This window comes from Pseudomonas sp. R37(2017) (assembly GCF_002113375.1).
In the GTDB taxonomy this organism is placed as follows: Bacteria; Pseudomonadota; Gammaproteobacteria; order Pseudomonadales; family Pseudomonadaceae; genus Aquipseudomonas.
On sequence record NZ_NEHO01000003.1, the window covers coordinates 111518 to 169188 of the forward strand.

A 57671-nucleotide genomic window follows, 5' to 3' on the forward strand; every position below is an offset into this window, starting at 1 on the left:
CGGCCTCGAAGCCGCGCTGGATTGCCTGGAAGTGGGCGGTCGCCTGGTGGTGATCAGCTTCCATTCGCTGGAAGACCGCATCGTCAAGCTGTTCATGCGCAGGCTGGTGAAAGGCGAAGCCGACAACCTGCCGCGTAACCTGCCGGTTCGGCACGTCGCCTTCGAACCTAAAATCAAAATCCATGGCAAAGCGCAGACGGCCTCCGACGCCGAACTCAAAGCCAACCCGCGTTCCCGTAGTGCTGTCATGCGTGTGGCGGAGAAGCTGCGGTGAGCAGGCTTTTCGCCAAGCCATTGCCCGGCGGCAGCTTCTTCATGCTGCTGCTGTTTGTGGGCGTGCTCGTGTCGGCCATTGGCGTGTCTTACAGCGCCCACTGGAACCGCCAGTTGCTGAACACGCTTTACAACGAATTGAGCGTGCGCGACAAGGCGCAAGCCGAGTGGGGCCGGTTGATTCTGGAGCAAAGCACCTGGACCGCCCACAGCCGTATCGAGGTGCTGGCCACCGAACAACTGAAAATGCACATCCCTGGTGCCGCTGACGTGAAGATGGTGGCGCCATGATGAAACTCGAAGGCGCACTCTTCCCTTGGCGGTTCCGCGTGGTGCTGGGTTTGCTTGGCGTCATGGTGGCCGCGATCTGCTGGCGCATCATCGACCTGCAAGTGGTCGACCGTGACTTCCTGAAAGGTCAGGGCGATGCGCGCAGTGTTCGACATATTCCGATTCCTGCGCACCGAGGTCTGATCACCGACCGTAACGGCGAGCCTTTGGCCGTCAGTACCCCGGTGACCACGCTGTGGGCCAACGCCAAGGAAATGCAGCTGGAAAAAGACAAGTGGCCGGCACTGGCAGCCGCCCTGGGGCAGGATCCAAAAGCCCTGGCCGAACGTCTTGAGGCGCAGGCCAACAAAGAATTCATTTACCTGGTGCGCGGACTGACGCCTGAGCAGGGGCAAGCGGTGCTCGACCTGAAGGTCCCGGGGGTCTACGGCATTGAAGAGTTCCGGCGTTTTTATCCTGCCGGTGAAGTCACCGCCCATATGGTCGGTTTTACCGACATCGACGATCACGGGCGGGAAGGCGTCGAACTGGCTTACGATGAATGGCTGGCCGGTGTCCCTGGCAAGCGTCAGGTGATCAAGGACCGGCGCGGCCGGCTGATCAAGGATGTCCAGGTCACCAAAAACGCCAAGGCCGGCAAGCCCTTGGCGTTGTCCATTGACCTGCGCCTGCAATACCTGGCCAACCGCGAGCTGCGTAACGCGATCATCGAGAACGGCGCCAAGGCAGGCAGCCTGGTGATCATGGACGTGAAGACCGGCGAGATTCTCGCGATGGTCAACCAGCCGACCTACAACCCGAATAACCGTCGCAACCTGCAACCGGCGATGATGCGTAACCGCGCGATGATCGATGTGTTCGAACCGGGCTCGACCATGAAAGCGATCTCGATGAGCGCTGCCATAGAAACCGGTCGCTGGAAGCCGAGCGATACCGTCGAGGTGTATCCAGGCTCCTTGCAGATTGGCAAATACACCATCAAGGACGTATCGAAGACCGAAGGCCCGGTTCTCGACCTGACCGGCATCCTGATCAATTCCAGTAACGTCGGCATGAGTAAGGTCGCCTTCGATATCGGCGGCGAAACCATTTTCCGTCTGGCGCAGAAGATCGGCCTCGGCCAGGACACCGGCCTGGGCTTCCCGGGCGAGCGCGTCGGCAACCTGCCGAACTACCGCGAATGGCGCAAGGCGGAAACCGCCACGCTGTCCTACGGCTACGGTATCTCCGTGACTGCGATCCAGTTGGTCCACGCCTTTTCGGCCCTGGCCAATAACGGTCGTCTCGCGCCGCTGACCCTGATCAAGACTGACAAGGCACCGCAAACCACACAGGTGTTGCCGGAGGCGGTCGCGAAAACCATGCAAGGCATGCTGCAACAAGTGATCGAGGCCCCGCGCGGTGTATTCCGTGCGCAGGTGCCGGCGTATCACGTGGGCGGCAAGTCGGGTACTGCGCGTAAAACTTCGGTTGGCACCAAGGGTTACGCCGAGAACTCCTACCGTTCGCTGTTCGCCGGATTCGGCCCGATGAGCGATCCGCGTTACGCCATAGTGGTCGTCATCGACGAGCCGACCAAGGCCGGTTACTTCGGTGGCCTGGTTTCCGCGCCGGTATTCAGTCGCGTGATGTCGGGCACCCTGCGCCTGATGAACATTACGCCGGACAACCTGCCACCTACTCAACAAGCGAACGCAACACCGGTCGTTCCGCTGAAAGCCAATGGAGGGCGCGGCTGATGTCTCTGAGCCTGAACAAGATTTTCCCTCACGCCGGCCACGATCTGCTGATTCGCGAACTCGCCCTGGACAGCCGCAATGTACGTGCGGGCGATCTGTTCCTCGCGGTACCGGGCGGTAAGTTCGATGGTCGTGCGCACATTGCCGACGCCTTGCAGCGCGGTGCTGCTGCGGTGGCCTATGAAGTCGAAGGCGTTACGGTCCTGCCGATTACCGAGGTGCCGCTGATTCCGGTGAAGGGGCTGGCAGCCCAATTGTCGGACATCGCCGGGCGTTTTTATGGCGAGCCGAGCCATCACCTGAACCTGGTGGGCGTGACCGGTACCAACGGCAAGACCAGTGTGACCCAGTTGGTCGCCCAGGCGCTGGACCTGCTCGGCCAGCACTGTGGCCTGGTCGGTACGCTCGGTTCCGGTTTCTACGGCGCGCTGGAAAGCGGCCTGCACACCACGCCCAATCCGATTGCCATGCAAGCGACCCTGGCAGACCTGAAAAAGGCCGGGGCCAAAGCCGTGGCGATGGAAGTGTCTTCCCATGGTCTGGACCAGGGCCGTGTGACGGCATTGGCCTTCGATGTGGCGGTGATGACCAACCTGTCCCGCGATCACCTGGATTACCACGGCACCATGCAGGCTTACGGCGAAGCCAAGGCCAGGCTGTTTTCCTGGAATGATTTGAAATGCCGCGTGGTCAACCTTGACGACGAATTTGGTCGGCAACTGGCCGCCGACAAGCGTGAGTCGCGCCTGATCACCTACAGCCTGCTCGACAGCAGCGCTTACCTTTATTGCCGCGAAGCGCACTTCAACGACGAAGGCGTGCGCGCCACGTTGGTTACACCCCACGGCGAGCACCATTTGCGCAGCGCCTTGCTGGGTCGCTTCAACCTGAGCAACGTGTTGGCCGCTGTTGGCGCCTTGCTCGGTATGGACTACGCGCTCGACGAAATCCTCCAGGTGCTGCCGAAACTCGAAGGCCCGGCCGGTCGGATGCAGCGCCTCGGCGGCGGTACTCAGCCGCTGGTGGTGGTCGATTACGCCCACACCCCGGATGCCCTGGAAAAAGTCCTCACCGCGTTGCGTCCGCACGTCAAGGGTCAACTGCTGTGCCTGTTCGGCTGTGGCGGCGACCGTGATCGCGGCAAGCGTCCACTGATGGCGGAAGTGGTAGAGCGTCTGGCCGACGGCGTACTGGTCACCGACGACAACCCGCGTACCGAAGATCCTCAAGTGATTTTCGATGACATCCGCGCCGGTTTCACGGCTGTGGACAAAGTCGCTTTCGTGGCGGGTCGTGGCAAGGCGATTGCCCAATTGATTGCTGAAGCTTCGGCGGATGACGTGATCGTTCTTGCGGGCAAGGGCCACGAGGACTATCAGGAAATCAACGGCGTACGCCATGCCTTCTCCGATCTGGTCGAGGCCGATCATGCCCTGACCGCCTGGGAGGTGGCCCATGCTTGAGGCACTGAAACTGAGTGAGCTGACCAGCGTGCTCAATGGCCGTTTGATCGGTACGGATGCCAGCTTCGACGGTGTCAGCATCGACAGTCGTGCGATCAAGCCGGGCCAGCTGTTTATTGCATTGGCCGGTCCGCGCTTCGATGGCCATGACTATCTGAACGATGTGGCGGCCAAAGGCGCCGTGGCGGCACTGGTCGAGCGCGAAGTCGCCGATAGCACCTTGCCGCAACTGCTGGTCAACGATACCCGCCAGGCCCTCGGCCAGTTGGGTGCGTTGAACCGTAAGGCTTTCACGCATCAGGTCGCGGCCGTGACCGGCTCCAGCGGCAAAACCACGGTCAAGGAAATGCTTGCGAGCATCCTGCGCACGCGCGGCACGGTGCTGGCGACCCGTGGCAACCTGAACAATGACCTCGGCGTTCCTCTGACCCTGCTCGAGCTGGCGCCGGAACACACTGCGGCAGTCATTGAACTGGGTGCTTCGCGCCTGGGTGAAATTGCCTACACGGTCGGCCTGACCAGGCCGCATGTGGCCATTCTCAACAACGCCGGGACCGCCCACGTCGGCGAGTTCGGCGGGCCGGAAAAAATCGTCGAAGCCAAAGGCGAGATCATTGAAGGGCTGGATGCCGATGGCGTCGCCGTTCTGAATCTCGACGACAAAGCGTTCGCTATCTGGAAGGCGCGCGCCGGTAATCGCAAGGTGCTGACGTTTGCATTAAGCAACACCAGCGCTGACTTCCATGCCAGTGACCTGGCTACCGACGCTCGCGGTTGCCCCGCGTTCAACCTGCACGGTCCAGAAGGTGTGGAGCGCGTTCAACTGAATCTGCTCGGTACTCACAACGTCGCCAATGCCATGGCCGCAGCCGCAGCCGCCCATGCCTTGGGTGTGTCGCTGTTCGGTATCGCCACCGGCCTTGGCGCGGTGCAACCGGTCAAGGGTCGCACTGTCGCGCAACTGGCCAGCAACGGCATGCGCGTGATCGATGACACTTACAACGCCAACCCCACCTCCATGTGCGCTGCCGTTGATATACTGGCCGGCTTTTCCGGTCGCACCGTCCTGGTGCTCGGGGATATCGGCGAGTTGGGCGAATGGGCGGAGCAGGGGCACCGCGACGTGGGCGAGTACGCCCGTGGCAAGGTTTCTGCGCTGTACGCCGTCGGGCCAATGATGGCTCACGCCGTGAACGCATTCGGTCCGCAGGCTTTTCACTTCGGCACGCAGGCTGAATTGATCAAGGCCCTGGGCGCTGAGCAAGACACAAACACCACCATTTTGATCAAGGGCTCGCGCAGCGCTGCGATGGAAAACGTCGTTGCCGCCTTGTGCGGATCCAGTCTGGAGAAACATTAATGCTGCTGCTGCTAGCGGAGTATCTGCAACAGTTCTACAAAGGCTTTGCGGTCTTCCAGTACCTGACCCTGCGCGGGATTCTCGGTGTACTGACCGCGCTGGTCTTGTCGCTGTGCTATGGCCCGTGGATGATCCGTACCCTGCAGAACCGTCAGATCGGCCAGGCCGTTCGCAACGATGGTCCGCAATCGCACCTGTCCAAGTCCGGCACCCCGACCATGGGTGGTGCGCTGATTCTTTCGTCCATCGGCGTCAGTACGCTGCTGTGGGCTGACCTGACCAACCGCTACGTCTGGGTCGTCCTGCTGGTGACCCTGCTGTTCGGCGCTATCGGCTGGGTCGACGACTACCGCAAGGTCATAGAGAAGAACTCCCGCGGCCTGCCAAGCCGCTGGAAATATTTCTGGCAGTCGGTCTTCGGCCTGGGCGCGGCGATCTTCCTGTACATGACTGCCGCCACTCCGGTGGAAACCACGCTGATCCTGCCGATGCTCAAGGACTACAGCATTCCTCTGGGTGCCGGCTTCGTTGTCCTGACCTATTTCGTGATTGTCGGTTCGAGCAACGCGGTCAACCTGACCGATGGCCTCGATGGCCTGGCGATTATGCCAACGGTGATGGTGGGCGGCGGCCTGGGTATTTTCTGCTACCTGTCGGGTAACGTGAAATTCGCCGAATACCTGCTGATTCCTTATGTGCCGGGCGCGGGCGAGTTGATCGTGTTCTGTGGCGCGCTGATCGGCGCAGGCCTGGGCTTCCTCTGGTTCAACACCTATCCGGCACAAGTCTTCATGGGTGACGTCGGTGCACTGGCGCTGGGCGCGGCCCTGGGCACCATCGCAGTGATCGTCCGTCAGGAAATCGTCCTGTTCATCATGGGGGGCGTGTTCGTGATGGAAACCCTGTCGGTGGTCATTCAGGTCGCCTCTTTCAAACTGACCGGTCGCCGCGTGTTCCGCATGGCACCGATTCACCACCACTTTGAACTCAAGGGCTGGCCCGAGCCGCGCGTGATCGTCCGTTTCTGGATCATCACCGTGATTCTCGTGCTGATCGGCCTTGCCACGCTGAAGCTGAGGTAGAAACCCGTGTCCCTGATCGCTTCTGACCACTTCCGCATCGTTGTCGGCCTCGGCAAGAGCGGCATGTCCCTGGTTCGCTTCCTGGCGAACCGGGGCGTGGCGTTTGCCGTGGCCGATACGCGGGAAAATCCACCGGAACTGGCCACGCTCAAGCGTGACTATCCGCACGTGGAAGTGCGTTGTGGCGAACTGGACGTCGAGTTCCTGTGCCGTGCCGACGAGCTCTACGTGAGCCCGGGCCTGGCGCTGGCGACCCCGGCCCTGCAGGCCGCCGCTGCCCGTGGCGTGAAATTGTCCGGTGACATCGAGCTGTTCGCGCGTAACGCGAAGGCGCCGATCGTGGCCATCACTGGCTCCAACGCAAAAAGCACCGTTACCACCCTGGTTGGCGAGATGGCTGCTGCGGCTGGCAAGCGCGTGGCCGTCGGCGGCAACCTCGGCACCCCGGCGCTGGATCTGCTGAGCGACGACATCGAGTTGTACGTGATGGAGCTGTCGAGCTTCCAGCTGGAAACCACCGACCAACTCAACGCCGAAGTGGCGACCGTGCTCAACATCAGCGAAGACCACATGGACCGTTACAGCGGTCTGCCGGCCTATCACCTGGCCAAGCACCGGATCTTCCGTGGCGCCAGGCAGTTTGTGGTCAATCGTCACGATGCCCTGAGCCGTCCGTTGATGGGCGAGGGCCAGCCGTGCTGGACTTTCGGCCTGAACAAACCCGATTTCAAAGCGTTTGGTATCCGTGAAGAAGGAGGCGAGAAATACCTGGCCTTCGAGTTCCAGAACCTGATACCGGTGCGCGAATTGAAGATTCGCGGCGCCCACAATCAGTCCAACGCCCTGGCAGCCCTGGCCCTGGGCCATGCGGTCGGCCTGCCGTTCGATGCCATGCTGTCGAGCCTGCGCACCTTTGCCGGTCTCGAGCATCGTTGCCAGTGGGTCCGTGACCTCGACGGCGTGGGCTACTACAACGATTCCAAGGCTACCAATGTCGGCGCCGCACTGGCGGCCATCGAAGGCCTGGGCGCGGACATCGACGGCAAGATCGTGCTGATCGCCGGTGGCGATGGCAAGGGTGCCGAGTTCAAGGACTTGCGCGATCCGGTGGCGGCCAACTGCCGCGCCGTGGTCTTGATGGGTCGCGATTCCGACAAGATCGGCGAGGCCATCGGTGATGCCGTACCGCTGATCCGCGCCAGTTCCCTGGTCGAAGCCGTCGAGCAATGCCGCGCCGCGGCCCAGCCGGGCGACGTGGTGCTGCTGTCGCCAGCCTGCGCCAGTTTCGACATGTTCAAGAACTACGAAGACCGTGGTCACCAGTTCGTCCAAGCGGTGGAGGATCTGGCATGAGTCTGAGAGGCATCATCAAGCCATTCCCATCGCCGATCATTACCGGACGCGGAATCGACCTCGATTTCCCGATGCTCGCCGGTTGCCTGACGCTGCTCGGCCTGGGGCTGATCATGATTGCCTCGGCATCGACCGAAGTGGCGGCCGTGCAGTCGGGCAGCGCCCTGTATTACATGATTCGCCACCTTATCTACGTGGTGCTGGGCCTGGGCGCCTGCATCGTCACCATGATGATCCCGATTGCCACCTGGCAACGCCTGGGCTGGTTGATGCTGCTGGGGGCGTTCGGCTTGCTGGTGATGGTGATCGTTCCGGGAATCGGCCGTGAGGTTAACGGTTCGATGCGCTGGATCGGTTTCAGCTTCTTCAACGTTCAGCCTTCCGAGATCGCCAAGGTGTTCGTGGTGATCTACCTCGCCGGTTATCTGGTGCGCCGCCAGAAAGAAGTGCGGGAAAGCTGGATGGGCTTCTTCAAGCCGTTCATCGTGCTGCTGCCGATGGCGGGCCTGCTGCTGATGGAGCCGGACTTCGGGGCTACCGTCGTGATGATGGGCGCTGCGGCAGCGATGCTGTTTCTTGGCGGCGTCGGGCTGTTCCGGTTTTCCCTGATGGTGGTGCTGGCTGTCGGTGCGGTGGTGCTGCTGATTCAAATGCAGCCCTATCGAATGGCGCGTCTGACCAACTTCGCCGACCCGTGGGCCGACCAGTTCGGTGCCGGCTATCAGTTGTCCCAGGCATTGATCGCCTTCGGTCGCGGCGAATGGCTGGGTGTCGGCCTGGGCAACAGCGTGCAGAAACAGTTCTATCTGCCGGAAGCCCACACCGACTTCGTGTTTTCGGTCCTGGCTGAAGAACTGGGCGCGGTGGGGTCCTTGTGCACCGTGGCTCTGTTCGTCTTCGTGTGTATTCGTGGCATGTACATTGGCTTGTGGGCCGAGAAAGCCAAGCAGTTTTTTGCGGCTTATGTCGCCTACGGTTTGTCCTTCCTGTGGATTGGTCAATTCCTGATCAATATCGGCGTGAACGTCGGACTGCTGCCGACCAAGGGCCTGACCTTGCCGTTCCTCAGTTACGGCGGCAGTTCGTTGGTGATCTGCTGCGCCTGTCTTGGCTTGTTGCTGCGCATCGAGTGGGAAAGTCGAACCCACCTGGGTAGCGAGGAGATGGAGTTCCATGAGAGCGACTTCGCCGAGGAGCCGCACCATGGGCGCTAACGTGATGATCATGGCTGGCGGCACCGGTGGTCACGTGTTCCCGGCGCTGGCCTGTGCCCGCGAATTCCAGGCGCGTGGCTATACCGTGCACTGGCTCGGTACTCCGCGTGGCATCGAGAACGATCTGGTGCCTGCGGCGGGTATCGAACTGCATCGGATCAACGCCAGCGGCCTGCGCGGCAAGGGCAAACTGTCGCTGCTCAAGGCACCGTTCATGTTGTTCAAGTCGGTGTGGCAGGCACGGGCGATCATTCGTCGTCTGCAACCGGTCTGCGTCGTAGGCTTTGGTGGCTTTGTGACCGGTCCTGGCGGTGTCGCGGCCAAATTGGCCGGCGTGCCGGTGATCGTTCACGAACAGAACGCCGTGGCCGGTACCGCCAATCGGTTGCTGGTGCCGTTGGCCGCCCGGGTCTGTGAAGCGTTCCCCGACACCTTTACCCTGTCGGACAGCCGCCGGACCACTGGTAATCCGGTGCGCACCGAGCTGTTCCTCGAGACATCGCGACCTGCCCTGGCGGGTCGCAAGGCGCGATTGCTGATCCTGGGCGGAAGCCTGGGCGCAGAACCGTTGAACAAGTTGCTGCCTGAAGCCCTGTCGCAAGTCGCTGCCGATTTGCGTCCGGAAGTGTTCCATCAGGCCGGCAAAAACCACGATGAAGTGACTGCAGAGCGCTATCGCGCGGCTGGCGTCGAGGCGCAGGTGCAGCCCTTCATCAAAGACATGGCCCAAGCCTACAGCTGGGCCGACCTGGTGGTATGTCGCGCAGGCGCGCTGACCATCAGTGAACTGGCCGCCGCCGGTCTGCCCTCGATGCTGGTGCCTTTGCCCCACGCCATCGACGATCACCAGACCCGCAACGCCGAATATTTGGCCCGTGAAGGCGCAGCCTTCCTGATGCCGCAAAGAACGACCGGTGCAGCGGATCTTGCCGCGCGCCTGACAGAGGTCCTGATGCAACCACAACGACTCAACGAAATGGCTACCGCGGCACGCCGCCTGGCCAAACCCGATGCCACCCGCAACGTTGTCGATAGCTGCCTGGAGGTGGCCCATGGTTGAGAGTCAGAAAGCCATGCCGCACCCGGAAATGCGTCGTATCCGTCGTATCCACTTCGTCGGTATCGGCGGTGTGGGCATGTGTGGGATTGCCGAGGTTTTGCTGAACCTGGGGTATGCCGTTTCCGGTTCCGACCTGAAGGCTTCGCCGGTGACCGAGCGCCTGGAGTCCTTCGGGGCGCAGATCTTCATCGGCCACCGCGCGGAGAACGCCGCGGCTGCCGATGTACTGGTGGTGTCGAGTGCCGTGAACACGTCCAACCCGGAAGTCGCTACCGCGCTGGAGCGCCGTATTCCGGTGGTGCCACGTGCAGAGATGCTGGCTGAGCTGATGCGTTATCGCCACGGTATCGCCGTTGCCGGTACCCACGGCAAAACCACGACCACCAGCCTGATCGCCTCTGTGTTCGCCGCCGGTGGCCTGGACCCGACATTCGTGATCGGTGGACGCCTGAATGCCGCGGGTACCAATGCCCAGCTCGGCACCAGCCGTTACCTGATCGCCGAGGCCGACGAAAGCGATGCCAGCTTCCTGCACTTGCAGCCGTTGGTGGCCGTGGTGACCAACATCGACGCCGATCACATGGCGACCTATGACGGTGACTTCAACAAACTGAAGAAAACCTTCGTCGAATTCCTGCACAACCTGCCTTTCTACGGTCTGGCGGTGGTGTGCCTGGACGATCCGGTGGTGCGAGAAATCCTGCCATTGGTCAAACGCCCGACCGTCACCTATGGCTTCGGCGAAGACTGCGACGTGCGCGCCATCAACGTGCGCCAGCAAGGCATGCAGACCTTCTTCACCGTGCTGCGCCCGGACCGCGAGCCGCTGGACGTTTCGGTCAACATGCCGGGCAACCACAACGTATTGAATGCACTGGCGACCATTTGCATTGCCACTGACGAGGGCGTCAGCGATGAAGCCATCGTCCAGGGCCTGTCCGGGTTCCAGGGAGTCGGCCGACGCTTCCAGGTCTACGGCGAACTGCCGGTGGATGGCGGCAACGTGATGCTGGTCGATGACTACGGTCACCACCCGACGGAAGTCGCGGCCGTGATCAAGGCCGTACGCGGTGGCTGGCCGGAGCGCCGCCTGGTGATGGTCTACCAGCCGCACCGTTACAGCCGCACCCGTGATTTGTACGACGATTTCGTCAATGTACTGGCCGACGCCAACGTACTGTTGCTGATGGAAGTCTACCCGGCCGGCGAAGAGCCGATCCCGGGCGCCGACAGCCGCAAGCTGTGCAACAGCATCCGCCAGCGTGGTCAGCTCGACCCGATCTATATCGAGCGTGGGGTCGATCTTGCGCCAGTGGTCAAGCCGATGCTGCGCGCCGGCGACATCCTGCTGTGCCAGGGCGCCGGTGATATCGGCGGTCTTGCACCAAAACTGTTGAAAAGCGAGTTGTTCGCCGGTGCCGTTGCCGCGCCGGAGAAGGGGAAGTTGAAATGACTGCTGCCTACGCCAACCTGTTCTCCACGATCGCGCCGAAAGACTTCGGCCGCGTCGCCGTGCTGTTCGGCGGCAAGAGTGCCGAGCGCGAGGTTTCCCTGAAGTCGGGCAACGCTGTTCTCGACGCACTGCAAAGCGCCGGTGTAGACGCCTTCGGCCTCGACGTGGGCGACGACCTGCTGCAGCGCCTGCTGAACGAAAAGATCGACCGCGCCTTCATCGTTCTCCACGGGCGTGGCGGTGAAGACGGCAGTATGCAGGGCCTGCTCGAATGCCTGGGCATTCCGTATACCGGCAGTGGCATCCTGGCATCGGCCCTGGCCATGGACAAACTGCGCACCAAGCAGGTCTGGCACAGCCTGGGCATTCCGACGCCACGTCACGCGGTACTCGCTAGCGAGGCCGATTGTATTTCGGCAGCGACGGAACTGGGCTTCCCTTTGATCGTCAAACCGGCCCATGAAGGTTCAAGTATCGGGATGGCCAAAGTGAGTTCTGCGTCCGAGTTGATCGACGCATGGAAAGCGGCCAGTACCTACGATTCGCAAGTGTTGGTCGAGCAATGGATTCACGGTCCGGAGTTCACCATCGCCACCCTGCGTGACCAGGTGTTGCCTCCGATTGCCCTGGGCACGACCCACAGCTTCTACGACTACGACGCCAAGTACATCGCCAACGATACCCAGTACCGCATTCCGTGCGGGCTGGACAGCACCAAGGAACGGGAACTCATGGACCTCACGGCGAAAGCCTGTGAAGCGCTGGGTATCGCCGGTTGGGGCAGGGCAGACGTGATGCAGGACGCCGACGGGCAGTTCTGGTTCCTGGAAGTCAACACCGCACCGGGCATGACCGATCACAGCCTGGTGCCGATGGCGGCCCGTGCCGCCGGTCTGGATTTCCAGCAACTGGTTCTGGCCATTCTGGCCGAGAGCGTTGCCGGCAATAAAGAGCCAAGAGGTTAAGAGCATGCAAGGCGCACAGCTGAGACATCAGCCCTCCGCATCGCCCGGCCGCAAGCCGGTGCCACGGGGTGCCAGCCGTATGGTGGCCAAAGAGCCGATGTCCGTGCGCCTGCCGAAAGCCAACTTCGGTTTTCTCAAAGCGTTGTTCTGGCCGGTGCTGCTGGTGGCGTTGGGGTTCGGTACTTACGAAGGCGCGACGCGGTTGTTGCCGTATGCCGACCGGCCGATCACCAGGATCAACGTGCAGGGTGACTTGAGCTACATCAGCCAGCAAGCGGTGCAGCAGCGAATCGCTCCGTACGTGGCGTCGAGCTTCTTCACCATTGACCTGGCGAGCATGCGCACCGAGCTGGAACAGATGCCTTGGATTGCCCATGCCGAAGTGCGCAGGGTGTGGCCGGATCAAGTGGTGATCCGCCTGGAAGAACAACTGCCGGTGGCCCGTTGGGGCGACGAATCGCTGTTGAACAACCAGGGCCAGGCCTTTACCCCGCGAGAGTTGGCGAATTACGAACATTTGCCTCAGTTGTTCGGCCCACAACGGGCCCAGCAGCAGGTGATGCAGCAGTACCAGGTGTTGAGTCAGATGCTCCGGCCTCTGGGCTTCTCGATTGCACGCCTGGAGTTGCGTGAACGTGGCAGCTGGTTCCTGACCACCGGTCCCGGCAGTGCCGGCCCGGGAATCGAACTGCTGCTCGGCCGCGGCAACCTGGTGGAAAAGATGCGCCGCTTCATTGCCATCTATGACAAGACGCTCAAAGAACAGATTACGAACATTGCGCGCATCGATCTGCGCTACGCCAACGGCCTCGCTGTTGGCTGGCGGGAACCTGTAGCGCCCACGGCAGCCCAACCCGCTGTCGCGAAGAATTAAGAAGAGGCAGGACCCATGGCAAACGTGCAAAGCGGCAAAATGATCGTCGGTCTCGATATCGGCACCTCCAAGGTGGTGGCGCTGGTGGGCGAGGTCGCGGACGACGGCACGCTGGATATCGTCGGGATCGGCACCCATCCGTCCCGTGGCCTGAAAAAAGGCGTGGTGGTGAACATCGAGTCCACCGTGCAATCGATCCAGCGCGCCATCGAAGAAGCGCAGCTGATGGCGGGTTGCCGCATTCACTCGGCGTTCGTCGGCGTGGCCGGCAATCACATCCGCAGCCTGAACTCCCACGGCATCGTGGCGATTCGTGATCGCGAAGTCAGCTCGGCGGACCTTGAGCGTGTGCTCGACGCAGCCCAGGCCGTGGCGATCCCGGCTGACCAGCGCGTGCTGCACACCCTGCCGCAGGATTACGTCATCGATAACCAGGAAGGCGTCCGCGAGCCGCTGGGCATGTCCGGCGTGCGCCTGGAAGCCAAGGTCCACGTGGTTACCTGTGCCGTCAATGCCGCACAGAACATTGAAAAGTGCGTGCGTCGCTGCGGTCTGGAAATCGACGACATCATTCTCGAGCAACTGGCATCCGCCTACTCGGTACTGACCGACGACGAGAAAGAGCTGGGCGTATGCCTGGTGGACATCGGTGGCGGTACCACCGACATCGCGATCTTCACCGAAGGCGCGATCCGTCATACCGCGGTGATCCCGATTGCCGGTGATCAGGTGACCAACGACATCGCCATGGCGTTGCGCACACCGACCCAGTACGCCGAAGAAATCAAGATCCGCTACGCCTGCGCCCTGGCCAAACTGGCCGGTGCCGGTGAAACCATCAAGGTGCCAAGCGTTGGCGACCGTCCGCCGCGCGAGCTGTCCCGCCAGGCCCTGGCCGAAGTGGTCGAGCCGCGCTACGACGAACTGTTCACGCTGATCCAGGCCGAACTGCGTCGCAGCGGCTACGAAGACCTGATCCCGGCCGGCATCGTGCTGACCGGCGGTACGTCGAAGATGGAAGGCGCTACCGAGTTGGCCGAGGAAATCTTCCACATGCCGGTGCGCCTGGGTGTGCCTCACGGCGTGAAAGGTCTGGATGACGTAGTGCGCAACCCGATCTATTCCACCGGCGTCGGCCTGTTGATGTACGGCCTGCAGAAGCAGTCCGACGGCATCTCGTTCTCGGGCATCGGCAGCCGCGAAAGCTATAGCAATGACGAGCCACAGGCTCCGCTGCTGGACCGCCTGAAGAAGTGGGTCCAGGGCAATTTCTGAAGATTTACCGAAACACCGTTTTACCGAAGCACGCAGTAGGCGAAAAAACTAGAGAATGTAAAGGAGAGGGAAAATGTTCGAACTCGTAGACAACATCCCCGCAAGCCCGGTAATCAAAGTTATCGGTGTCGGCGGTGGCGGCGGCAACGCTGTCAACCACATGGTCAAGAGCAACATCGAAGGCGTCGAGTTCATCTGCGCCAACACCGATGCTCAAGCGCTGAAAAACATCGGTGCGCGGACCATCCTGCAACTGGGTACCGGCGTGACCAAGGGCCTGGGCGCGGGCGCCAACCCTGAAGTCGGTCGTCAAGCCGCTCTGGAAGACCGTGAGCGCATTGCCGAAGTCCTGCAGGGCACCAACATGGTGTTCATCACCACCGGCATGGGCGGCGGTACCGGTACCGGTGCTGCGCCGATCATCGCCGAAGTGGCCAAGGAAATGGGCATCCTCACCGTTGCGGTGGTGACTCGTCCGTTCCCGTTCGAAGGCCGCAAGCGTATGCAGATCGCCGACGAAGGCATCCGCATGCTCTCCGAAAGCGTCGACTCGTTGATCACCATTCCCAACGAGAAACTGCTGACCATCCTCGGTAAAGACGCAAGCCTGCTGTCGGCTTTCGCCAAGGCTGACGATGTACTGGCCGGTGCCGTTCGCGGTATCTCCGACATCATCAAGCGTCCGGGCATGATCAACGTCGACTTCGCCGACGTGCGTACCGTCATGAGCGAAATGGGCATGGCGATGATGGGCACTGGCTGCGCCAGCGGTCCGAACCGTGCACGCGAGGCCACCGAAGCGGCCATCCGCAACCCGCTGCTCGAAGACGTGAACCTGCAGGGCGCTCGCGGCATCCTGGTGAACATCACCGCAGGTCCCGACCTGTCCCTGGGTGAATACTCCGACGTGGGTAGCATCATCGAAGCGTTCGCTTCCGAGCACGCGATGGTCAAGGTCGGTACCGTGATCGATCCGGACATGCGCGACGAGCTGCACGTGACTGTCGTTGCCACAGGTCTTGGCGCCAAGATCGAGAAACCTGTGAAGGTCATCGACAACACCGTCCACACCTCGATGACTGCACAGCCACAACAACAGGCCCCTGCTCGTCAGGAAGCCCCGGCAGTGAACTACCGTGACCTGGACCGTCCGACCGTCATGCGCAACCAGGCCCAGGCCGGTGCTGCGACTGCCGCGAAGATGAATCCGCAAGATGACCTGGACTACCTGGACATCCCGGCTTTCCTGCGTCGTCAGGCCGATTGATGAAATGTATCAGGGGTATTCGGGTGATTGGTGTTCAGCAAAGGCCGGGTCTGCTATCATCGCCAGCCTTTGTTGATACCAGTTCGCAATTTGCGCTGAAGCGGCCCATGCCATGATTAAACAACGCACCCTGAAGAATATTATCCGTGCCACAGGTGTCGGCCTGCACTCCGGGGAGAAGGTCTACCTGACCCTCAAGCCAGCGCCTGTCGACACCGGCATTGTGTTTTGTCGCGCCGACCTCGATCCCGTGGTGCAGATTCCTGCCCGCGCGGAAAACGTTGGTGAAACCACTATGTCGACCACGCTCGTTAACGGTGACGTCAAAGTGGACACGGTAGAGCACCTGCTCTCGGCCATGGCAGGCCTGGGCATCGATAACGCCTACGTCGAGCTCTCCGCGTCCGAAGTCCCGATCATGGATGGTAGCGCCGGACCTTTCGTATTCCTGATCCAATCGGCTGGCCTGGAAGAACAGGACGCCGCCAAGAAGTTCATTCGCATCCTGCGTGAAGTGACAGTGGAAGATGGCGACAAGCGCGCTACTTTCGTCCCTTTCGAAGGGTTCAAGGTGAGCTTCGAAATCGATTTCGATCACCCGGTTTTCCGTGACCGCACCCAAAGTGCAAGCGTGGATTTTTCCAGCACTTCGTTCGTAAAAGAAGTCAGTCGCGCCCGTACCTTTGGTTTCATGAGTGACATCGAGTACCTGCGCAAGCACAACCTCGCACTCGGCGGCAGTGTTGAAAACGCTATTGTGGTCGACGCCGATGGCGTACTGAACGAAGACGGCCTTCGCTACGAAGACGAATTCGTGAAGCACAAGATTCTCGATGCAATTGGTGACCTCTACCTGCTGGGCAATAGCCTGATTGGTGAGTTCAAGGGCTTCAAGTCCGGCCACGCACTGAACAACCAGCTGCTGCGCAAGTTGATTGAGCAGACAGATGCCTGGGAAGTCGTGACGTTCGAAGACGCCAGCACTGCACCGATCTCTTACATGCGCCCGGTTGCGGCCGTGTAAGCAAAAAACCTCTCTAGTTTTTAAAGGCTGCCTTCGGGTGGCCTTTTTTTATTCTCGAATGTTCTACTGCCTGACAGGCCGATTTCGCGAGCTGGCTCGCTCCCACGGTGGATTGCATTCCCATGTGGGAGCGAGCCAGCCCGACCTTCCAATAAAAAATCCTACGCGGCACACACCACCCGATTGCGTCCCCCTTCCTTGGCCTGATACAGCGCCTTGTCCGCACCGAACAGCAGTTGCTCCAGATTGATATCGCTGGCAGCCGTCCAGGTGGCAATACCGATACTCACGCTCATCGGCGGCTCACCGGCCTCCACCGGCAGTTTTTGTACGGCCTCGCGGATCTGCTCGGCGATCTGCGTCGCGCCTTTACTGTCAGTTTCGGCCAGTACTACCGAAAACTCCTCGCCACCATAGCGAGCCACCAGGTCTGTGGGGCGATGGACGTTGCTGGTGATGACCTCGGCCAATGCCCGTAAAGCTTCGTCGCCAGCCTGATGCCCGTGCCGATCATTGAAGGCCTTGAAGTGATCGGCATCGATCATGAGCAACGATAACGGCCTGCCGCTGCGTTGCGCCCGAAACCATTCATGGCGCAAGGCCTGATCAAGGGACCGACGGTTGGCCACGCCGGTCAAGGCATCGGTGGCCGCCAGTTGCGCCAGTTCCTGCTCGGCACATTGGCGCAGGCGCAGCTCGCGGCAGAGCAGCCAGGTCAACCACAACAAGCCGATGCACAAAATCCCGGTAGCGCCACTGATCATATAGGCCGTGCGTTTCCAGGTGGCGAACACCTCGTCAATGGAAAGGGCGACGATGACGGTCAGGGGCAGATTGCCGACCCGGGAAAAGGTGTACAGGCGCCGTTGATGGTCCACGCTCGACACACTTTCGAAGGTGCCATTGCGCTCTTGCAGCATGCGGATGACGTTGGGCCTGCTCGAGAAGCTTTTGCCGATGGAGTTTTGTTCGCGGTGCGGTTTCTGCGCCAGGAGGATCCCATCATCGTTGATGATGGCCAGCGTACTGCCGGTGCCGATGTCGAGGCTGTTGAACAGCTGATCGAAGTAGCTCATGCGCATCGAGGCTACGGCGACTCCCATAAACTCACCCGTGGGCGAGGAAATGCGCCGGCTGAAACTGATGCGCCATTCGTCGCTGTCATCGCAGTCGCAGCGCGGTTTGAAGGGTCGACTGATAAACATGCCGGTGTCGCGATTGAAGGTGTGGGCCAGGAAATAATCGCGGTCAGCGAAATTGCCCGGTTTGGGTTCGATCAATGAGGAATCGGCCAGCACGTCGCCATGTTTGTCCAACAGCAGAATGTCACCCTTGTAGCGCGCGGTGGTGGAGCGGTCGAACAGCGCCAGATGACGTATCTGCGGCGAAACCTGTTTCAGGTCGTCCCGTTGGGCGGCGGCAATCAGGCCTTGCAAGGTCAGATCATAGAGTTCGACCGTACGCAGGACATCGGCATCGATCAGTTGCGCAATGGTGGTCGCGCTGCGTGTGGCGGTCTGCTGGGTGTAGGCGTGTTCGCGGATCAGCAGGAAAGTGACAATGCACAGGATCGAGATGACAGTCAGGGTGCTGCCGAAGATCACCAGAATCTCGGATCGCCCGGGCGGGCCTTGAAAATGTGCGGTGCGGCTTGGGGTCATAGGGCTGACGTCTGCTAAAGGGACGTTGTAAGCGTAGTTGCATAAACGCAGCAGCCGCGTGAATCGTTCCTGTTGCTCGAACAATTGAGCAATGGCAGGGAGGCAGTGGCTTTCGTTGCGAAAACTGCAATGAAGGCTGATTCGCCAGCATAAAAAAAGCCGCTGACGGCAGCGGCTTTGGAGACAACTTTTCAAAGGGAAGAGCCGATGAAAAGTGTCAAGGAAATCAGGGGTGGCAGGTGCAGATCAACTGTCTTTCTCGGACGCCGAGCGGGTCTGCGTGCTGGAGGCTTGCGGGGCTTGGGCGTCTTGCACAGCCTTGGCCGTCATCTCGATCCGATGCTCTTCGAACGCTGCGGCGCGTGCGACGTTATGCGCGACGAACGTCTGCGATTCTTCCGCCATCGCCAACGGTGACAGGAACAAAGAGGACAAAACGAAAGCGCTGGCAATACCCATACTGTTGGACATCTTTAAAACCTTCTTGCTTGGCAAGTGCTGTTTGGTGCGGGCAAAGATAAGGATATGAAGCGAGGGGAAAAAGAGCGGATTCATGAAAGGACTGTTACGGCAAAAGCAAAGATCGGTGAGTGCAAATTCACTGTGGCGAGGGGGCTCGCCCCCGTTGGGCAGCGCAGCGGCCCCAATACTGCAACCACGATTTATCTGAAGCACCTTGCGTATCGAATTTACGACGGCTGCGCCGCCGAACGGGGGCGAGCCCCCTCGCCACAGATATTGTGTGTCAGACAGGGAGGTGGATGCCGAAGGTATTCACCCCATGGTCACTGCGCACAAACACATCCCCACCATGCATCAACGCAATAGCCTTGACGATGGCCAGCCCAAGGCCATGGTTGTGGCCGCTGTTGCTGCGCGAGGCATCGACCCGGTAGAAGCGCTCGAACAGCCGTGGCAGGTGTTCGCGGTCGATCGGCGAGCCGGGGTTGGCGACGCCAATGCTGACCTGGTGCTCTGCGGTTTCTATGTGCACCCGAATCACCTGCCCGGGCGCGGTGTGCTGCACCGCGTTGTTCAGCAGATTGATCAATGCCCGGCGCAGGTGGGCGATCTCGATACGCACTTGCGCATCACCACTGACCTCAACCCGGACCTGGGCGTCTTCGAGAATGAAATCCAGATATTCCAGGGTCGTGGCCACCTCATCGGCCAGCGAGGTTGTGATTAGCCTGGTCGCCTTGCTGCCCTGATCGGCGCTGGCAAGGAACAGCATGTCGTTGATGATCGAGCGCAATCGTTCAAGTTCCTCGAGGTTCGATTGCAGCACTTCGAAGTAATGTTCGGCGGAGCGTCCGCGGGTCAGTGCGACCTGGGTCTGGCCGATCAGGTTGGTCAGTGGCGAGCGCAGTTCGTGGGCGACGTCGGCATTGAACGATTCAAGGCGTGAGTAGGCTTGCTCAACCCGTTCCAGGGTTGAGTTGAACGAGCTGACGAACTGATCGAGTTCCGGCGGCAGCGGCGACAATCGCAAACGTCCCGAGCGCAACGGCGGCGCCAGGCGCTGGGCTTCCTGGGACAACTTGATCAGCGGCTTGAGGCCGATCCGCGCCACCCAGTAACCCAGTGCCGAGGCCAGCAATACGCCGACGATCGCCAGGCTGATCAGCGCGATCAGCAGTTGATGCTGGGTCTGGAAAAACGTCTCGGTATCGATGGCGATCATGAAGCGCAGGGGCGGGCGCTGGTCCTTGGCCGGGAACTCGCTGACCAGCACTTTCAGCGGATACGGGTGTTCCGGCAGACGCATGTCGCGCGTGCCCAGCGGCCCCTGGGCAAAGGCGCGGATCTGTGGCGTCAGGTTGCCGTATTCGTAGTGCGGATCGCCGCTGATGATCCAGAAACTGATGCGCTTGTCTTCCTCGCTCAGCAGGTTGAGCTTGTTGTTGATCTTCACCCAATGCTCGGGCGTACCGTAACGGCCGACCGTGGATTCGAGCACGCTGTAGCGTGCATCCAGCTCGGCTTCGGGCAACAGGCCAAGGCCTTTGTCGACCTGCTGGTACAAGGCCCAGCCGATCAGCAGGAACACCAGCAGCGCTACCAGCGTGAACATCCCGCTCAGGCGCAGGGCGATTGAATTACTGGACACCTCGGCTCTCCAGCACATACCCCATGCCGCGAATGGTGTGCAGCAATTTCTCTTCGAACGGCCCGTCCAGCTTGGCCCGCAGGCGTTTGATCGCGACCTCGACGACGTTGGCGTCGCTGTCGAAATTGATGTCCCAGACCATCTCGGCAATGGCGGTTTTCGAGAGGATTTCACCCTGGCGCCGGGCCAGCACACTGAGCAGCGAGAACTCCTTGGCGGTCAGGTCCAGGCGCGTACCGGCGCGGGTCGCCTTGCGGCTGATCAAATCTATCCACAGGTCGGCGATGCTCACTTGCACCGGCTCATGACCACCGCTGCGCCGGGTCAGTGCTTGCAGGCGCGCCACCAGTTCAAGGAAGGAAAACGGCTTGCCCAGGTAATCATCGGCGCCGTCACGCAGGCCCTTGATGCGATCTTCCACACGTTCGCGGGCGGTGAGCATGATCACCGGGGTTTGCTTGCGCGCACGCAGGGCGCGCAACACGCCGAAGCCGTCGAGGCCCGGCAGCATCACGTCGAGGACGATCACCGCGTAGTCGCTCTCCAGCGCCAGGTGCAGGCCTTCGACCCCATCCCGCGCCAGGTCCACGGTGTAACCCTGTTCCGTCAGGCCGCGGTGCAGATAATCCGCGGTCTTTTCCTCGTCTTCGATAATCAGGACGCGCATGACCCCGCCTCAGTCTGTGGTCGCCAGCGCCGGTACTGGCGAAGGTTTGGGCCTATGAAACAACCGCTCCAGCCACAAGTATATGACCGGGGTGGTGAACAGCGTCAGCGCCTGGCTCACCAGCAGGCCGCCGACCACCGCGATCCCCAGGGGTTGGCGCAACTCGGCGCCGGTGCCGTAGCCGAGCATCAGCGGCAGGGCGCCGAGCAGGGCGGCGAGGGTGGTCATGATGATCGGCCGGAAGCGCGTGATGCAGGCCTTGAAGATCGCTTCTTCAGGTGAAAGCCCGCCATTGCGCTGCGCTTCGAGGGCGAAGTCGATCATCAGGATGCCGTTTTTCTTGACGATACCGATCAACAGCACCAGGCCGATCAAGGCCATGATCGAAAAGTCCTGGCCGCAGATCCACAGCATGATCACCGCGCCGAGGCCCGCCGAAGGCAAGGTCGAAATGATCGTCAGCGGGTGCACGAAGCTCTCGTAGAGCACGCCGAGAATGATGTACACCGCCACCAGCGCCGCCAGGATCAGCCACGGCTGGCTGGCCAGCGAGCTCTGGAACGCCTGGGCCGCGCCCTGGAAATTGCCACTGATGGCGGCCGGCATGCCGATGTCGGCCTTGGCCTGGTCGAGCATGATCACCGCATCGCCCAACGCCACACCGGGGGCCAGGTTGAACGACAGGTTGGCGGCGGGGAACATGCCGTCGTGGGCGATGGACAGCGGGCCGATGGTCGGTGCATCGAACCTGGCCAGGGCCGAGAGCGGCACCATTTCCCCGCTCAGGGGCGAGCGCAGGTAGAAATAGTTGAGGCTTTCGGCCTTGCCCCGCTGCCGGGTGTCCAGCTCCAGGATCACGTTGTACTGGTTGATCTGGGTCTGGAACTCGTTGATCTGACGCTGGCCGAAGGCATCGTACAGGGCTTCATCGACGTCGCTGGCGGTCAGGCCGAAGCGGGCGGCGGCGCTGCGGTCGATGCTGATGTGGGTGATGCTGCCGCCCAGTTGCAGGTCATTGGAGATGTCGCGGAAGGCCGGGTTGGCGCGCAGTTTTTCCGTCAGGCGCTGGGTCCAGGTGCTGAGCGTCGCGCCATCATTGCTCTTGAGGACATATTGATACTGCGCACGACTCGGGCCGGAGCTGAGGTTGATGTCCTGCCCGGCGCGCAGGTACAGGACGATGCCCGGCACTTTCATCAGTTGCGGGCGAATCCGGTCGATGAACTGGCTGGCGGAGACGTCGCGGTCGCCGCGTTTTTTCAGGGTGATCCAGAACCGGCCGTTGGCGATGGTCTGGTTACTGCCCGAGACACCGACGGAATGTGAAAAGGTTTCGACAGCGGGATCGGCAGCGACGATTTCGGCCATCGCCAGGTGTTTTTTCACCATGTCGCCATAGGAAATATCGGCAGCGGCTTCGGTAGTGCCGAGGACAAAGCCGGTGTCCTGTATCGGGAAGAACCCCTTGGGAATGAAGATGTAACCGGCGACGGCCAGACCCAGCGATAACGCGAATACGCCGATCATCGCTTTCTGGTGGGCGAGGGCGCGGCGCAGGCCTTTTTCGTACCACGCCACCAGGCGTTCACCGAAGCCCGGTCTGTCGTGGGCGTGATGCACCGGCGCACGCATGAACAGCGCCGCCAGCGTTGGCGCCAGCGTCAGGGACACGACCACCGAAATCATGATGGTCGAGGTAGCGGTCAGGGCGAATTCCTTGAACAACCGCCCGACCACGCCACCCATGAACAACAGCGGAATGAACGCTGCCACCAGCGAGAAACTGATCGACACCACGGTGAAGCCGATTTCGCCGGCGCCTTTGATCGCGGCCTCGCGCATGCCGTCACCGGCCTCCAGATGGCGGTGAATGTTCTCCACCACCACGATCGCATCATCGACCACAAACCCCACGGCCACCACGATCGCCACCAGCGTCAGGTTGTTCAGGCTGAAACCCATCACATACATCAGGGCGAAACTGGCGATCAGTGACACGCCGAGCACCGCGGATACGATCAGCGTGGCCGACAACTGGCGCAGGAACAACGCCATCACCGCCACCACCAGCATGATGGCGATCAGCAGGGTGATTTCCACTTCATGCAGCGAAGCGCGGATGGTCTGGGTGCGGTCGATCAGTACCTTGACCTGCACCGAGGCGGGCAACATGGCTTCCAGCGCCGGCAGCGCGGCCTGAATGCGGTCCACGGTCTCGACGATGTTGGCCCCCGGCTGGCGGAATATCACCAGGTTGACCCCCGGTTGCGAGCCCGCCCAGGCCTGGACGTAGGCATCTTCCGAACCGTTGACGACTTTGGCGACATCCTTGAGGTGAACCGGTGCGCCATCCTTGTAGGAAACGATCAACTGGCTGTATTCGTCGGGATGGAACAACTGGTCATTGGTGGACAGGGTCGAGATGCTCGACTCGCCGTACAGCGCACCTTTGGCCAGGTTGAGGCTGGTCTGCTGGATGGCCAGGCGGATGTCGGCCAGGGTCAGGCCGATCGCCGCCAGTTTATCGGCAGACACTTGCACGCGAATCGCCGGGCGTTGCTGGCCGGTGATGGAGACCTGGCCCACACCGTCGACCTGACTGAGCTGGCGGGACAACAGGGTTTCCGCCAAGTCGCTGAGCTCCGGGCCGGGCATCAGCGAGGAGTTGACGCTGAGGATCAGCACCGGGCTGTCGGCCGGGTTGACCTTGCGCCAGGTCGGCAGGTTCGGCATGTCCTTGGGCAGTTTGCCGGCGGCGGTGTTGATCGCTGCCTGGACTTCCTGGGCGGCGGTGTCGATGCTTTTTTCGAGGGTGAATTGCAGGGTCAGGTTGGTCGAACCGAGCGCACTGCTCGAGGTCATCTGGGTCACGCCGGGGATGGCGCTGAACTGCACTTCGAGGGGCGTGGCTACCGACGACGCCATGGTTTCCGGGCTGGCGCCCGGCAGTTGCGCGGCGACCTGGATGGTCGGGAATTCCGCTTCCGGCAGCGGCGCGATGGGCAGGCGCGGAAACGCAATCGCACCCAGCAGCACCAAAGCAAAGGTCAGCAGAACGGTTGCTACCGGGTGATCGATGCACCAGGCTGAAATCGAGCCATGGCCCTTCATGGCGTCGACTCCGATTGCACCACTTGCGGTGGATCGGTCAGCACCTGGACCACCGAACCGGGCTTGAGGCGCGATTGGCCATCGCTGACCAGTTGATCGCCAGCCTGCACGCCTTTGATGATGTTCAAGCCGCTGTCCTGATAGACCATCTGCACGGGCACGGTTTCGACTTTGTCGCCCTTGAGCCGGTAGACGTAATGTTGATCGAGGCCGCGCTGTACGACACTCGGCGGTACGACCAGCGCATTTTTATCCAGGGCTGTCTGAATCTTTACCGTCACCAGCAGGCCCGGCCAGAGCTTCTGCGCCGAATTGTCGAATTCAGCCTTGGCGCGGATGGTGCCGGTGTTGGCGTTGATCTGGTTGTCGATCAGGGTCAAGTGGCCTTCGCCGAGCAGGTTGCCGGTTTCGCCGTCGCTGTCGGCACCGATGTAGGCCTTGACCTGGGCGCGCTGCGGATCGTTGATCAGTCCCTGCAAGGTCGGCAGCATCTGCTGCGGCAGGGAAAATTCCACGGCGATCGGATCGATCTGGGTCACGGTGAACAGACCCTGGGTGTCGGTCATGCGCAGGAAGTTGCCTTCGTCGACTGTGCGAATACCGACTCGACCACTGACCGGTGAGCTAATTTGTGTGTAGGAAAGCTGCACCTCGGCGGAGTCAATCGACGCCTGGTTGCCTTGGGCGGTGGCTTTGAGCTGGTTGACCAGCGCTTGTTGCTGATCGTAGGTCTGCTTTGACACGCCGTCGTCGACGCTGAGCAATTTGTAGCGTTTGAGGTTGACCAGCGCCACTTGCAGTTGTGCCTGGCTTTCGCCCAGTTGCGCCCGGGCCTGGTCGAGACTGGCGCGGATCGAGCGGTCGTCGATGGTGGCCAGCAGGTCGCCTTTTTTCACCAGTTGGCCTTCCTTGACCATGATTCTGGTGAGGATACCGTCGATTTGTGGGCGCACCACGACGCTGTGCAGGGACAGGACCGAGCCGATGCCGCTGACGAAGCGGGGGACGTCCTTTTCGGCGACGGCGACCACGCGCACGGGGATGGCGGTGGGGGCGGCGAGTCTGGCCTTGGCCGGTTTGGTCGCGTACCACAGGCCAAGCGCTGCCAGGACGATCAGAAGGGCGACGAGCAGGGCGGGGTTTTTCTGGATTCGCATGCGAGTGGGGCGCCAGGGCTGGTTTTTGGGTCGAAGGGTAGTTTCCTTTATAAACCTGTTTGCCGGTCAGGAGGGTGACGGCAAACTGACGGCGCTGTCAGTTTGGGAGCCGGCGTTCCGGCCTCTTCGCGAGCAGGCTCGCTCCCACAGTCGACCGCGTCCCCCTGTGGGAGCGAGCCTGCTCGCGAAAGCGGTGTATCTGGTTACTGAAATGTTGAATGTAAGTGCGTCATCGCGAGCATGCTCGCTCCTACAGGGGTTGAATCGGCGAGCGGGTGACTCAATTTGCCACCCGAACCCCGCCCAGGCTCCCGCTCAATTCATACGCCGCCAATTCCGCCTGATGCGCTGCCAGCAATTCCGGCAACGACCCGCGCAGGTATTCCACCCAGGTCTTGATCTTCGCATCCAGGTACTGGCGCGACGGGTAGATCGCATACAGGTTCAGCTCCTGCGAGCGGTACTTGGGCATCACGCGTACCAGCGTACCGTTGCGCAGGCCTTCTATCGCGGCGTACAGCGGCAGGACGCCAACGCCCATGCCGCTGATGATCGCGGATTTCATCGCGTCGGCGGAGTTCACCAGGAACGGTGAGCTGTTGATGGTGACCATTTCCTGGCCGTCAGGACCGTCGAAGGCCCATTTTTCCAGGGGAATCACCGGGCTGACCAGGCGCAGGCAGGCGTGGTTGAGCAGGTCGCTGGGTTTTTGCGCGCAGCCATTGGCTTTGACGTAGGCCGGCGAGGCGCAAACGATGCTGTAGGTGATGCCCAGGCGCTGGGAGACGAAGCCCGAGTCCGGCAGTTCGCGGGCGAGGACGATGGACACGTCATAGCCTTCGTCGAGCAGGTCCGGTACGCGGTTGGACATGGTCAGGTCGAAGGTCACGTCCGGGTGGGTCTTGCGGTAGCGGGCGATGGCGTCGATCACGAAGTGCTGGCCGATGCCGGTCATGGTGTGCACTTTCAGTTGTCCGGCCGGGCGCGCGTGGGCGTCGCTGGCCTCGGCTTCGGCTTCTTCGACGTAGGCCAGGATCTGTTCGCAGCGCAGCAGATAGCGCTTGCCGGCTTCGGTCAGGGCGATGCGGCGGGTCGTTCGGTTGAGCAGGCGGGTTTGCAGGTGGGCTTCCAGGTTGGAGACCGCGCGCGAGACGTTGGCCGTGGTGGTGTCCAGTTGCACGGCGGCGGCGGTGAAGCTGCCAGCCTCGGCCACGTAACTGAAGGCGCGCATGTTTTGCAAAGTGTCCATGGGGTGCTCTCGGGTGCGATGGCAAATTGTGACACGAAGTTTCGGGATCGGTGACCCCCTACCTACGGATTATCTCGTTAACGGTAACAAAGAATCACAGGAATCCCGGCTTATCGCCCTTCAGGCCGCCCCATAGAATTGCGTCCACCTCAAGAACACCCCACCTCAGGAAATCGCAGCAGTGCCGCGTCGCATCAGCAGAGCGCTTCAGCCGCTCAGTGTTTTGGCTTTAACCCTGGCAATCAGCGGCTGCATCGGAACCGGAGGTATTGCCCCACAGGGCAAGGCGCTGGAGGCCAATTCACTGGCCACCGACGAAGCGATCCAGAGCGCCGCGCAAGATGCGCACTGGCCCACCGCACAATGGTGGCAAGCTTATGGCGACCCACAACTGAATCGCTGGATCGACCTCGCCCTGCAAGGCAGCCCGAGCCTGGCCATGGCCGCCGCCCGGGTACGTCAGGCCAAGTCCCTGGCCGGCGTGGCGCAAGCGGCCGAGTCGCTGCAAATCAATGGGGATACGACCCTCAAGCGCCACAACTGGCCGACCGACCAGTTCTATGGCCCCGGCGAGCTGGCCAACAGCACCACCTGGGACAATAACGCCGCACTGGGTTTCAGTTACGCCCTCGACCTCTGGGGCCGGGAAAGCAATGCCACCGAACGCGCCGTGGACATGGCGCACATGACCGTCGCCGAAGCGCGCCAGGCCCAGCTCGAATTGCAGGACAACATCGTGCGGGTCTACATCGAGTTGTCGCTGCAGTACGCCCAGCGGGACATCGCCGAAGCGACCTTGAAGCAGCAGCAGCAGATTCTCGAGCTGGCGCAGAAACGCCTGAACGGTGGCATCGGCACCCATTTCGAAGTCAGCCAGGCCGAGACGCCGCTGCCGGAAACCCATCGCCAGATCGACGCCCTCGACGAAGAAATCGCCTTGAGCCGCAACCAGCTCGCCGCCCTCGCCGGCAAGGGCCCGGGGGAGGGCGCGCAGTTGCAGCGACCAACCCTGTCACTGGGAGCGCCGCTGAAACTGCCGTCGTCGCTGCCGGCGCAATTGCTCGGTCAACGCCCGGACGTGGTTGCCAGCCGTTGGCAAGTGGCGGCGCAGGCGCGGGGCATCGATGTTGCCCATGCCGGTTTCTACCCGAACGTCGATCTGGTCGGCAGCCTTGGCTACATGGCCACCGGCGGTGGCGCCCTGGAGTTCCTGACCGGCAAGAAGCTCAATTACAGCGTGGGGCCGGCAATTTCGTTGCCGATCTTCGATGGCGGACGTTTGCGAGGGGAATTGGGCGAAGCCTCGGCCGGCTATGACATCGCCGTGGCCAAGTACAACCAGACGCTGGTCAATGCCCTGAAAAACATCTCTGACCAATTGATCCGCCGCGAGTCCATGGACAAGCAGCAGGCCTTCGCCGCCGAGTCGGTGGCGACTGCACAGAAGACCTACGACATCGCGATGATCGCCTACCAGCGTGGCCTGACCGACTATCTCAATGTGCTTAACGCCCAGACCCTGCTGTTCAAGCAGCAGCAAGTGCAGCAGCAGGTTCAGGCGGCGCGTTTGAGTGCCCATGCCGAGTTGGTGACGGCGTTGGGCGGAGGTCTCGGTGCTGGCAGCGACGTGCCGGAAGACAGCCAGACCCAGGCGCCGAAAACCCCGAGTCTTTTGCATTGAACACAAACCCTGTGGGAGCGAGCCTGCTCGCGAAGGCGGTGTGTCAGACGACATTCATGCTGCCTGAAACTCCCTCTTCGCGAGCAGGCTCGCTCCCACAGGTTCCGGGTTTCACTGGAATTTATTGAGCAGGATTTGATGACCACCTTGCCCGCCCCTTTGCGCTGGCTGTACTCCCTGGAATGGCGCCGGGGTTTCTTCGACTGGGCACGCAGCGACGGCGTGACCTGGGTCTATATCTTCAAGGTGCTGTTCGCCGCGTTCCTGACGCTATGGCTGGCCATGCGCCTGGAGCTGCCGCAACCGCGCACGGCGATGATCACTGTGTTCATCGTCATGCAGCCGCAAAGCGGCCAGGTGTTCGCCAAGAGTTTCTATCGATTTCTCGGCACCCTGGCCGGGTCGGCGGTGATGGTTGCGCTGATCGCCCTGTTTGCGCAGAACACTGAACTGTTCCTCGGTTCGCTGGCGATCTGGGTCGGTATCTGCACGGCCGGCGCCGCCCGCTGCCGCAACTTCCGTGCCTACGGTTTCGTCCTCGCCGGATACACCGCGGCGATGGTCGGCTTGCCCGCGCTGGCCCATCCTGAGGGGGCGTTCATGGCGGCGGTCTGGCGGGTGCTGGAAATCTCCCTGGGCATTCTCTGTTCGACCTTGGTCAGTGCCGCCATCCTGCCGCAATCGGCGAGCGCGGCGATGCGCAATGCCTTGTATCAGCGCTTCGGCGTGTTCGCCCTGTTCGTCACAGACGGCTTGCGCGGTCGCAGCCAGCGCGAGGCGTTCGAGGCCGGCAATGTGCGTTTCATCGCCGAAGCCGTGGGCCTGGAGGGTTTGCGCAGCGTCACTGTTTTTGAGGACCCGCACATGCGGCGGCGCAATGGCCGGCTCAGTCGTCTGAACAGCGAGTTCATGGGCATCACCACGCGCTTCAATGCCTTGCATCAGTTGCTCGAACGCCTGCGCAGCAGCGCGGCGGATCAGGTCGTGGCCGCGATCAAACCGGGTCTGCAGGACCTCGCCGAGTTGCTCGATGGCTTCAGCGGTCGCGCCCTGACCAGTGCCGATGCGGTGCGCCTGGTCTCGGAGCTGAGCACCTACAAGGAAGGCTTGCCGGCGCGGGTACGCAGCCTGCGGGCGACGTTCCAGCAGAGCAACCCGAGCGATGCCGAACAGCTGGATTTCCACACCGCCTACGAGCTGCTCTATCGTTTCGTCGACGACCTGCACGGTTATGCGCAGACCCACGCCTCCCTGGCCGATCACAGTCACGAGCGGGAGCGCTGGGACGAGCCGTTCACCCCGCAGACCAACTGGATGGCCGCGGCAGCGTCGGGCATTCGTGCGTCGTTCATCCTGGTGGTCCTGGGCAGCTACTGGGTGGCCACCGCCTGGCCAAGCGGTGCGACCATGACCCTGATCGCCGCCGCGACCGTGGGCCTGTCCGCCGCTACCCCGAACCCGAAACGCATGGCCTTCCAGATGGCGTGCGGGACATTGCTCGGGGCGCTGATCGGCTTCGTCGAGATGTTTTTCATTTTCCCGTGGATCGACGGCTTCCCATTGCTGTGCGTGATGCTCGCACCGGTGATCGTGCTGGGTTCGTTCCTGACATCGCGACCGCAATATGTCGGTGTCGGCCTGGGTTTGCTGATCTTCTTCAGCACCGGTTCAGTGCCGGACAACCTCACGATCTACAACCCCTACACCTTCATCAACGACTACATCGCCATGGTGATGGGCATGCTGGTGTGCGCAGCGGCCGGTGCGATCATCCTGCCGCCCAACAGCCGCTGGCTGTGGCGCCGGCTGGAGCAGGACCTGCGTGGTCAGGTGGTGTACGCCATCAGCGGCAAACTCAAGGGCCTGGCGTCGAGTTTCGAAAGCCGCACCCGCGATCTGGTACATCAGGCTTATGGCTTCGCGGCAGGCCAGCCGCAAGTGCAGCGGGACTTGCTGCGCTGGATGTTCGTGGTGCTGGAAGTCGGCCACGCGATCATCGAGTTGCGCAAGGAGCAGGCGATTTTGCCGGTGCATCCGGCCTATGCCGAATCCCAGCCATGGCGCCAGTCGATCCGGGTGATGGGGCGTGCGCTGGTACGGCTGTTCCTGCAACCGGGCAGCAGTAATCTCGAGCGCGCACTGATCGCGGTCGATCACGCGATCAGTCGTGTGCAGTCCACCGACGAACCCTTCGCCCCGCACTTCGACACCTCGGCATTGCGCCGGGTGAAAAGCTATCTGCACTTCATCCGCACCTCTCTGCTCGATCCGCAATCACCGCTCGCCGGCTACATCAATGCGAGTGCCTGCGCCAAGCCACAAGGACTTGAACATGCCTCGTGAAATCGCCTTCCACGGCGTGTACATGCCGACCATGACCCTGATGTTTTTCATCGCGGCAGCGCTTGCCTGGGCGCTGGACCGGTTCCTGTCCGGGTTCGACCTGTACCGTTTTTTCTGGCACCCGGCGTTGTTGCGCCTGAGCCTGTTTACCTGTCTGTTCGGCGCCATGGCGCTGACTGTCTACCGTTGAGAACGTCCTGATGAAAAAGTTTTTCAGCCTGCTCGCGACCTTGCTGGTGCTGGCCCTCGCGCTGTGGATCGGTCGATCCTTGTGGGAGCACTACATGAACACGCCATGGACCCGCGACGGCCGCGTGCGCGCCGACATCATCAACGTTGCCGCCGACGTCACTGGCGAAGTGGTGGACGTGCCGGTGCGTGATAACCAACGGGTGAAGAAAGGCGATTTGCTGATGCAGATCGACCCCGAGCACTACCGTCTCGCGGTGAAGCAGGCGCAGAGCCTGGTGGCCTCGCGCAAGGCAACCTGGGAGATGCGCAAGGTCAACGCCCATCGTCGTGCGGACATGGACAACCTGGTGATCTCCCGGGAAAACCGCGACGACGCCAGCAACCTCGCGGACTCGGCCCTGGCCGATTACCAGCAGGCCCAGGCGCAACTGGAAGCCGCCGAACTCAACCTCAAACGCACTGAAGTCCGTGCGGCAGTGGACGGCTACGTGACCAACCTCAACGTACATCGCGGTGACTACGCGCGCATCGGCGAGGCGAAAATGGCCGTGGTCGACATGAACTCATTCTGGGTGTACGGCTTCTTCGAGGAAACCAAGCTGCCCCGCGTGCGCGTCGGCGACAAGGCCGACATGCAACTGATGAGCGGCGAAGTGCTCAAGGGCCACGTGGAAAGCATCTCGCGCGGCATCTACGACCGCGACAACCCGGAGAGCCGCGAGTTGATCGCCGATGTAAATCCGACTTTCAACTGGGTGCGTTTGGCGCAGCGGGTGCCGGTGCGCATTCACATCGATGAAGTGCCGGAGGGTGTGCTGTTGGCGGCGGGGATTACCTGTACGGTGGTGGTGAAGCAAGGTGATGGGGCATAAGCGATAGACCGAGTCGCTCCCTTCGCGAGCAGGCTCGCTCCCACAAGGTTTTTTGGTGTGGCGGAACCCTGTGGGAGCGAGCCTGCTCGCGAAAGTGTCGACTCGGTCTCAGAGCTGCCCACGCAACCCGAACCGCTTCATCAACCCGGTTTCCAACAAGCCTTTGGGTAGCAACCCGGCCAGCAGCGGCAATGCGCGGCTGCCATTGCCCAGGCGTACCAGTCGCGCAGGTTTGCCCTGCTGCACAGCCTTGAGCAACCCGGCGGCAAACTCACTGGCCGGGGTCGGCTTGTCCTGGGACGCCCTGGCCCGTGCGCGTATGCCTTCACGCAGCGGAAACCACGGCGATTGCTCGCTGATCAGTTGCTCGGCTTCGTGGCCGGCATTCCTGGCAAAGCTGGAAGCGATGGCCCCCGGCTGTACTTCCATGACCCGCACACCGAACGGCGCCAGCTCCATGCGCAAGGCATCGCTCAAGGCGTGCACGGCGGCTTTCGAGGCGCAATAGGCACCGGCGAATGGCGTGACCAGAACACCGGACACACTACCGATATTCACCACCAGCCCCTTGGCCCGGCGCAGCACCGGGAACAGGGCGCGAGTGACGCCGACGATGGCGAACACATTGGTTTCGAACTGGCGTTGCATGGCCGGTACACCGCCGTCGAGCAACGGCCCCATGGCGCCATAACCCGCGTTGTTGATCAGCACGTCGAGGCCACCAGTCTGCTGGTTGATTCGCTCGCCCAAGGCTTCCAGCGCGGCGGCATCGTTGACATCCAGTTGCACGGCCGTGAAGCCCGCGGCGGAGAGTATCGCGACATCTTCGACCTTGCGGGCACTGGCCCAGACTTCATAACCGGCGACCTTGAACGCATCGGCAAGGGCGCGGCCGATGCCGCTGGAACAACCGGTAATCAACACAACGGGCATGGCGCATTCCTTGTGCAAAAAATGGGGAGGGATCAGTCGGAAAAACTACCCTGCAATCGCTCGGCGCGAAACTCCAGGGTTTCCGGGCGGTAGCCGGGGCGCAATGGCGGCAGCGGCAAGCAATCTTCCCAATTGCCACCGGCCTGCAATTCGCCGGGGCCGCGATAACGCGGGGCGGTGTATTGGTTGTCGGCCAGGTTCACCGTGTCCCCTGGCGCATACGCAGCGACCCGCCAGCGCAGTTCCGTCAGCGGCACGTCATTGCCGTTGTTCATGGTCAGTTTCAACGGACGGTCGGCTGGGCAGTGTTGCGGCGCATAGCTGATGCGCAACTCCAGGCGTTGCAGCTGCTTGAGTTCGCGGTGGTCCATCCAGACGACCCAGGTGGCAACCAGACCCAGCCCCACGGCGGCGGCCATGGAAACCGGCAAGGCCTTGGCCGGATAGCGCAGCAACAGGACCAGCCAGGTGATGACCAGCAGGACGCCGATGAACATGACGTAAATCTCGGGAGTAGAGAGGCTCATCCTACCTAAGCGCAGGTGGGGTTGGCGATGGGCGGGGTATGGCGATGTTGCGCAAGACCATCTGTCGGCACTGTAATTTCTGACAGTAGCCGGGCATTTGATCGACAGGCTTAGATTGGGGAGAGTCATTCCGGAGCGGTTACAGTGCCAGCAACCCTTTCAGTCCACCGTCTCACCCCGAGCCTGACGGCAAGTGACCCTCGTGGATTACCCGTACGCGCCGTGGGTTACTGGCGTGACAACGATGGTGAGCCCCCTCAGGCACGGGTCAACCGCACGGCTCATGATTGGGCGGGGCGTGCGATTGCACAGTGGGATCCACGGCTGTTTCTGGACGCTTCGGCACCGGCCAATCTGCAAAATGTTTACTCGTTGTCTGGTCTGCTTCTGAGCAGTCTGAGTGTAGATGCGGGTGTACGGATGACATTGTTCGCAGAGGCAGGGCAGACACTGCACAACTGGGACAGCCGCAGGAGTCAGCGCCTGACTGAATATGATGATCAGCTGCGACCATTGGCTGTTTTTGAACAGGCGCATGGGAGCCGGTTGATCTGTGCGGAGCGTTTCGATTATGCAAGCGCCCACGCCGCTTTTGCGGAGCGAAATCAATGCGGGAAAATGATCCGTCACGATGATCCGGCAGGAACGCGTACATTCAATGGGTATGCGATCACGGGGCAATCACTCGAACAGGAGCAATACTTCCTGCAGACGCTGGATCCGCCGGACTGGCCTTTGCCTGTCAATGAGCGGGATCTGCTGCTGGAGCCAGGGGCAGGCGCTCGCAGTACGTTTCTTTTCAATCCTCTGGGGGATCGGTTGCGGCAGACAGATGCCCGAGGCAACTGCCAGTACTTCAATCAAACCATCGATGGACAGTTGCGTGATGCGGCATTGCGGCTCAAGAACGCTTCGGCCCCCCGGACACTGGTCAGCACCATCAGCTACAACGCGCAACGGCAGATAGACCGACAAACCTCGGGCAATGGGGTGATCAGCCTGCTGGACTACAGCACGCAGGACGGTCGACTGATCCGTTTGAAGAGCCATCGCAGCAACGGCGAGCCTCTGCAGGACTTGAACTATCAATATGATCCGGTGGGTAACATCCTGAGCATCGAGGACAAGGCACTGCCGGTCCGCCACTTTGCCAACCAGCGTATCGACCCGATCAATCGCTACGCCCATGACAGCCTTTATCAACTGATCGGTGCCTCCGGGTACGAAGCCGGGGCCATGAACCTGGGGCCGTCACGGATCGAAGATCCACTCGCTGTGGCCAACTATCGCCAGACCTATCGTTACGACGCTGGAGGCAACCTGGTGGAGTTGATCCATCATGGTTCGCAGCACCATGGCCGAACCCTGACGGCGTCCAGATACAGTAATCGTTGCCTGCCGGAACTGGACGGACGTCCGCCTGATGAATCGGATATTGCTGCCGGATTTGATGCCAACGGCAATCTACTGGCTTTGGAAAAAGGGCGAGTACTGAATTGGAATTTGCGTAATCAACTCAGTGAAGTCCGTCCTGTCGAACGCAATTCGAACCTGGATGATAGTGAGCGCTATATCTATGGCGGCGGTGGGCTTCGGCAGCGCAAGATGACATCACGTCAAACCAACGCCCGGTCGATTTTCAAGGAAACCCGGTATTTCACTGGACTGGAAATTCGTAGCAACAGTGCCACGGGGGAGGTGCTACAGGTCATCTCTGTCGAGGCCGGGCGCACCCAGGTGCAAGTGCTTCACTGGGAGTCACCCCGGTCACGTGACGAACTCAATGATCAGTATCGCTTCAACCTGACGGATCACCTCGGTTCCTGCACATTGGAGATCGACAGCAAGGCCAGGATCATCAGCCGGGAAAGCTATCATCCGTTTGGCAGTTCGGCGTTCCATGAAGGGGGGGACTCCAGCGAAGCCAGTTATCGCACTTCTGGCTACTCAGGCAAAGAACGGGATGCAACGGGGCTCTATTACTACGGACTCAGGTATTACATCCCGTGGCAGCAGCGTTGGACAACGGTTGACCCGGCGGGCATCGCTGACGGGCTCAACCTTTATTGCATGGTCGCGAACCGCCCCCTGGTTTTCCGTGACGCTGATGGTCAAGTCCGAGATTTGCCAGAGGGTGTAGTGGTCAACGATGGTCAAGTCGGAGCTTTGCCAGAGCGTGTAGCGGAGGAGGGGGAGCTCGATTTTAATCAGAACGTTGTTGGTGCTGATCGAGCCAACCTGAATTTAACCCCTCAAATGCCACACGCGGTGACGTCAACGGTGAATACAGCTGCGGCCAAAGCCCCTCGGTGGACTGTTTTGCGATATCTGGAGACGCACAAGGACCGTCAGCGAACATTGGTAGTCGGATGTGGCGCTACCCCGCAAAACGTGACCAGCATGGGTGGTGTTACAGGGGGAGCCTGTTCTTTGGGAAGTTCCCACGAGCATGACTTTACGGTGGATATCGATGCGGGAGCGAACGCGGATCTTACGGCTGACCTGGTCACTTACAGAGGCACCGATCTTGGTCGGCATGGGCTGCTGCAATTTGACGTGGTCAGTTTTGAATATCTTTTCAGAGGAACGCGTAATCCGTTTAAAGATGAGCACATTCAGGCCTGGATCCAAGCAGCGGATGCATTGTTGCGGCCAGGAGCCGAGGCGTTTTTCTTCAATGGTCATGCTCCGTACAGGGAGGTTGCGGCACAAGAATTGAAGCGGCTGGGTTATTCAGTGAGGGAAGAAGGCAGCAAACCCGGAAGCCGTCACGGACATGTGTTCGTAGCAGGCAAGAAGCCAGGTGGGTCTCTTTTAAGCAGAATCGGCAAATTGTTTTGATTGAAAAAAGCCCCGTTCAACCGCCTGCGGATAGGGAGCGCAGTCAGCTGGACGAGGGCTTTTAGTGCGACTCCTTACTGCGCGATCGTCTTCACCGATACCCCACGCTCAACCGGCGTAGACCGCCCATAGATATCCTCGAACCGTTCGATATCGTCCTCTCCCAGATAACTCCCCGACTGCACCTCGATGATCTCCAGCGGGATCTTCCCCGGGTTACGCAGGCGATGCACCGAAGCGATCGGAATGTAGGTCGACTGGTTCTCGGTCAGCAGGAACACGTTCTCGTCACAGGTCACTTCCGCCGTGCCGCTGACCACGATCCAGTGTTCGGCGCGGTGGTGGTGCATTTGCAGCGACAGGCAGGCGCCCGGCTTGACCGAGATGTGCTTGACCTGGAAGCGCCCGCCCATGTCCACCGAGTCGTAGGAGCCCCACGGACGGTAGACCTCGCAGTGGTTCTGGGTTTCTGTGCGGCCCTGTTCGTTGAGGGTGTTGACCAGTTGTTTCACGCCTTGGACCTTGTCTTTGTGGGCGATCATCATGGCGTCCTTGGTTTCGACCACGACGATGTTTTCCAGGCCGATCACCGACACCAGTTTGCCGTTGCCGTGGATCATGCAGTTACGGCTGTCCTGGACCACGACATCGCCTTTGGTGACGTTGCCGTTGGCGTCTTTTGCATTGACTTCCCACAGCGACGACCAGCAGCCGACATCGCTCCAGCCGGCGGTCAGCGGCACGACGCAGGCGCGTTGGGTTTTTTCCATCACCGAGTAGTCGATGGAGTTGTCCGGGCAGCAGGCGAAAGTCGCTTCGTCGAAGGTGATGGTGTCGGCATCCTGGTGGCTGCGTTCCAGGGTCAGCAGGCAGGTGTCGTAGATGTCCGGATCATGTTTTTTCAGCTCTTCCAGGAAGCGGCTGGCGCGGAACAGGAACATGCCGCTGTTCCAGAAGTAGCCTCCGGACTGGACGAACTCGGTGGCGCGCTTCACGTCGGGTTTTTCGACGAAGTGCGAGACACGGCTGACGCCTTCGGGCAGCAGCGAGTCGTTGGTCGACTTGATGTAGCCGTAGCCGGTTTCCGGTTTGGTGGCCGGCACGCCGAACAGCACCATTTCGCCGTTTTCGGCGGCGACCGTGGCCAGGGCCAGGGCGCGTTGCAGGGCTTTCTGGTCTTCCAGTACGTGGTCGGCCGGCAGTACCAGCATCAGCTCGTCACGACCTTCGTTGACCAGCATCATCGCGGTCAGGGCCACGGCCGGCGCAGTGTTGCGGCCGAACGGTTCCATCAGGATGCGCTGGGATTCCAGCTTGCGACTGGCCAATTGCTCGTTGACGATGAAGCGGTGGTCCTTGTTGCAGACCACGATCGGTGTGTCCATGCCTTCGAACACCAGGCGTTCCAGGGTTTGCTGGAACAGCGTGTGCTCGCCGGTCAGGGCCAGGAACTGCTTGGGGAATTGCTTGCGGGAAAGCGGCCAAAGACGTGAGCCACTACCACCTGACAAGATTACTGGAATCATGTTGTTACTCCTTGAATATCGATTGGTTAGAGCCACGAAAGTTCTGTCGTTTCACTCTTGTTTTTGTTTCGTGTCCGGATTGACGCTGCGGTCTCCTGTAGGAGCGAGCCTGCTCGCGATGACGGTGTGTCAGTCGACATCAATATGGGATGTCAGTCCGCTATCGCGAGCGTGCTCGCTCCTACAGGGGGATCGGTGTCAGTCCGGAAAATTTGTCAGCGCGTCGACACCGGGCGCTTCACCCACACCGGCGACAGGCTGCTGCCGCTGCCGGTGACGTACAGCACCGCGGCTTCACCGCGCTCCAGGGCGACGGGTTTCACGTCGCCGACTTTGGTGGCGCCGTCGTACAAGGCCAGGCTGACCTTCACCGGGTTGATTTCACGTTCGCCACGGCCTTTGGGCGCCACGTTCGGCACCACGTCGGTCTTGCCGTCGGCGGTCTTCAGGGTCAGCGCCTTGTCGCTCAGGTTCTGCATGCGAACCAGGGACTTCTGCTTGTTCTTGAACGGCGGCTCCTCGATCAGTTGCGGTGCACCGCTGGCGTTGTTGACCAGGGTGTAATAGTGGTCGCCGGCCAGTTTCACCGGCAGGCTCTGGCTGCCGACCTTGGCGCTGTAGTCGCCGCCCGGCATGAAGCTGAAGTCACTGCTCGACAGTGGCGCGACATCGCTCAGGTTGGTGCTGCCGACGGTGGCGCTGACTTCGGCGTTGCTGGCGTTGTAGATGCGCACGAAGGTCGAGCCTTTCGGTGCGGTCGGGCCGTACAGGGCGGCGTCGCCAGCGGCGAAGGCCTGTACCGACAGCACGCTGAGGCCGGCAACCAGGGCGAAGCGTTTAGCGAGACGACGAGGAGTTGTAGTGAAAGTCATGGTGTACCTCTCTTTCAGTTTTGCGCCCGGTCGGGCGTCTCGGATTTGTTGTTGATGGCTACGTTTTGTTGGCGCGCGCCGGCTTGTTTAAGCTCTGCGACCCACTGCGGGTCGGCGTCGCCGATTTCGTTGTTCACGGGCAGATATCGTTCAGGGAACTCCCAGATCAGCACCTGTGGCGGGCTGTTCTTGAAGGCATCGCTTTTCAGGTAGCTGAGCATCGGCAGAATCGGGCCGTGGCCGTCTTCGGCGTAATTGACCACATCGCTGTTCAGCGCTTGCTTGAGCGCGCCCACAAAGTTCCAGTTGGGGTTGGCGCTGTAGCTGGTGCCGATCAGGGCCACCGGTACTTCGGTGTTGGCGAACAGGGCATCGTCGCCGGCCGGCTGGTCATCCGCTGCCACGGTGTTGCGCTTGTGCAGTGGCTCTGTGGCCGGCATCAGGTTTTCGAACAGCGGGTCGAGCGGCAGGAACAGCCGCAGGTCGCCCTTGTGGGTGATGGTCTGCGCAGGTTCAGTGACGAAGCGCTGCGGTTCGCCGCTCAGCGGGTACTTGTCGGCAATGGTTTTGGCCAGACGGTTGGCGGCGATTTCGGCGCCTTCCGGGGTCCAGTGGGTGTCGGTGCGCAGGAACACTTGCTGGCCATTCTGCTTGGCCTGTTGCAGCGGGCCGAGCAGGTCTGGGGCCGGAATGCGGTCCGCGGCCAGGCGCTGGTGGAAGTCCTTGTAGAGGTTGGCGTGGATGCTCGCCGGTTTCACCTCGCCGAGGTGTTCCGGGTACAGGCGCACCTTGGCCGGCACCACCGCCATGACCAGTTGCACGCCTTTGTCTTTCAGGATCTGGCGCACGCCCTCGACCAGCGCGTAGTTGCCTTGCAGGTTCAGCTCTTCGTTGACCACCGGGTGGAACTCTTCATCGCTGTACAACCACTGGTCACGACCGAGCACCACGCCCGGACGACCTTCGTTGAACAGTTTGAAATCCAGCGCGGCCCAGAGGTTGGTGCCCAGGCGCTTGATCGGGAATTCGTCGTCGTAGTGGGTTTCCACGGCCTTGGTCCAGCGACCGTTGAGCACCGTCGCATCGGCGTTGGTGCTGAAGCCGAAGAAGCTGCGCAGCGACCACAGACCCAGCACCAGCAGGGTCACCAGGAACAGCGCGATGTAGAAGATGCGTAATGAGCGGGTCATGGTCAGATCCCTCAGAACTGGAAGTAAAGGAACGGCGAGAAACTTTGCGCCGAGAGTTTGAGAATCGAGGCGATGAACAGCAGCAGCACCAGCGCACGCATCACGTAGCGCGACCAGTCGGCAGTCCAGTAGGCCGGTTGCACCTGGGCTTCGACGCCGACGGTGTAGCCAGGCTGATGGATATTCGCCGGGTTATCCCCAGGCACGGCCTTGATCGTTCCCGGTGTCGCAGCGGCCGGGCCATCGGCGTCGACGTTCACCGCAGGCCTGGTCTTGGCCGGAGGCTGATTGCTGTAGAAATCGCGCAGGCCGAAGAACGCCAGGGTCACGTAGGCCACGATCAGCGTTGCCACTTGCAGGCCGGTCAGGCTGGCCTGGTTGAGTTCCGACAGCGACCAGTCACTGAAGCTGAACATCGCTCCGTACATGCGTCCGGCGACGTGCAGGTTTTCCGCGCGGAAGATCACCCAGCCCATCACCACCAGCAGGAAGGTCATCACCCAGCGGATCGGATTGAAACTGCGTGGCGAGGTGTTCAGGCCGATGGCTTTTTCAATCGCCAGCCAGGTGCCATGCCAGGCGCCCCAGACGATGTAGGTGATGTTCGCGCCGTGCCACAGACCACCGAGCAGCATGGTCAGGAACAGGTTGCGATAGGTCATCAGCGTGCCTTTGCGGTTACCGCCGAGGGTGATGTACAGGTAGTCGCGCAGCCAGGTCGACAGGCTGATGTGCCAGCGCCGCCAGAACTCGGTGATCGATTGGCTGACGTAAGGCTGCTTGAAGTTTTCCATGAAGCGGAAACCCATCATCAGGCCCAGGCCGATGGCCATGTCGCTGTATCCGGAGAAGTCGAAATACAGTTGCGCGGTGTAGGCCAGCGCGCCCAGCCAGGCATCGCCCGTGGTGGGGTTTTGCAGGGCGAAGCAGTGGTCGGCCACCACCGCCAGGGTGTCGGCGATGAAGACTTTCTTGATGAAACCCTGCATGAACCGCGTGCAGCCCTCGGAGAACTTGTCGAGGGTGTGGGTGCGGTTGTTGAACTGGTCGGCCAGGTCGCGGAAACGCAACACGGGGCCGGCGATCAGGTGCGGGAAGATCGCCACGAACGCCGCGAAGTCGATCAGGTTGCGGGTCGCCGGGGTGTCGCCACGGTAGACGTCGATGATGTAGCTGATGGACTCGAAGATGTAGAACGAGATCCCGATCGGCAGCAGCACGTGGGTCAGGATGAACGGCGAAAGACCCACCGACGTCATCATCGCGTTGATGCTGTCGACGCCGAAGTTGGCGTACTTGAAGTAACCGAGGATGCACAGGTCCACGGCCACGCCGAGCAGCAGCCAGCGCTGCGCCGGTTTGCTCTTGACCCCGGCGGCACCGACTTTCAGGCCGATCCAGTAGTTCCACAGCGTGACGCCGGCGAACAGCGCGAGGAAGTCCACACGCCACCAGGCGTAGAACACGTAGCTGGCGATCAGCAGCAGCAAATTGCGATAGCGTTGCCCGCTCAGGTAGTACAAGCCGAGAAAGATCGGCAAGAACAGAAACAGGAACACGTTGGATGAGAAAACCATCCCGATCTCTCCTTGTTTAACCAACAGTCAAGGGCCCACGGCCCCCCCAAACCCCCCAGGAAAATCTGGAGGGCAAACGTCACTTCACTGTGGGAGCGAGCCTGCTCGCGAATGCGGTCTGACATTCACCAAGGGTGTGGACTGGCACACCGCTTTCGCGAGCAGGCTCGCTCCCACAGGGAATCTGTGTTTGCTTAAGACCCCTTGCCCTTTTCATTGGCCGGGTCGTAGACCCTGGTCAGGTCGCCGCCCAGGCGGAAGGTCTTGAACGGCTGCATCTTGTGCTTCTTCGCCAGCACCTCGGGCGAGCAGGTGTAGAGCGAGCAGAACGGTTCGAGCCAGGCGAATTTCATGTCCTCCTTCAGGTCGGTCATGTCCTGTTCCTTGCCGTTCTTCTGCTCGAACTCATCCGGGTCTTTCACCCCTGACAGCACCCGGTCACCCAGGCGTTTGAGTGCGCCATTGTTTTCCTGGCGCAGGTCCACGCCGTTGACCTGGGCGAAACTGGCGATCATTGCCAGCGGCGGCAGGGCGTAGTTGTGGTAGGCCAGTGCCCGTTGCTGGCGCTTGAGTTCGTTGGGCAGGTAGCCGTCGGCATCGACCTGGCTGGCGCCGACCTTGAACTCCTTCACCGCCCAGTCGAACAGGTCGCGGCGGTCGGTGGCGATGGACGTTGCCATCACCGACCAGGCGGCCCAGTACGAGTGGTTGTTGGTCTGGTCCAGCGGCAGGTTGTCCCAGTCGCTGACCACCTGGTCGGCCATCTTGCTGAACCAGGCCTCGATCAACTGGGCTTGCTGTTGATGGGTAGCCAGCGGGTGGGAATCGGAAAACTTCAGGCGGATGTACGCCGAAGCCATGCTGCCCAGCGCCCATTTGCGCATCGACTTGCCGGTGTGGTTGAAGTCCTTGGACATCAGCGCATCGGCCTGGGCCCAGGCGGTCAGCCAGCTCAGTGTGCATTCCAGCTGCTCGGGACGACCGTCACGCATGAACTGCATCACACGCTTGCTGGTACCGCGCTCGATTTTGGTGATGTCGGCGGTGCTCTCGCGGAAAGCTTTTTCCGACTCCACGTTCAGGGTCGCGCGGGCCTTGTCCGAACCTTCGTACTTGCTGCGAAATTGCAACGAGCCGGTGTACGGCGTCGGCATCGCATCGCAGCCTTCGCTCTTGTCGCCGGTCTTGAATTTATCCACAGGCGCAAAATAGCCCTGGGGTGGACGCAGTGGCGCCGCCGCTTGCGTGGCCCCGGTGAACATCGCCAGGCTCAAGAGCGTGGGAGCCAACAGTGCGGAAAATCTCGGATAGTGCATGGCAGACCTCATTGCCCGACCGAAGCAGTACGCTGCTCGGCGCCCGGGAACACGTTGCGTTTGCAGATTTTCGCTTCGACTGTCTGAGGTGCGGCACCGGCTTCGGGGCCCTGGACTTCAACGGCCAGCAGGTTCTGCGAGGCCCAGTCTTCATCCGTGCGCAACTCGAAAGCGAAACGCCCATCAGTCTCGGAGGTTTCCGGTTTTTCGATCTTGATGTCCTCGTGGCGGCCGTTCATGTACCAGAGGGTGGCTTGCAGGGTTTTCACCGAGGTGTCGGCGAAGCGGATGTCGACCTGGTGGCTGCTGTTGCGCAGGTCGAGGTTTTTGCTGTTGACCATCAACTCGTTTTTGCCCGGCTTGAGCGTGGCGCTGCCGGACATCTGCGCATCCTTGCCTTCGCAACCGTTGTCCAGCAGGGCCATCATCTGGCGGTAGATGGTTTCCTGGTCGAGGCGGTACAGCGGCGAGAATTCCCAGATGAGAATCTTCGGCGGGTTCTTCTGGAACTCGTCGCTGCCCAGGTACTGCAGCATCGAACCTTCCAGGCCGCCGCCGGGGAACGCCACGTTGAGGATGTCGGCGCCGATGGCTTCTTCGAGGAAACCGGCGAAGTTGTAGTTCTTGCCGCTGTGGGAGGTACCCACGAGGGTGATTTGCGGGTTGCCGGAGTCGCCGAACAGGTCGCCGTCAGCCGCTTCGCCCTTGGGCTCGGTGGTGAATTGATCCATGTACTGGATCGCGTAGCTGGTGCCACAGAGTTGACCGGCCATGTTGTGCAAGGTGCCGGTCTTGCCCATGCGACCCGACTTGTGGGTCTCGAACTCGCGCTTGGGAATGTCGGCAAACTCAGGCAACTGCTTGACCTTCTCGGCGACGATTTTCGCCGTGCGCTGGGCGCCGTACGGGGTCCAGTGCTGGTCGCCACGGAAGTAGAAGTCGTGGGCGGGCAGGGTGTCGGGCAACGACTCGTCGGTCAGTGGCGACAGGTCCGGGACCACGTAGCCCATCTGGGCGAAACGACCGAGCATGGATTTGTAGTTTCTCAGTGCCTTGTCGAAGTCGTAGCTGGCTTTCTCCGCCGGATTGAGCTTGTTGCGATTCACCAGGCCACGGGTTGGCTGGTACACGACAACCAGTTCCACGCCTTTGCTCTTGAACGCATCGTGCAGTTGTTTCATGCGTTTGTAGCCGGCGGGCGTGGTGTCGAATTCGGTGCGCAAGTCTTCCTGGGTGCGGAACAGCCAGTCACCCTGGGCCTGCACCAGTGTGGTGAAGTTCTGCTGATAGCGGGTGGTGTAGTTCTTCGCGTCGTGGGCAGCCGGGCACAGGCTGCAGCACGGTTCGGCAGTGAATTTCGGTGCCTGTGCTTCAGCGGTGCCGGCATCGGCGCGCGCGCCACCGCTGGCCGCGAGGATGCCGGCGGTCAGGGCCGACAGGCTGAGTAATTTGATCAAGTGTGGGTGCATAAGATTATCCTCAGTCCCGCATTTCGGTCTGGCGTTCGACAGGGTCGATCAGCACGGCTTTCTGCTGGCGCACCAGCAGGTCGAGAATTTCATCCTGACGTTCGCCAAGGATGCCGGTGAAGCTGATACCGCTGGATTTGGTCGGTGCGAGCATCGACACGCGATACAGCTCCACACTCAGCGGCGAGTCGATGGACAGCGGTCCGCTGCCGTTGGCCGCCAGTTCACCGCCGACCACGATCAGTGACACTTGGGCGTCGAACGGGTCGAGCTTGATGTCGCGGTCGGTGTTGCTCAGATCCTTGATGTGGCCGTACACACCAGTGAGGCCGTTGGCCATGGCGACGTTTTCGTACAGGCGAATGTTCACGCTGTTACGGATGCGGATGCCGTGGCGCTTGTTGCTCAGCACACGGTTGCCCCACAACAGGTTGTCGGCACTCTCGTAGAGGGTGATGCCGTCGGTGTGGTTCTGGTAGATCTCGTTGTGGGCGATCAGGTTGTTCACGCTGTTACGGTCGATCACCAGCCCCGAGAGGTGGTTGTCGTAGCTGCGGTTGTTGAAGATGAAGCTGTCGTTGACCTCACGGGAAATAATGATCCCGTGCTTCTTTTTGGTCCCGTACACCGTGTTGTCGGCAATGATCAGACCGTGGGAGCGGTCGTGCGGGTCGATGCCGTAGACGATGTTGTCTTTGTAGGTGTTGCCCTTGACCACGAAGTCGCGGGTTTCATAGCAGTAGAAGCCGTACCACATGTCCGAGAACTCGGAACCGACGATCCAGCCTGTGGGTTCAGGGCGCTTGAGCACCTTGGCCATGTTCGGCGTGTACTGGGAAATACTCACGCCATAGGACTTACTGTTGGCGTAGCCGAAACTGGCGATCTTGCTGTTGGCGATGTAGGTCTCGGTGCCGCCCCAGGACAGCAGGAACGGACGGAATTCCTTTGGCGAATTGAACGTCGCCGGGCCGTTGTCCTTCTCGCGCCAGCCGGTGATTCTGGTGTCACGCACGAACAACTGGCCGTCGTTGACCAGGAACGCGCCGCCCTCCTGGGACAGGCGCAGTTCCTGGGTCTGCTTGTCGATTTCGAGGATGCCGTGACGACCGACCACGATCGGCAACCGGGAGAGGAACACACCCGGCGAGGTTTCGCTGAAGTACTGCTTGGGAACCTTTTTCGCCAGGTCCTTGAGGTTCATGTAGCCGTCGTCGACGAAGATCGCCTGGGGGATACCGTGCTGGCGCACCACCCATTCGGCCATCTTGTTGTCGCCACCGATGAAGTCCTTCAGGGCGTCTTCCTGCATCATCCGGCGCAGGCTGATCTTGCCCGGCTTGCTGCGCACGACTTTTGCCGCGATGGCTTCGGCGGTGTAGCCGGAAACGTCCGGCAGTTTCGGCGTGGCCAGTTCCAGCGGCGCGCTCGGTGCGCTGCTGACGGTGTAGGTCTTGGCCTGTTGCAGTTCCTTGGCCACAGTCACAGGCTTCGCCGGCTCCACATTGGCGAAGCCAGTCGTGCTGGCCAGCAGCATCGCGCCGGCCAACAGGCTGATCGAGCCTTTTCGGGCTGGATGATTCATCTGGGAGACTCCCTTCGCAATGTGCATCAGAAGCGCCAGATCACGTCGATGAACGCGCGGTGCATGTACGAATCGACTTCCTTGCCGTAGGCATCGCCCGGCTTGAATACACCACCACGGAAACGCACCAGGGCCGAAGGCTCATCGATCGCCTGACTCATCGACGCGGGCAACAAGCCTTGCTTGAAGTACTTGGTGACCACCAGGTCCATTTCCTGACCGAGGTCTTTCTCGCCATCGTTCAGCGGCAGCGAAGTGCTGGAGAGAATCGTGCCGGTGGCGTCGTCGGTGTTGTTCTGGACGGCGTTGATGCCGTTGCTGCCGACCGGCTTGTTGCCGTCGACGCGCCAGAACTTGTGGTAGATCAGGCTGGCGTCGTATTCGTCGTTGAGCATCCACGATCCGAACAGGGTGGCGGTCTGCATGTTGTTCATTTCGCCGCGGAAGGCTTCGCCGAAACGGTGTACTCGCGAGCGGGTGCCGGTGTAGTTCGAACGGTTGCTTTCCAGGCCGTTCTGTTCGTACTCGGCGCTGGCGCGGGCATAGGCGGCACCGACCTGCCATTGTGGATCGAGGCGCAAACGCACGCCGACATCGGTGGCCCAGCCGTTGAGGTTTTCACCGCGCTTGGCTTGAGCCGGCGCCGTGCCGTCGGCGTTCAGCGGGTTGACCTTGTCGACGTCGCCGCTCATGCCGGTGATGCTGCCCCAGTAGTTGAGCGTGTTGGTGTTGCGCCAGTTGTAGGCGTCGCTGTCGGCGGTCAGGCCGAGCCAACTGATGTCACCGTTCTGTTTCTTGTCCAGCGAGTCGGTCGGTACGCCCGGTTCCGGGAAGTCGAGCTTGCCGTTGTCGTGGGTGTGATGACCGCGAATGCCGACCCAGTTGCCCGGGGTCCACTGGTACGCGGCATCGGCATAGGCGTGCAGGCGATCCTTGTCTTGCGGCGACAGTTCCTTGAGGTCGGTACGGTACTCGCTGAAGCGTTCGGCGATACCGACGTTGGCGCGCAGCAGGGTGGTGTCGAAGGTCCAGTTCAGGGCTTCGATGTTGGTGTCGCGCCATTGGCCGTCGTCGTTGCGCAGGCGTTGGCGGCCGAGCTTCAGGATCTCGCCGGGGTAAGGCGTGAAGCCGCTGTAACCGACCCAGAACTCACGCATGGCCAGGTAGTTTTTCTTGGTCTGGCGATCATTGTTGTCGGTGTTTTCGGCGCCATCGGATTGTTGCAGGGTGTCGGTCTCGATGATGTCGGTGGACGTCACCGCCTGACCCATGGCGTAGGCGCTCCATGCGCCGCTTTCACCGTAGACCCACGGACGCAGGTCAAGACCGACGCCGTTGACGTCACCACCAGGGGCGGTGCCGAGGTCGCGGTCGTCTTCGGATTGGCCGGTGATTTTCACGTCCAGGCCAAAGTTCTTGGTTTCTTCAGTCATCGCAGCAAGCGTCGGGCAAGACCAGATCAGCGCGAATGTCAGGCCGATGCCGGCCTTCATGAATGGATTCAACTTCATTTGGATTCCTCGCTGGCTTCTTCTTGCAGGGCGTTCAGCTCCGGCGTGTTCGGGCTCAGGGCGCCGCGCACGGCCTGTTCTTGTTTCAACAGGCGTTGGGCCTCGGCCAGCCGGTCGGGCGGCAGTTGCGTTTGGATTGTTTGTGCAAGCTCGGTGGCTTGCGGGGTGTTCTGGGCCAGGGCCAATTGGCTGAAGACGTAGGCATTCAGCGGGTCAGGCTTGGTCCCCTTGCCTTGGGAAAACAGTTGGGCGATGGCGAAGTCGGCGCTGTTCTGGCCGTTGCGCGCAGCGGTCAACAGATGGTCGAGGGCCTTCTGCGGATAGACCTTGCCCAGGTAGCCACGGCGATAGATCTGGCCCAGGTAGTAATCGGCAGCGACTTCGCGGCCCACGGCTTTCTGGAAATGCTCCTCGGCGACCTTGGCGTCGGCGGGCACCAGTTTGCCTTCGAAGTAGAGCTTGCCCAGCAACAGTTCGGCGCGCGGCTGGTCGGCGGCGCGACCGTTGTCCAGGTACTTCATCATCTGGTCGACGTCGCCCAGTTCGGGGAAGTCGTAGAGCAATTGCGCAAGGCTGACCCACGACGCCGGGTAGCCCGGTGCGATCGGCTCGAGCAGCGACTGCGCGGTTTTCTCGTCGGTCTGGCCCAGGGTCGAATCGGCGAGCACACGAGCGACGCTGTCGACGCGTTGCGCCGATACGCTGCCGCGAGCGTGAGCCGCTTGCATCTGCTTGATCAGCTCGGCCTGTTGTTCGGGCCTGGCCTGTTTCTGATAGACCGTGGCCAGTTCGACGTAGCAGATGTCGCTGGTGTTGAGCGCGGCCTTGCAGATTTTTTCCACGTCATCCAGGTGCTGGTCATAGGTGCCCTGGGTGCGGTAGAGCAGCACTTGCGCCAGGCCCGCTTCCGGCTTGCCTTCGGTGCGCCATTGGCTGATCTGCTGCTGCGCGTTCACGTTGGGGAAGCTGTGCGGGTATTGCAGGTACAGCATCGCCAGCGGGATCAGGGTGTTGCCTTCGCCTGCCGCAGCGGCTTTTTTCAACAGGGTTTCGGCTTCGTGCTGCTCGGCTTCGGTGGAGCCGGGCTTGGCCACCAGCAAGCGACCGAGACGCGCCTGGGCACGCGGCGAAACGCTGGCCGCGGCGCGGTAAGTCGCCTCGGCCTGCTTCATCTGCGCCGGGTCGCGGCTGTCGACCTGGATATCGGCCAGACCGACCTGGGCTTCGCTGTAGCCAAGGTCTGCCAGTTGCCGGTAATTCTGCGCGGCGGTGGCGGTATCGCCACGCTTGAGCGCTTCGTTGGCCAGGCGCTGGTCGGGCAGGCCGGCGCAACCGGCCAGGCTCACCGCCAATGCCACGGCACACAGAGACCCCCTGTAGGAGCGAGCATGCTCGCGATGCAGGCGACTCGGTTCTTCAGACAAACCGCGCTGATCCCATCGCGAGCAGGCTCGCTCCCACAGGGTCGGTGGCGTGTTGAGGGTTGGAGTAGTCACAGGCATGTCCTCGACTTAAAGACCGACAGCCATGGCTTTGTCGATCAGCCAGTTCAGGTTCGGGCCACGGTCGCTGCTCACTTCCACCGGGCGCCCGGCGAGGGAGCTGTCCAGGGTTTCGTCCGGCTGAATCAGTACGCGAATGTCGGAGGACAGGTCGGCGCTTTTCAGGCTGGTGCTGCTGACGATTTTGCCGGTGCGGGTCTGGTCTTCGCCGGCGATCTGGAAGCGCACGGAAGTACCTGGGCGCACTTCGCCGAACTGGCGATAGGAGAAGCGTGCTTCAACGTTGGCTTCGCTGTTGCGCGGGACCAGTTGGAAGATCACGTCGCCCTTGCTGGCGTACTGACCGTTGGCAACCATTTGCTGGGCCACGGTGCAATCGCAAGGCGAGGTCAGAGTGCCGGTCATCTGCTTGCCGAACAGTTCTTCAACCTTGGCCGGTTGCAGCTGGTCTTCGTCCAGATGGCCCTTGAGCACGTCGAGCATGCTGGTGCTGAAGGTCGCCAGCGGTGCGCCCTTGGCGGCCACGCCGTCGGCTTTCACCAGGCTCTGCACGGTACCGTCGCGAGGCATGGTGATGTTCACGCCCGGCACGCTGACCAGACCGGCCTGGGCGTGGCTGACGAAGTACATGCCGTACACGGATTTGAAAACAAAACCGAAGGCGGCCACGCCAACCACGAAGATCCCCAGGCTGAAGGTCACGGCTTTCATGCGCCCCAGGGCGGACATGCCGTGGCCGCCGTCCTTGTGCTTGCGTGCCTTGGTGAAGTTGTCGCGCTGCAGGGTCGCCAGCACTTCGCCGATGCTGACGATGTCGCCAGCCAGGTGCGAGGTGATCAGGTGGCGCAGGGTCGAAATGTCCTGCGGCTCGAGGTTCTGGAACTGGCAGCCGGTGCGTCCGGTCTGGCGGTCGAAGGAGCGGACCTGCAACTCGACGTCCATGGCCAGGCCGAGGTTGTCGATGACGAATTGCAGGCGGGCCTTGTACACGTCGCCGACCTTCAGTGGCAATTGACCGGCGTTGAACGCCAGGCCACCGGCGGACAGGTCGATCACCCGGGCTTCGACCGGCGTCCGGTCTGGGCCGAAGAAGCGCAACTTGGCCGGTATTTTCACGCGGGCGTGTTGGCGCTGGGCTTCGGATTCGTGCACTACGTTGGCGTTGACGGCGGTATTCATAAGGGCGTTTTCCTAGTTAATTCAGGCGAGTTCGGTCAGACCATCAACAGCAGCACGGCGACAAAGATGCTGCCGGCAGAGAAGGTCATGGTCCGAGACGACCAGGTGTTGAACCAACGTTGAAAGCTGGCGAGATCACGGGACAGAGAAGTGGGTTGGCGAGTCCAGGACTGTTGGTCGAGGCGGAAGAACACGTAGATCTTCACCAGCGCGCCGACGATCTGGTTGTAATAGAGAATCGCCGGGTAGGCCGGGCCGATCCGGTGTCCGGAGCACGACAACAGCAGGGTCAGGATCAGGCGGGTGATGCCGATCCACAGCAGGTACACCAGGATGAACGCGGTGCCGTACTTGAAGCTGGCGATCAGTGCCACGGTCAGGCCCAGCAGCGAGGTCCACATCGACACGCGCTGGTCGAACAGCACCACCGAAGTGAACACGCCGAGGCGTTTGATCCCCAGGCCCAGGGCGCGGGAGTTCTGCCGCAGGTTGTTGCCGTACCAGCGGAACATCAGCTTGCGGCTGGCCTTGATGAAGCTCTTTTCCGGCGGGTGTTCAACGGTGTTGATCGCCGCGTCGGGTACGTAGAACGTGTCGTAGCCCAGGCGCATCAGGCTGAACCAGCTCGACTTGTCATCGCCGGTAAGGAACTTGAAACGACCCAGGCGCCAATGGTGCAGCGAGTCGCTTTCCACGTCGGCGATGAAGTCCGGGTTGGTGACCACGGTGGCGCGGAACACCGACATGCGCCCGGTCATGGTCAGTACGCGCTTGGACAGAGCCATCGAGCACATGTTGATGTGACGCTGGGCGAAACGCAGCTTGTGCCATTCGCTCATGATGTAGCCGCCGCGCACTTCGCAAAACTCGTTGGTGGTCAGGCCGCCGACGTTGCCGAACAGTTGGAACCACGGCACGGTTTTACGTACCACGCCTTCGGCGAGCACGGTGTCGCCATCGATCACGGCAACCACGGCGCGGTCATCCGGCAAGTGCCGGGAAATGGCACGGAAGCCGTAGGCCAGGCCATCGCGCTTGCCGGTGCCGGGGATACGCACGAAGTCGAGCTTGACGTGCGACGGTGGGTTCATCCGTTTCCACAGGCTCTTGACCAGCAGTTCATCGGACATTTCCACGATGGAGCAGACCACCGTGGTCGGCAGGCCGCATTCCATGGCTTCGCGAATCACCGAGCTGTAGACCTGTGCGGTGGTCAGCGCGTCGATACGGAAACTGGTGACCATCAGGAACACGTGGGACGGGTCTGCCGCCTTGCCCAGCTTGCGCACTTTGCGCCGCAGGTACGGGTAGACGATGTAGAGAAAAATCATGCCGCGCACAAAGTGCGTGGCGCCCATCGAATAGCGCCAGATACCTACGGCGCCAATCAGGAAGATGAAGTCCTTCGATTCAGAGTCGAATGTGGACACGGGCAACGCCATGGCGAGGCCCATCAGTAAACTCAGGTAGAACAGCCAACCGGCGGCCTGGAGTAAGCCGTGTTTTAGCCTGTGCATAATTTGCATCCGTCTCGATCTCGTAGAACCTGTAGGAGCGAGCACGCTCGCGATGGTCGCCAACGATGACGCTGGGTAGCTGATTCCCCGCGGTGTTCTCGGGTTCATCGCGAGCTTGCTCGCTCCTACAGGGGGGGCTGCCTTACCAGCAAATCCCTTCGGCGCGACCTTTGGCGGTGGTGGCTTGAGACATGAAGCCAACCAGGTCGATCACCTGCTTGCCGTGTGGAACTTCCTGCACCAGGGCGCGGAATTTCTCGTCACGGTTGCCGAGGATGATCACGTCGGAGTTGTTGATCACCGCGTCGAAGTCGGCGTTGAGCAAGGACGAGACGTGAGGGATCTTCGACTCGATGTAGTCCTTGTTGGCGCCGTGAACACGGGCGTACTCGACGTTGCTGTCGTAGATGCTCAGGTCGTAGCCCTTGCCGATCAGCATTTCCGCCAGGTCGACCAGCGGGCTTTCGCGCAGATCGTCCGTGCCGGCCTTGAAGCTCAGGCCCAGCAGGGCGACTTTGCGTTTTTCGTGGCTGGAAACGATGTCGAAAGCGTTCTGCACCTGGGATTCGTTGCTGCGCATCAGCGAGTTGAGCAACGGGGCTTCCACGTCCAGGGAACCGGCGCGGTAGGTCAGGGCACGCACGTCTTTTGGCAGGCACGAGCCGCCGAAGGCGAAGCCCGGGCGCATGTAGTACTGGGACAGGTTGAGGGTCTTGTCCTGGCAGACCACGTCCATCACTTCGCGGCCGTCGACGCCGACCGCCTTGGCGATGTTGCCGATTTCGTTGGCGAAGGTGACCTTGGTGGCGTGCCACACGTTGCAGGTGTACTTGATCATCTCGGCAACCGCGATGTCCTTGCGGATGATCGGCGCGTCGAGCTCTTCGTACAGCGATTGCAGAACATCGCCGGATGCCTTGTCGAATTCGCCGATGACGGTCATGGGCGGCTGGTCGTAGTCGGCGATGGCGGTGCTTTCGCGCAGGAACTCAGGGTTCACGGCTACACCGAAATCAACGCCGGCCTTCTTGCCCGAGCAGTCTTCGAGAATCGGGATGACCACGTTGGCCACGGTGCCCGGCAGTACGGTGCTGCGCACGACGATGGTGTGGCGGGTGGTCTTGTCGCGCAGGACAAAGCCGATTTCGCGGCACACGGCCTCGATGTAGTTCAGTTCCAGGTCGCCGTTCTTTTTGCTCGGCGTGCCCACGCAGATCATCGACAGGTCGGTGTCGCGAATCGCCTCGGCGAAGTTGGTGGTACCGCGCAGACGACCGGTCTGGATGCCCTGGGCCAGAAGTTCGCCCAGGCCCGGTTCTACAATCGGCGATTTTCCTGCATTGATCATATCGATCTTGTCTTTGGCCACATCGACGCCAACGACGTCATGACCCCGTGCAGACAGGCAACCGGCACATACTGCGCCGACGTAACCCAAACCAAAAATGCTGATGCGCATCGCAATTACCTCTCTATTATCAAACCTGTATATCGAGCCATTAAATGGCCAGAGTTCATGGTGTGCAGCGCTTGAAGTGCACTCACAAGTGCGACTGACAGGCGCAACAATGCCGTGTATTGGCATATGAATTACAAGTGTCTAAATAAATGCACTCAAGGAGTGCGCAACTAGGCCTTGTTCTTATGAGTTGCCCTGTCATGCAGCCGATCCTCCTTTCAGGGGATGCTGGCGCAAAGATACTACTCGCTTGATGTCAGGCCGAAAGCCCGTGGATCAAGCGGTTTGGTGCTCGGGTGAACACGTTTGTCGGGGCGCTGCCATGGCTTTGCAGGGGAGAGTCATACCGCGTTATCTCCTGTTCGCTTGCTGTTGTCCAAAGCAGTGATTAGTCAGCGCAAGTTTGTATTACAACTTCGCTACATGAATCGCTTATCTGCGTAAGTTATCTCGTACACGCTCGGCGAGAATCGTTACCGGTGGTATGAGCGGCACGTTTGGACATAGTTCCAACCCGCCCATCGTGAAATCTGAAATTTCTTGAAATATTGAGAAAGATGGCACTGCTCTCAAATTGATAGCACTTGCCGTTTCGCCCTTTATATATAGGCGGATAATTGAGGCGGATAGTTTTTTGCCACTACTGTTAAAAAAAGTCCGTGCCACTACGCAAAAAAAAGATCGAAGTCGAGTGAAACTAAAGTTAAAAAAACGAGTGATGTATTTTTGGCGCCATAAAAATGGCGAAAAGGCGGGGTAAGGCTGAAGTGAGTCCAGAGTCGGCGCACGAGGAGGGGGGAGGCCGTGCGCCGACCCGGTGCATCACTCTGGTGCGTGATCGCGCAGGAACACCAGATTGTCCGGTTTCGATTGCTCGGCGCTGTAGCGATAGCCTTGAACGTCGAACTGCTTGAGGGTCGCCGGATCGTTGATGCGTTCCTCGATGACAAAGCGGCTCATCAGGCCTCGGGCCTTTTTCGCGTAGAAGCTGATGATCTTGTACTGGCCGTTCTTCAGGTCCTTGAATTCGGTATTGATGATGCGTGCGTTCAAGGCGTTGCGCTTGACCGCCGAGAAGTACTCGTTGGACGCCAGGTTGAGCAGCACGTCATCGCCCTGATCGACCAGGGCTTCGTTCAACCATTCGCTGATGCGCGTGCCCCAGAAGGCATACAAATCCTTCCCCCGGGCGTTGGCCAGTTTGGTGCCCATTTCCAGGCGATAGGGTTGCATCAGGTCCAGCGGACGCAGCAGGCCGTACAGGCCAGAGAGCATGCGCAGGTGTTTCTGGGCGTAATCGAAATCGGCTTCGCTGAGGGTTTGCGCATTCATGCCGGTGTACACATCGCCCTTGAAGGCCAGCAGTGCCTGCTTGGCGTTCTGCGGGGTGAACGCAGGCGTCCAGCTACCGAAACGCGCGGCGTTGAGCCCGCCGATCTTGTCGGAGACGTGCATCAATTCGCTGATTTGCGCGGGCGTCAGTTCGCGCAATTGCAGGATCAATTCCTGGGAGTGGTCGAGGTACTGCGGCTGGGTGAAGCGCTGGGTCGCCGGCGGTGTTTCGTAGTCGAGGGTCTTGGCGGGTGAAATCACCATCAGCATGAAGTCGTCTCCTTTAATCGTGGCGGCGATTCTAGGGGGTTGTCCTCGTTGACTCCAGCTATCACGTCCATAGGTGATGACCGGTGGCTTTGCACCAGAACCTGTAGGAGCGAGCCTGCTCGCGATTGCGGTATGACATTCACCAAAGTCGGTGTCTGGAATATTGCTATCGCGAGCAGGCTCGCTCCTACAAGGGGACTGTGATGCTGCAGGAGTTGAACCTGGATCAGCTATAGTGCCGCGCGGGTTTTGTTATGGAGACATCCCATTGCGTATCGTTTTTTTCATCTCGATCTGGCTGTCGAGCTTCGGCGTGCTGGCGGCACCGGGCGATGTGGCGACGCTTGATCGGGGCACCTGGCCGGAAAAACTCGGCAACCCGACGCTGTTCGACGTGGCGTCGAGGGCCGAGATCCTCATGTTTTCCAGCGTGCTGTTGGCCAGCGAGGCGCAGGATGAGGCAGCCCTGGCCCAACGCCTGGGCCTGCGCAGGATCAATCTGGAGTCGGTCAACCGGGTTCGCCAGCATCTGTGGCAACGGTTGCTGGCCAACTACAACTTCGCCCAACAGAGTTGCGACCAGGATGCCTCCTTCTGTTTTCTGGTCGAGGACATGCCCACCCTGCGCGAGCAGGCCGCCAAGTTCCAGGTCAGCGCAGACAGCTACTACATCAAGTGGGCCGAGCCGAGCCGTGTGTTTCACACTCAATACCTGGACGAGCAGTTGCGCAAGGCCGCGCTGTTCCCGCAAACCAGCAGCGAAGTCGATCGTTTCGGCGACTATGAGCGCAACGGCGACCAGATGCATGACCGGCTGTTTCTGCTGACCTTCGACAGCGCCGCCAACGCCGCGCCGGACAATACCGCCTGGGTCACCGAGTACCTGCGCAAATCGAACATGAGCGCAACGTTCTTCGTGCTTGGCAAGGACATCCAGGCCCGGCTGGCCGAGCATTCGGTGAGTGACCTGCAAGCGACCTACTCGACCCAGTGCATCGGCGTGCAAGGCTGGGAGTTCCGCTCCCACAGCCACTGGCAGGATTGGCAGGACTCGGTGCGGCGCAGTGCTGAACTGGTCAAGAGCAAACTGCCGGAGAACTACGTGCCGCTGTTCCGTCCGCCCGACGGTCAGCGCCGTTCCGATGCTGAAAGCTTCTTCAAGTCTCAGGGTTTGCAGGTAGCGCTGTGGGACATCGACGCCCAGGACGGCGCCGGCAAACTCAAGGGTGAACCGAGTGCGCAACGGGTGCTGACCCTGATGCTGCTGTGGCGACACGGCGTGATCAATTTCAATGTGAAGCAGGACGGGGTGAAAACGGCGTTGCCGTGGCTGGTCACGCAAACGGCGCCGGTCGGGATCGGCTGGGATGATTGCCAGGATGCGTTTCGCTGAAAGCGACAAAACCCGGTAAACATTGGGTTTTTGGCAATTTTGGAGGGGAATTCGTTGCAGGTTGACTTCTGACTGTAAACGGGTGATGGCAGTCCGCCAAGTGTTATTGGTCATTCTGAAAAATAAACTTCAAAAAAGCGTCAAAGTACTTTTTTCTGTCACACGTTTTGGAGTATTACGAAGACAGACCGCCGAAACCTGCAACACAGGTGGCGTCTTCCAAGACCCCGCATGTATGCAGAACACTTGAGTCCCCGCAGGTGTATTCGGCAGTCACTTCGAGGCGCAACACCGTCTAGGTATTGCGTCGAATGGCTCCCACAAAGGTGACCGAGTATGGATGATCACGGACGTAGCTCTTCTTCCAACCAGCCAATCCTTTATGTACTCGATACCAACGTATTGATTCACGATCCAAACGCGCTGCTTAACTTCGAAGAACACCACGTCGCGATCCCGATGACCGTGCTTGAAGAGCTCGACAAGCTCAAGAGCGGGCATCACAGCGTTGCCGCCGAATGCCGCCAGGCCATCCGCCTGATCGACAAGACCCTGGGTGATGCTTCACCGGAGGATGTCGAACAGGGTGTGCCGATCCAGCGTGGCAAAAGCGGACCCAAGGGTTTGCTGTCAATTCTGATGAGCAAGCATGCCGAGCCGAACCTGATTCTGCCCGAGCACCTCAACGACAACAAAATCATCAACCAACTGATCGACCTGCATACGCGCGACCCGAAGAAGCCCGTGGTGCTGGTTACCAAAGACATCAACATGCGCCTCAAGGCGCGCGCTTGCGGGATCGCGGCCGAGGACTACAGCACCGACCAACTGGTCGATGACGTGTCCTTGCTGCCCAATGGCTACCACAACATGACCGGCTCATTCTGGGACCGCGTGAGCAAGGTCGAAACCCGTCAGGATCACGGCCGCACCTGGCATCAGGTGCAGTTGATCGACAACCTGCCGGCGGTGCACGTCAACGAATTCATCATTGATGAACAGGGCTTTGTCGGCTGGATCAAGGAGATTGAAGAAGACCGCTTGCTGATCCTCGATCTGCACCAGGAACCGCTGCTGCACCAGGAAGCCTGGGGCCTGAAGCCGCGAGATATCTATCAGAGCCTGGCGTTGTACGCCTTGCTCGATCCGGACATCCACCTGGTCAACCTGTCGGGTGCCGCGGGTTCGGGTAAAACCATCCTGGCGCTGGCCGCTGCGATCGAGCAGACCATGGTCAGCAAACGTTATCGCCGCATCATCGCCACCCGCAGCGTGCAGGGCCTGGACCAGGAAATCGGCTTCCTGCCCGGCACCGAAGCGGAAAAAATGGAGCCGTGGCTGGGCGCCATCACCGACAACCTCGAAGCCTTGCACATGGATGACGAAAGCACCCATGGCAGCGTCGACTACATCCTCAGCAAAGTGCCGTTGCAGTTCAAATCCCTCAACTACATCCGGGGTCGCAGCTTCCAGCAAAGCCTGATTCTGATCGACGAATGCCAGAACCTCACGCCGCACCAGATGAAAACCATCATCACCCGCGCCGGCGCCGGTTCCAAAGTGGTGTGCCTGGGCAACCTCGCACAGATCGATACCCCTTACCTGTCCGCGACCAGTTCCGGGCTGACCTACCTCACTGAACGCTTCAAGGACTTCCCGAACGGGGTGCACATCACCCTGCAAGGGGTGCCACGTTCGATCCTGGCCGAATACGCCGAATCGCATTTGTAACCTCTCACACAAGAACCGGGCGGCCTCACAGTTGCCCGGTTTTTTATGCGTGTTTGATAATCGGTGGGCGAGTTTGCTTTCGATGGTGTCAACACAGCAACTCTATTATCCAAGACAACCTCGTCATTCATTTAATATGCGAGTTGCCTCTGAAGAGAAATCATCGCGATACCTAAAATGTAGAAGCGCCCCGAATAATACGGCG

The 57671-nt window shown here is 60.9% G+C and carries 45 protein-coding genes (2 of these 45 running past the window's edge); 22 read left to right on the forward strand and 23 right to left on the reverse strand.

What is annotated here, in order from left to right:
- From rsmH to lpxC, 15 genes are all read left to right on the forward strand, one after another.
- On the forward strand, nucleotides 1-274 hold the final stretch of the coding sequence (gene rsmH, locus CAG47_RS06345) for a 16S rRNA (cytosine(1402)-N(4))-methyltransferase RsmH (protein WP_085724062.1). It extends 674 nt beyond the left edge of the window; the window shows 274 of its 948 coding nt (coding positions 675-948); the start codon falls outside the window, past its left edge; it ends in the stop codon at nucleotides 272-274.
- Nucleotides 271-564 (forward strand): cell division protein FtsL, encoded by a 294-nt coding sequence (gene ftsL / locus CAG47_RS06350; RefSeq protein ID WP_085724063.1) that lies wholly within the window; start codon nucleotides 271-273, stop codon nucleotides 562-564. The genes rsmH and ftsL overlap by 4 nt, the downstream gene beginning before the upstream one ends.
- Nucleotides 564-2303, forward strand: coding sequence for a penicillin-binding protein 2 (locus CAG47_RS06355; RefSeq protein ID WP_177408927.1), 1740 nt, complete (start codon nucleotides 564-566; stop codon nucleotides 2301-2303). Before ftsL ends, CAG47_RS06355 begins: the two co-directional genes overlap by 1 nt.
- Nucleotides 2303-3766 (forward strand): UDP-N-acetylmuramoyl-L-alanyl-D-glutamate--2,6-diaminopimelate ligase, encoded by a 1464-nt coding sequence (locus CAG47_RS06360; protein WP_085724065.1) that lies wholly within the window; start codon nucleotides 2303-2305, stop codon nucleotides 3764-3766. The genes CAG47_RS06355 and CAG47_RS06360 overlap by 1 nt, the downstream gene beginning before the upstream one ends.
- Nucleotides 3759-5126: a UDP-N-acetylmuramoyl-tripeptide--D-alanyl-D-alanine ligase gene (gene murF / locus CAG47_RS06365; protein WP_085724066.1), complete on the forward strand. Its 1368-nt coding sequence runs from the start codon at nucleotides 3759-3761 to the stop codon at nucleotides 5124-5126. The genes CAG47_RS06360 and murF overlap by 8 nt, the downstream gene beginning before the upstream one ends.
- Nucleotides 5126-6208 (forward strand): phospho-N-acetylmuramoyl-pentapeptide-transferase, encoded by a 1083-nt coding sequence (gene mraY, locus CAG47_RS06370; protein WP_085724067.1) that lies wholly within the window; start codon nucleotides 5126-5128, stop codon nucleotides 6206-6208. Before murF ends, mraY begins: the two co-directional genes overlap by 1 nt.
- Before the next feature lie 6 nt (nucleotides 6209-6214).
- A complete protein-coding gene (gene murD, locus CAG47_RS06375) occupies nucleotides 6215-7561 on the forward strand; it encodes a UDP-N-acetylmuramoyl-L-alanine--D-glutamate ligase (RefSeq protein ID WP_085724068.1) in 1347 nt (448 codons plus the stop codon).
- Nucleotides 7558-8775, forward strand: a complete 1218-nt coding sequence (gene ftsW, locus CAG47_RS06380) for a putative lipid II flippase FtsW (protein WP_085724069.1) — start codon at nucleotides 7558-7560, stop codon at nucleotides 8773-8775. Before murD ends, ftsW begins: the two co-directional genes overlap by 4 nt.
- Complete coding sequence (murG, locus tag CAG47_RS06385; protein WP_046041926.1) at nucleotides 8765-9835, forward strand: undecaprenyldiphospho-muramoylpentapeptide beta-N-acetylglucosaminyltransferase; 1071 nt, start codon at nucleotides 8765-8767, stop codon at nucleotides 9833-9835. The genes ftsW and murG overlap by 11 nt, the downstream gene beginning before the upstream one ends.
- On the forward strand, nucleotides 9828-11288 hold the full coding sequence (gene murC / locus CAG47_RS06390) for a UDP-N-acetylmuramate--L-alanine ligase (protein ID WP_085724070.1): 1461 nt from the start codon (nucleotides 9828-9830) through the stop codon (nucleotides 11286-11288). Before murG ends, murC begins: the two co-directional genes overlap by 8 nt.
- Nucleotides 11285-12253 carry a D-alanine--D-alanine ligase gene (locus CAG47_RS06395; protein WP_085724071.1) on the forward strand — a complete coding sequence of 323 codons (969 nt, stop codon included), beginning with the start codon at nucleotides 11285-11287 and terminating at the stop codon, nucleotides 12251-12253. Before murC ends, CAG47_RS06395 begins: the two co-directional genes overlap by 4 nt.
- Before the next feature lie 4 nt (nucleotides 12254-12257).
- Nucleotides 12258-13127 (forward strand): cell division protein FtsQ/DivIB, encoded by an 870-nt coding sequence (locus CAG47_RS06400; protein WP_085724072.1) that lies wholly within the window; start codon nucleotides 12258-12260, stop codon nucleotides 13125-13127.
- Nucleotides 13128-13142: 15 nt separating this feature from the next.
- Nucleotides 13143-14402, forward strand: a complete 1260-nt coding sequence (gene ftsA, locus CAG47_RS06405; protein WP_085724073.1) for a cell division protein FtsA — start codon at nucleotides 13143-13145, stop codon at nucleotides 14400-14402.
- 73 nt (nucleotides 14403-14475) lie between these two features.
- Nucleotides 14476-15669 carry a cell division protein FtsZ gene (ftsZ, locus tag CAG47_RS06410; protein ID WP_085724074.1) on the forward strand — a complete coding sequence of 398 codons (1194 nt, stop codon included), beginning with the start codon at nucleotides 14476-14478 and terminating at the stop codon, nucleotides 15667-15669.
- Between the two features lie 112 nt (nucleotides 15670-15781).
- Nucleotides 15782-16693: a UDP-3-O-acyl-N-acetylglucosamine deacetylase gene (lpxC, locus tag CAG47_RS06415; protein WP_007939852.1), complete on the forward strand. Its 912-nt coding sequence runs from the start codon at nucleotides 15782-15784 to the stop codon at nucleotides 16691-16693.
- Nucleotides 16694-16854: 161 nt separating this feature from the next.
- On the opposite strand, the gene CAG47_RS06420 is transcribed toward lpxC, so the two are convergent.
- The 7 genes from CAG47_RS06420 to CAG47_RS06450 form a co-directional block, all read right to left on the reverse strand.
- Entirely contained in the window at nucleotides 16855-18354 is a 1500-nt protein-coding gene (locus tag CAG47_RS06420; protein ID WP_085724075.1) for a GGDEF domain-containing protein, read from the reverse strand.
- 246 nt (nucleotides 18355-18600) lie between these two features.
- Nucleotides 18601-18825 carry a hypothetical protein gene (locus tag CAG47_RS06425; RefSeq protein ID WP_085724076.1) on the reverse strand — a complete coding sequence of 75 codons (225 nt, stop codon included), beginning with the start codon at nucleotides 18823-18825 and terminating at the stop codon, nucleotides 18601-18603.
- A gap of 274 nt (nucleotides 18826-19099) precedes the next feature.
- Nucleotides 19100-20464, reverse strand: coding sequence for a heavy metal sensor histidine kinase (locus tag CAG47_RS06430; protein WP_085724077.1), 1365 nt, complete (start codon nucleotides 20462-20464; stop codon nucleotides 19100-19102).
- Nucleotides 20454-21131 carry a heavy metal response regulator transcription factor gene (locus CAG47_RS06435; RefSeq protein ID WP_033056445.1) on the reverse strand — a complete coding sequence of 226 codons (678 nt, stop codon included), beginning with the start codon at nucleotides 21129-21131 and terminating at the stop codon, nucleotides 20454-20456. Before CAG47_RS06435 ends, CAG47_RS06430 begins: the two co-directional genes overlap by 11 nt.
- A gap of 9 nt (nucleotides 21132-21140) precedes the next feature.
- Nucleotides 21141-24242 carry a multidrug efflux RND transporter permease subunit gene (locus CAG47_RS06440; RefSeq protein WP_085724078.1) on the reverse strand — a complete coding sequence of 1034 codons (3102 nt, stop codon included), beginning with the start codon at nucleotides 24240-24242 and terminating at the stop codon, nucleotides 21141-21143.
- Complete coding sequence (locus CAG47_RS06445) at nucleotides 24239-25399, reverse strand: efflux RND transporter periplasmic adaptor subunit (protein ID WP_085724079.1); 1161 nt, start codon at nucleotides 25397-25399, stop codon at nucleotides 24239-24241. The genes CAG47_RS06440 and CAG47_RS06445 overlap by 4 nt, the downstream gene beginning before the upstream one ends.
- A 280-nt stretch (nucleotides 25400-25679) precedes the next feature.
- Nucleotides 25680-26648 carry a LysR family transcriptional regulator gene (locus tag CAG47_RS06450; protein WP_085724080.1) on the reverse strand — a complete coding sequence of 323 codons (969 nt, stop codon included), beginning with the start codon at nucleotides 26646-26648 and terminating at the stop codon, nucleotides 25680-25682.
- 181 nt (nucleotides 26649-26829) lie between these two features.
- Between CAG47_RS06450 and CAG47_RS06455 the strand changes: the two genes are divergently transcribed.
- The 4 genes from CAG47_RS06455 (at nucleotide 26830) to CAG47_RS06470 (ending at nucleotide 31736) form a co-directional block, all read left to right on the forward strand.
- Nucleotides 26830-28329 carry an efflux transporter outer membrane subunit gene (locus tag CAG47_RS06455; RefSeq protein WP_085724081.1) on the forward strand — a complete coding sequence of 500 codons (1500 nt, stop codon included), beginning with the start codon at nucleotides 26830-26832 and terminating at the stop codon, nucleotides 28327-28329.
- 138 nt (nucleotides 28330-28467) lie between these two features.
- Nucleotides 28468-30672, forward strand: a complete 2205-nt coding sequence (locus tag CAG47_RS06460; RefSeq protein WP_085724082.1) for an FUSC family protein — start codon at nucleotides 28468-28470, stop codon at nucleotides 30670-30672.
- A complete protein-coding gene (locus tag CAG47_RS06465) occupies nucleotides 30662-30862 on the forward strand; it encodes a DUF1656 domain-containing protein (RefSeq protein ID WP_015096751.1) in 201 nt (66 codons plus the stop codon). Before CAG47_RS06460 ends, CAG47_RS06465 begins: the two co-directional genes overlap by 11 nt.
- A 10-nt stretch (nucleotides 30863-30872) precedes the next feature.
- Nucleotides 30873-31736: an HlyD family secretion protein gene (locus tag CAG47_RS06470; RefSeq protein ID WP_085724083.1), complete on the forward strand. Its 864-nt coding sequence runs from the start codon at nucleotides 30873-30875 to the stop codon at nucleotides 31734-31736.
- 108 nt (nucleotides 31737-31844) lie between these two features.
- Here the strand turns inward: CAG47_RS06470 and CAG47_RS06475 are convergent, their stop codons facing one another.
- Complete coding sequence (locus CAG47_RS06475; RefSeq protein ID WP_085724084.1) at nucleotides 31845-32669, reverse strand: SDR family oxidoreductase; 825 nt, start codon at nucleotides 32667-32669, stop codon at nucleotides 31845-31847.
- Between the two features lie 32 nt (nucleotides 32670-32701).
- Nucleotides 32702-33166, reverse strand: coding sequence for a multidrug transporter (locus CAG47_RS06480; RefSeq protein ID WP_085724085.1), 465 nt, complete (start codon nucleotides 33164-33166; stop codon nucleotides 32702-32704).
- Between the two features lie 252 nt (nucleotides 33167-33418).
- Here CAG47_RS06480 and CAG47_RS06485 point away from each other — a divergent pair, with 252 nt between their 5' ends.
- Complete coding sequence (locus tag CAG47_RS06485; protein WP_143515810.1) at nucleotides 33419-36037, forward strand: RHS repeat domain-containing protein; 2619 nt, start codon at nucleotides 33419-33421, stop codon at nucleotides 36035-36037.
- 74 nt (nucleotides 36038-36111) lie between these two features.
- On the opposite strand, the gene CAG47_RS06490 is transcribed toward CAG47_RS06485, so the two are convergent.
- From CAG47_RS06490 to yaaA, 13 genes are all read right to left on the reverse strand, one after another.
- A complete protein-coding gene (locus tag CAG47_RS06490) occupies nucleotides 36112-37563 on the reverse strand; it encodes a mannose-1-phosphate guanylyltransferase/mannose-6-phosphate isomerase (protein ID WP_085724087.1) in 1452 nt (483 codons plus the stop codon).
- A 215-nt stretch (nucleotides 37564-37778) separates the two neighbouring features.
- Complete coding sequence (locus tag CAG47_RS06495; RefSeq protein WP_085724088.1) at nucleotides 37779-38435, reverse strand: alginate O-acetyltransferase AlgF; 657 nt, start codon at nucleotides 38433-38435, stop codon at nucleotides 37779-37781.
- 14 nt (nucleotides 38436-38449) lie between these two features.
- Entirely contained in the window at nucleotides 38450-39625 is a 1176-nt protein-coding gene (locus CAG47_RS06500; protein ID WP_085724089.1) for an alginate O-acetyltransferase, read from the reverse strand.
- A gap of 11 nt (nucleotides 39626-39636) precedes the next feature.
- Nucleotides 39637-41202: an MBOAT family protein gene (locus tag CAG47_RS06505; RefSeq protein ID WP_085724090.1), complete on the reverse strand. Its 1566-nt coding sequence runs from the start codon at nucleotides 41200-41202 to the stop codon at nucleotides 39637-39639.
- Between the two features lie 194 nt (nucleotides 41203-41396).
- Complete coding sequence (locus CAG47_RS06510; protein WP_085724091.1) at nucleotides 41397-42518, reverse strand: mannuronate-specific alginate lyase; 1122 nt, start codon at nucleotides 42516-42518, stop codon at nucleotides 41397-41399.
- 8 nt (nucleotides 42519-42526) lie between these two features.
- Nucleotides 42527-43987: an alginate O-acetyltransferase gene (locus tag CAG47_RS06515; protein ID WP_085724092.1), complete on the reverse strand. Its 1461-nt coding sequence runs from the start codon at nucleotides 43985-43987 to the stop codon at nucleotides 42527-42529.
- A 10-nt stretch (nucleotides 43988-43997) separates the two neighbouring features.
- Entirely contained in the window at nucleotides 43998-45572 is a 1575-nt protein-coding gene (gene algG / locus CAG47_RS06520; protein WP_085724093.1) for a mannuronan 5-epimerase AlgG, read from the reverse strand.
- 26 nt (nucleotides 45573-45598) lie between these two features.
- Entirely contained in the window at nucleotides 45599-47083 is a 1485-nt protein-coding gene (locus tag CAG47_RS06525; RefSeq protein WP_085724094.1) for an alginate export family protein, read from the reverse strand.
- The gene (gene algK / locus CAG47_RS06530) at nucleotides 47080-48579 is read right to left on the reverse strand and encodes an alginate biosynthesis TPR repeat lipoprotein AlgK (RefSeq protein ID WP_085724337.1); all 1500 of its coding nucleotides are present in this window, start codon (nucleotides 48577-48579) and stop codon (nucleotides 47080-47082) included. The genes CAG47_RS06525 and algK overlap by 4 nt, the downstream gene beginning before the upstream one ends.
- A 15-nt stretch (nucleotides 48580-48594) precedes the next feature.
- Nucleotides 48595-49764, reverse strand: a complete 1170-nt coding sequence (locus tag CAG47_RS06535) for an alginate biosynthesis protein Alg44 (protein WP_085724095.1) — start codon at nucleotides 49762-49764, stop codon at nucleotides 48595-48597.
- Nucleotides 49765-49799: 35 nt separating this feature from the next.
- Nucleotides 49800-51281: a mannuronan synthase gene (gene alg8, locus CAG47_RS06545; RefSeq protein ID WP_371917177.1), complete on the reverse strand. Its 1482-nt coding sequence runs from the start codon at nucleotides 51279-51281 to the stop codon at nucleotides 49800-49802.
- Between the two features lie 142 nt (nucleotides 51282-51423).
- The gene (locus CAG47_RS06550) at nucleotides 51424-52740 is read right to left on the reverse strand and encodes a nucleotide sugar dehydrogenase (RefSeq protein ID WP_085724097.1); all 1317 of its coding nucleotides are present in this window, start codon (nucleotides 52738-52740) and stop codon (nucleotides 51424-51426) included.
- An 822-nt stretch (nucleotides 52741-53562) separates the two neighbouring features.
- Entirely contained in the window at nucleotides 53563-54342 is a 780-nt protein-coding gene (gene yaaA, locus CAG47_RS06555; protein WP_085724098.1) for a peroxide stress protein YaaA, read from the reverse strand.
- Nucleotides 54343-54610: 268 nt separating this feature from the next.
- Here yaaA and CAG47_RS06560 point away from each other — a divergent pair, with 268 nt between their 5' ends.
- Nucleotides 54611-55735 (forward strand): polysaccharide deacetylase family protein, encoded by a 1125-nt coding sequence (locus CAG47_RS06560; protein WP_085724099.1) that lies wholly within the window; start codon nucleotides 54611-54613, stop codon nucleotides 55733-55735.
- Between the two features lie 336 nt (nucleotides 55736-56071).
- Nucleotides 56072-57466: a PhoH family protein gene (locus CAG47_RS06565; protein ID WP_085724100.1), complete on the forward strand. Its 1395-nt coding sequence runs from the start codon at nucleotides 56072-56074 to the stop codon at nucleotides 57464-57466.
- A 123-nt stretch (nucleotides 57467-57589) separates the two neighbouring features.
- Here the strand turns inward: CAG47_RS06565 and CAG47_RS06570 are convergent, their stop codons facing one another.
- A protein-coding gene (locus CAG47_RS06570) for an MFS transporter (protein WP_085724101.1) crosses the window boundary here: on the reverse strand, nucleotides 57590-57671 show its final stretch. Its footprint extends 1139 nt past the window's final position; only the last 82 of its 1221 coding nucleotides appear in the window; its start codon lies beyond the right edge, outside the window; its stop codon occupies nucleotides 57590-57592.

Bases quoted from the DNA above. Each gene is read 5' to 3' on its own strand.
- CAG47_RS06425 (WP_085724076.1), bottom strand. From the start codon at position 18,825: ATGTCCAACAGTATGGGTATTGCCAGCGCTTTCGTTTTGTCCTCTTTG.
- lpxC (WP_007939852.1), top strand. From the start codon at position 15,782: ATGATTAAACAACGCACCCTGAAGAATATTATCCGTGCCACAGGTGTC.
- CAG47_RS06550 (WP_085724097.1), bottom strand. From the start codon at position 52,740: ATGCGCATCAGCATTTTTGGTTTGGGTTACGTCGGCGCAGTATGTGCC.
- CAG47_RS06355 (WP_177408927.1), top strand. From the start codon at position 564: ATGAAACTCGAAGGCGCACTCTTCCCTTGGCGGTTCCGCGTGGTGCTG.
- ftsW (WP_085724069.1), top strand. From the start codon at position 7,558: ATGAGTCTGAGAGGCATCATCAAGCCATTCCCATCGCCGATCATTACC.
- CAG47_RS06445 (WP_085724079.1), bottom strand. From the start codon at position 25,399: ATGCGAATCCAGAAAAACCCCGCCCTGCTCGTCGCCCTTCTGATCGTC.
- CAG47_RS06565 (WP_085724100.1), top strand. From the start codon at position 56,072: ATGGATGATCACGGACGTAGCTCTTCTTCCAACCAGCCAATCCTTTAT.
- CAG47_RS06495 (WP_085724088.1), bottom strand. From the start codon at position 38,435: ATGACTTTCACTACAACTCCTCGTCGTCTCGCTAAACGCTTCGCCCTG.
- CAG47_RS06435 (WP_033056445.1), bottom strand. From the start codon at position 21,131: ATGCGCGTCCTGATTATCGAAGACGAGGAAAAGACCGCGGATTATCTG.
- murC (WP_085724070.1), top strand. From the start codon at position 9,828: ATGGTTGAGAGTCAGAAAGCCATGCCGCACCCGGAAATGCGTCGTATC.
- CAG47_RS06480 (WP_085724085.1), bottom strand. From the start codon at position 33,166: ATGTTCATCGGCGTCCTGCTGGTCATCACCTGGCTGGTCCTGTTGCTG.
- ftsZ (WP_085724074.1), top strand. From the start codon at position 14,476: ATGTTCGAACTCGTAGACAACATCCCCGCAAGCCCGGTAATCAAAGTT.
- algG (WP_085724093.1), bottom strand. From the start codon at position 45,572: ATGAATCATCCAGCCCGAAAAGGCTCGATCAGCCTGTTGGCCGGCGCG.
- CAG47_RS06525 (WP_085724094.1), bottom strand. From the start codon at position 47,083: ATGAAGTTGAATCCATTCATGAAGGCCGGCATCGGCCTGACATTCGCG.
- CAG47_RS06450 (WP_085724080.1), bottom strand. From the start codon at position 26,648: ATGGACACTTTGCAAAACATGCGCGCCTTCAGTTACGTGGCCGAGGCT.
- murG (WP_046041926.1), top strand. From the start codon at position 8,765: ATGGGCGCTAACGTGATGATCATGGCTGGCGGCACCGGTGGTCACGTG.
- CAG47_RS06505 (WP_085724090.1), bottom strand. From the start codon at position 41,202: ATGGTTTTCTCATCCAACGTGTTCCTGTTTCTGTTCTTGCCGATCTTT.
- CAG47_RS06490 (WP_085724087.1), bottom strand. From the start codon at position 37,563: ATGATTCCAGTAATCTTGTCAGGTGGTAGTGGCTCACGTCTTTGGCCG.
- alg8 (WP_371917177.1), bottom strand. From the start codon at position 51,281: ATGCACAGGCTAAAACACGGCTTACTCCAGGCCGCCGGTTGGCTGTTC.
- CAG47_RS06510 (WP_085724091.1), bottom strand. From the start codon at position 42,518: ATGCACTATCCGAGATTTTCCGCACTGTTGGCTCCCACGCTCTTGAGC.
- CAG47_RS06440 (WP_085724078.1), bottom strand. From the start codon at position 24,242: ATGAAGGGCCATGGCTCGATTTCAGCCTGGTGCATCGATCACCCGGTA.
- mraY (WP_085724067.1), top strand. From the start codon at position 5,126: ATGCTGCTGCTGCTAGCGGAGTATCTGCAACAGTTCTACAAAGGCTTT.
- ftsA (WP_085724073.1), top strand. From the start codon at position 13,143: ATGGCAAACGTGCAAAGCGGCAAAATGATCGTCGGTCTCGATATCGGC.
- CAG47_RS06535 (WP_085724095.1), bottom strand. From the start codon at position 49,764: ATGAATACCGCCGTCAACGCCAACGTAGTGCACGAATCCGAAGCCCAG.
- CAG47_RS06420 (WP_085724075.1), bottom strand. From the start codon at position 18,354: ATGACCCCAAGCCGCACCGCACATTTTCAAGGCCCGCCCGGGCGATCC.
- CAG47_RS06470 (WP_085724083.1), top strand. From the start codon at position 30,873: ATGAAAAAGTTTTTCAGCCTGCTCGCGACCTTGCTGGTGCTGGCCCTC.
- CAG47_RS06460 (WP_085724082.1), top strand. From the start codon at position 28,468: ATGACCACCTTGCCCGCCCCTTTGCGCTGGCTGTACTCCCTGGAATGG.
- yaaA (WP_085724098.1), bottom strand. From the start codon at position 54,342: ATGCTGATGGTGATTTCACCCGCCAAGACCCTCGACTACGAAACACCG.
- CAG47_RS06500 (WP_085724089.1), bottom strand. From the start codon at position 39,625: ATGACCCGCTCATTACGCATCTTCTACATCGCGCTGTTCCTGGTGACC.
- CAG47_RS06395 (WP_085724071.1), top strand. From the start codon at position 11,285: ATGACTGCTGCCTACGCCAACCTGTTCTCCACGATCGCGCCGAAAGAC.
- CAG47_RS06400 (WP_085724072.1), top strand. From the start codon at position 12,258: ATGCAAGGCGCACAGCTGAGACATCAGCCCTCCGCATCGCCCGGCCGC.
- CAG47_RS06465 (WP_015096751.1), top strand. From the start codon at position 30,662: ATGCCTCGTGAAATCGCCTTCCACGGCGTGTACATGCCGACCATGACC.
- CAG47_RS06360 (WP_085724065.1), top strand. From the start codon at position 2,303: ATGTCTCTGAGCCTGAACAAGATTTTCCCTCACGCCGGCCACGATCTG.
- murF (WP_085724066.1), top strand. From the start codon at position 3,759: ATGCTTGAGGCACTGAAACTGAGTGAGCTGACCAGCGTGCTCAATGGC.
- CAG47_RS06515 (WP_085724092.1), bottom strand. From the start codon at position 43,987: ATGCACCCACACTTGATCAAATTACTCAGCCTGTCGGCCCTGACCGCC.
- CAG47_RS06475 (WP_085724084.1), bottom strand. From the start codon at position 32,669: ATGCCCGTTGTGTTGATTACCGGTTGTTCCAGCGGCATCGGCCGCGCC.